Below are 55049 nucleotides of genomic sequence, written 5' to 3'. Positions count from 1 at the left end.
TGACATTTGGTTGCTATCTAGGTTTCACCTAGATTGTAGGCTTACATCGCACCTGAGTGTTTCAGTCAGGTGTTCACTTCAATTGCATAATATGCCAATGGTTTGGATAATGTAATGTTTTTAGGTTTGAAACGATAGTATATATAAAAAATTAATTTGAAAGATATTAAACCATGCTTTCGAGAGCATCCAACTGTTCGCTGGTTCCAAAAGCATATATGTGATCATTATATTCTAAAATAACTTCTGGACCAGGGTTTACAAGCAAATCATTTTCTTTTTTAATGCCGATTATTGTTGCACCACTATTATATCGGATTTGAGATTCGGTTAACGTTTTTCCAATGATTTTTGAATTTTTACGAATTATTATCTTTCTAATCTCCAAATCTTCGTCATATTCATACTTTGCAATAGACATGAACGTTGAAACGAAGTCTAAAATTCCTGGTTTCATTGCAAGTTCTGCAACTCTGAGTCCTCCAATCATATATGGTGAAACAACCTTGTCAGCACCCGCAATTAACAATTTATCCATTGCAACTTGCTCGTCTGCTTTTGAAACAACATATAAATTCGTATTAAGCCTTTTTGAAGATAGTGTGATATATACATTGTCAGAATCTGTTGAAACTGTTGAAATAAGCGCTTTTGCACGGTCTATCTGTGCTTCTATTAAATATTCGTCGTGTGTAGCATCCCCAACAATATAATTAAATTCAGGGTTTTTTTCAAATTCCGCCTTTAAAATTTCTGAATTGCTATCAATTGCAACGTAATCAAGACCGCTGTCTTTCAATCTATCAACTACAACCCTTCCAATCCTACCATAGCCACAGACAATATAATGGTTTTCGAGCATGTCTATTCTTTTTTTCATTTTAACCATCCTGTTGTATCTTTTAAAATAACCACCGATAAATGACTCTGCAAAAGCCCCTAATGTATATAATCCAGTACTTACTCCAAAAATAATAAATAAAATTGTTAAAAACTGTCCTAACTCAGAAGTTGGATAAAAGTCCCCATAACCAACAGTTGAAATCGTAGCTACTGAAAAATAAATTGCTTGTAAAAGAGTCCATCCTTCAATCTGCATGAATATTAAAGAAAATGAAATTACAATAACAAACAATACAAAAATTCCGATTTTGATTTTTTCTATAGCTTCCATAAAATACCCAAACTAATTATAATCCCATATATATTTTATAAAATATATAATTCATTCTAAAGGGGAAAACCATGGAAATTGGATTAATTGATATTAAAGGAACACTGCCTTGTTTTGAAAATTTCGGAAACCTCCCAACGAAAATTATCGATGAAAACAATATTTCAGAGATAAAAGACCTTGAAATGCTGATAATACCTGGGGGAAGTATTGTTGAAAGTGGATCTTTTACTGATGAATTTAAAAAAGAAATTTTAGATTTTGATAATTATGTTGTTGGAATATGTAGTGGATTCCAAATTCTCTCTGAAAAGATAGATATTGGAAGAAAAAGCCATGTTCCCATAATAAAAGAAGGACTTGGTCTTTTAAATGTTGAATTTTCACCACTAATTTGCACAGATCTGGTAAAATTTAATTTTGAAAATAATAGTTTATTCGGGGAAAAAAATCAATTAGGACATGGTTTTCACTGCCATACTTACGGAAATATTGAAATTACCAATAATTCAACTGAAAAATGGACAATTTCAGAAATTGAAAAATTAAATTACAAAATGGTTGGAAAACAGAATATTTTATCCGGTGTTTTTAAAAATAAAGTTTATGGAACGATGGTTCATAATTTACTCGATAATGATTTTGTTGTTGAAAATTTTTTAAAAAATATGAAAATTAAAGATGATGAAAAGGAAGAAATCTTTAAGAAAAACCTTATTTTAAAGGAAAAATTAAAAAACAGATCCAAAATATCTGAAAACTTCAAAAAAATTGAATCGGAAAATAAAAAAGGAATAATTTTACTTGCTACAGGTTCTGAAAGTGGAAAAACTTTTCTTTCAACGAGTATCTGCTCAAAATTAATAGGAAAAACTTTTGTTTCGAAAATAGGTCCTGATGTAAGAGATATCGTTCCTTCACTTTATCTTTTAAGAGAACCTATGAATGAATTCAGCAGTATTAAAATCTCAGATCGAGGTTGGTCTGAACCGTCCGAATTTTTAGAATTTGTTAAAAATTCTGATTATAATAACTACATTATAGAAGGTGTCATGGGTGCATTTACTGGGGCATTGAATAAGAAAAATTACAGTGGATCTGAAGTTTCGAAAATTTTAGGATTTCCAGTATATATTATATCATCATGTAGTAAAACAGGAATTGAAGGCTCTTTTGTTGAATGCATGGCTTATTACTCATTGTTAAAAGAAATGGGTGTTAATGTTGCCGGAATTATATTAAACCGGGTTTATAATGCAGAAGTATTTGAAAGGGTCAAAAAAATTGCAGATGATTTAAACATTAATTTGATTAGCGTGAATAAATTAAATGTAAATGTGGATAATAAAAGAGGGCTTATTCCAGAAGTTGAAATCGATTACGAGGAGTTTTGTAACGCCACGATGAAACTTGATTTTGATATAGATATTCCAAAAATTAAGCCTAAAAAAATTAATGAAGATTCTAAAAATTTTGAAGAATATTTAAAAATCTGGTCTGAAAAACTAGAAAATCTAAATTAAAACTATTTTTAAAATTTTAAAAAAAGAAAATATGTTATTTATTTGAATTATTCGATGTAGATATTACCTAAAATATATGCGTATGCCAAATAAAGGTAAAAACTCAAGAATAATGCAATTATAAATCCCAAAATAGGAATTATAGATGCTATAAATCCAACGATTACACTTGTAACAATTACTATCAAGTATAATACAATATAGTCTGAAAAATTTGCCTTTATTTTTTCAAATATTTCGGAAAACCTAAATGCTGCTCCAAATTCACCATATGCAACATAATTTGCATAAGCCATTGGAATAATAAATCCAATTACAAGCATTATCAACAATACTATGAGCATTGTAATACCAAAACCAACAATACCACCTGCAATTGCTGCATCGCTTCCACTAGCCATTGTCATTGCTGATGAGAAACCAAATATGGCCATTATAATCATAGGTATTAACATATATATGAAACTAATAATGGCTGCAACTAGCCCTTTTACAAATTTACCGCCAAATCCAGACCATTCTGGAAGTTCTTCTTTTGAATCAATTATGTTTTTAAGAAGTTCCATAACATAACCAATTGAAATAAAACTGACTATCGGAATTATAGATAATACTGCACCGATAACAACTTTTTTGATCCAATCCGGATCGTCCATCGGGAACTTTAGTGCCCTTTCAAAATCCATTATATCGCCTCCCACATTATAATATTGGATTTTCGATTATATATTTCTTACATTTTATTAAAAATAGTTAAAAACTGTTTTTTAAACTTTTGGGGCGTTTTTAAAGTATTATTTAATTTTAAATCAGTAAATTTTAACTTTCGAAATTAATTTTTAAAATTTATATAGTAATGAAAACATAAGTGAGAGGTACCAGCATTATTTGTGGAAAAATATGGATGATAAACGACTTCAAAATATTCGACCAAAACTTACAGAATGTCTAAAAACGTTGAATTTTCAAGATATTATCTCTGAAAAAAGGAAAATAGCTATAGATTTAGATAATATCTATAAACACGGTGTTATTGACTTCGTTGAGTTTTTAGAAGAATTCCCAAATGAGGGAATCGAACTCCTCGAAGAGTGTTATAGTGATGCATACTATGCGATAAAAACAGAGAAACCAGACATTGTAATAACAGTTAAAAATATACCTGAAAAATTTAATTTATCGGAAAAAAAGCAAATTTATACAATAGAAGATGTTAAAAGCAGCACCATTGGAAAATTGATAGAATTTGAAGGAATTGTTGTTATTGCAACGAAAATAAAATCTGCACTTAAAAAAGCAGCTTATATCTGCACGAGTTGTGGTGAAAAGAAAATTCAAGATATTGAAAATCCATTTGAAATGTCTTTTGAACCAATTTGCCCAAAATGTGCCCAAAATATGGCTTTAATTGAAGATGAATCAACATATATCGATTTTCAAGAAATTAAAGTTCAACAGCCACTTGACTCGATGGACGATCCAGAAGAACCTCCAAAATATATTTCTGTATTTTTAGAACACAGTCCCGGAATCTACTGTGGGCGTGTAAGAGTTACAGGAATTCCGATAAAAAACCAAAAAAACAAGAAAATTCCAATTTATGATATATATATTAAAGGAATTCATTGTGAAATTGTAGAAGATAAAATTGAAGCGAATTTAACAGAAGAAGATATCAAAAATATCGAAAAAGTTGGTAAAAATCCAAATGTAGTTGATATTTTATCTGAAAGGATGATTCCAGAAATTAAAGGTTATGATATTGTTAAAAAAGCGATATTCTTACAGCAAATTAAAGGTGTTAAAAAAGGAAATAAAAGGGCTGACAGCCACTTGCTTTTAATTACGGATCCAGGTATTGGAAAATCAGTTATGCTTAGAAAAATTGCGGAAATACCTGGAAATATTTATGGTTCAGTTACTACTGCGTCAGGTGTTGGTTTAACTGCGGCAGTTATTCGTGAAAAAACTGAAATTGGCGATGATACATGGGTTATAAAACCCGGTCTTTTAGTTAAAGCAAATAAAGGGACTGCTTGTATTGATGAGCTTACGGTTAATCGGGACCTTCAGACTTTTGTTTTAGAAGCTATGGAATCTCAGACAATACATATTAATAAAGGTGGAATTAACGCGAAATTACCCTCAGAATGTGCAATTATTGCAGCATGTAACCCGAGATGGGGTAGATTCGATCCAAACGTTTCGATTCCAGAACAGATTAATATCCCTGCACCGATGCTTAGCAGGTTTGATTTAATATTTCCAATAAAAGATGAAGCAGACCGATTAAAGGATAAAAATATTGCACAGCATATTATCAATGTCCACAGGTCGTATTTAAGTAAAGAAGTTTCTGAAAATATGAAACTCGACCATATTATCGTTGATGATGTTTTAATCGATAGAGATTTTGTAATAAAATATATAGAATATGCAAAAACCAAAGCACCGGTAATATCAGAAGATGCTGAAAATTTACTCACTGAATTTTACTTGAATATGAGGAAAGGTGCAGCACAGATTACTGCAAGACAGCTTGAAGCTGCAATTAGGATTGCAGAAGCTCATTCAAAAGCAAAATTGAAAGATATTGTAGATGAAGAGGATGCTTCAGAAGCTATTTCAATAATTACCGAATCTTTGAAAGAAATTGCATACGATCCTGAAACCGGACAGTTTGATGTTGATAAGATTTCAGGTGTTGGAAGAAAAGATAGAAATAAAATGATGAGGGTATATGATTTAATTAAAGCACTTGCTGAGAAAAATGATAACGACCTTGTAATAATTGATGATATTATTGAAGCTGGAAAAACAAAAGGAATTGAAGAAGAACAGATTCAAACGTCAATTAAAAAATTGATTAAAAATGGGGACATTGATGAACCTAAAACTGGAAAATTCAGGATAATTTAAAATAATCGTGAAAATTATGGAAATTATTTATAATAAACCCGAAATCTATGCAACAAATGATATATGGATTCAACCGGTTAGCCGGAGCTCTGTTTTAAGTAGTAATGTTGTTGGAAATTGTAAAATAATCCATAATATTCCAGTTTTAAGAGTTTTAGGAAGCCCTTCTTTAAAAAGAACTGTTTTAAACATCCTGCATGTTTTAAAAGATAAAATGACTTTTTTTAAAAAGAACTGTGAAAGTGAAGGAATGGATAATATTTTCAAATATTTAAATGATATTTACTTTGATAAATCAGTTAATAATTATTATAGGGCAAAAAAAGCATGGTATCGAGTAATTGGAGATTTATTTGAAGATGTGAATAACTGGAACTTTAAAAAAGTAATGGGTAAATTAATAACTATTTTAAAGGTTTTAAACCCTGTTTTAGTTTTTGATCTTCATGATGTTTCTAAATGGAATCATTTGAAAACTTTTCAGAGATTTATACAATTTTTGAAAAATGAAGGAATTAGTCTTGTTTTGAGATGTCCTTTTGAAGCTTATTCGTTTTTAAAGGATAATTTTGAAGATCATAAAACAAACAGTATTGCTGCAGTAATTTATTATACAAAAAAGAAAGGGTATTTAATCTCTGAAAAAGTCTCAAAAGAACTTTTAAAATTGAGTTCAGGTAATTTAAAAGTAATAGATTTGATACTTGCTAATTCAAAAAGAGATCTTAAAAATTTAAGGGATTTGAAATTAAGCTGGAAAAGAATACTTCCAGAAATAGTTCCAAATAAATACAAAAACATTGTTCAAAAAATAGTTCTTTTGAAAAAATTCAATATCAAAGAAATTTCAAGTATTTTAGAATATAGTCAGTCAACCGTTTATAATTATTTAAATGAACTTGCTGAATTGAATATTGTCAAAAAAAGAAAATTAAACAAAAATATCTTGTTTAAATTAAATATTAATAAAGAAATAGTTAATAATATAATTAAATCTGATTTTGATTTTAAAAATATATTTTTCGAAATTAATAATTCAAACTTGAAAAACCGTACGGAAATGTTTAATGGATTTTTGATTTTTGGATAGTTTTGATTATTTTTTAATCTAGATGTTGTTTTAAAATTGTTTAGTTTGATGTTTTTAAGTAGATTAATTGATTTTACTTTTTTTATATCCAGATTAGTTTTTGACATTTTTTTAAGATCTTGGTTTTTAAAAATATAATTATATTTGGTATTTGTTTTTCGGTGTTTCGAGTATGATGTATATATAATCCAGTTTGTAGTGGATTTTTAATTTTAAAAATTTAGTTTTGTTTTATTTATTTTACTTTTTTAACCTATATATGTATAATAATAAGATATAATAATATAATAATAAAATAAAATATAATTTATTGTTTATATTATAAAATAAAGTTAAATATATTAAAAAACAGTTAAAATAAAAGTATTTACTTATTATTTTATCAAATATACATTATACATTGTTATATACTTATAAAAATCCATAAAATTGAGTTAAATATCCAAAAAGACTAAAATTTTCAAAAGTTGAATTCAAAACAAAAGCTTGTTATATACATAATATCCGAAAACTAGAAAAATATACATATAAACAACATAATAAAATAATTCATTAAATCTTAAAAAATTACCAAATGTTTATTAAAAATAATTAAATACGTTTTTTAGAAGAAGCTTTTTTTAAATACAAAATATGTTCACAATCAACACTTTGGCAGGATACACACCAGTAATTATTATCATTTGTTTTAAAGATCTCATATGACGTATCGTTATTATTTAAAATAAAAGTAGTTCCGCCAAATCCATTATCTATTTTATTAATTTCATAATTTTTTGAATCCCCAACAGAAAGTGTAGTTTGAAATTCATCTTTCTTTATATTATGTTTAAAATTCTTTTTTTCTTCAGTTTTTTTGTTTTCAAGAGATATTGCGTTATATATTTTTAGATAATTTTCAGGATTTATTGAATAATACACTTTGTGGCTGATTCTTTCTCTTTTAACAATATTTAATGAAGCACACAATTTTAAAAATCTAGGGGGGAGTCCTTTTGATATATTTAATTCTTTTGAAAGATCTTCACAACAACACGGTCCTTTTAAAAGTTTAGTTAGTATATTTTTTCTTTCTTCAGTTTTTACTACTTTTTTTAAAATACTTTCCATATTACCCCTAATTTTAAATAATCAGTTTTTTTGTTTTTATTTTGTTTTTTTAAAAGTTAAAAACTGTAAAAATAAAATTTTAATTTTATATTCACAGTATTTTATTTTGTTATTTTAATTCATATGTGGTATTAATTAAAAAATTAATCTTATTACAATATTTTATTATTTAAACAATATTTTAAACCTATTTTTGCTGGAATATCATACTTTTCATTTAATATATTATTTAAATAATAAAAAACTGTTTTAATATATATTATTTATTATATTCACAATTTTTACTGATTTTAATTTTATATTCACAATTAATATTTACAAAAATACCATATTTTTTGTAATTAAAATTTAATTTATGATTATTGTGATATATTTATATAATAAGTTAATATTATTAAAATAATTTTTAATTAAAAACAAAGATTTATTTCTAATATTTTATTAAAAAAATATTATATTCACAATTTTTACCGATTTTAATTTTATATTCACAATTTATTTATTTTCAAAACTTTAAACTTTCGGTTTTTCGAAACATATAAAAAAGATAATATATTATATAATTTAGGAAACTTTTCGGACTATTTTCATATTGGAGGGATATGGCTTATGTTAGACCCAATCGAATTTATTCACAATGCGTCATCAATATCGAAAAAATCAATGAATCGCCTAAAATTAAAAACGAACCCCTTTTCAGAAAAACCAATTCGTGGTAATACCAAATTTTTTGTCGGAAGAACATCTGAACTTTCTGAAATTGCGGACATTTTAGGTGCAGCACAATATGGTAGTGTTGCAAATGCTGCAATAGTTGGTACTAAAGGCATTGGAAAAAGTTCGATATTGAATATATTATATTATGCTTCAAAAAGGCACAACCACTGGGTGGTTGAATTAGAAGCTTCACAAATCACTGCAAGACAGTTTTTAATACAACTAATGTATGGAATTATTAAAGATAATCTATTCTCAGTAGACGGAACCCTTTCTTCAGATTATATGAAACACTCTCAAAAAATCATTGAGATTTATAAAAGACTAAGTAACTACAGCGACAAGACTCCGGTTCATTACCCCCGTGAAAAAATTGAAAGAGATTTAAAATACCTTTTAAATGAGGTAAAAGAAGAAAACAAACTCTGTGTTATACTAATAGATGAAGCAGATCAATTTGCAAAAAGAAGCTGTCTTGGACTTTTACAGTTTTTCCACTCATTTTTATATGAGGATGATATTTTAACGTTTTTAGCAGGCCCTCCAACAATGGTTGAAGATCTGACAAAGATATCACCTGCAATAAGAGATAGAATTCCAAAAATCATAAATATGCCCCCACTTACAAAAGAAGAAGCTTATGATCTTATAAAAAGAAGACTCGAAGATTCTCAAGTAACTGGTGCAAAAGGTTATGAACCTTTCTCTGAACAAAGTATTGAAAAGATAATTGAAGAATGTGATGGAATTCCAAGAAGAATCATAATGACATGTTCTGAAGCAGTTTCTCTTGCTCTTAAAAATGGAGTAAATGAAATAAATGAGGATATTGCAAAAAATGCAATGAAAAATCTTGGAATAAGTGTTGGACACCAGATCTTAAACCACCTAACCCCCGCTCAATCAAAAATAATAAAGGCAATGGCGGAACTTGGTGGAAGTTCGACAGTAACTGAACTTTCAGGAATTTTGAACAATTCAACAGGAACCATTGGAACACACCTTTCAGATATCTATGAAATGGGGTATATTTATAAAGAAAGAGATGGATATAATGTGTACTACACTTTATCAAAGGAATTAAAGGATGTTTTGATAACAAAAGAAGATATTTCGTAAATTAGTTCAGGTGTTTTTTGATGCAATGCAATGACGTTCAGGCAACAGAACCTGATATTAAGGTTTCATTAACGAGGGTTGGGGTAACAAACCTAAAAAAACTCGTAAAATTAAAAAGAACCAATAAAAGAGATATAGTTCTTCTCCCAACTTTTGAAGTTTTTGTGGATCTTCCAAGTTCACAAAAAGGGATTCACATGTCAAGAAGCCCTGAGGTAATTGAGGAAGTGGTTGAAAACATACTTTTGGAAAAGGAAATCTATGGTGTTGAAGATTTATCTGTTGAAATAGTTATGAAACTATTTGAAAAACACGAATACGCAACAAGAGCAGAAGTAATGCTTTACAGCGATTACATGATGGAAGAAACATCCCCTGTAACTCAGAAAGATTCTCAAGAGATTGCAAAGATCATGGCAAGAGCATATGGTGTAAAAGACGACTGTGGAAAAATACATGTAAAAAAAATGGTTGGTGCAGAGGTAGTTGGAATTACAGCCTGTCCTTGTGCACAAAACATGCTAAAAGAAAATGCAGTAACTAGCTTAAAAGAAAAAGGATTTTCAAGTGAAGATATTGAAAAAATCCTTGATTCAGTTACTATTGCAACACACAATCAAAGGGGAATTGGAACTGTTATGATAGAGGTTCCAAGTGGATATACGGTTGGAATTTCAAAAATAATCAAGATAATCAAGGATTCAATGAGTGGGGAAGTTTACGAGCTTTTGAAAAGAAGTGACGAAGCTTACGTTGTAGAAATGGCCCATAAAAATCCAAAATTCGTTGAAGACTGTGCAAGAGAAATGATAAAAAGAGTAGTTGATGTCTTTGATTATCTACCTGAAGACACGCAAGTTCTTGTAAGGCAGGTAAATAAAGAAAGTATTCACAGACATGACGCTTTTGCTGAGAGAAATTCTACAATAAGGGAATTAAGAGACGAACTTAAAACTTTAACAAATTAATTTCGATTTATTTTTTAGTGGTTTTATGAAAGCTCTCGTTGTTGGGGTAAATACCCGCCCTGTTGTAAATTCTTTAAAAAAACTCAATTTTGAAGTTTATTCGGTTTCCCACTATAATCCTGTAGATCTAAATGCAGATCATAAGAAATATCTGGTAACTGATAAATTTCACGGACATTTTGTTGATAAATATTCTGAAAAAGAATTATTGAATCTTTCAAAGGAATATGTGGATTTAGTAGATTATATTTTCATATGTTCTGGAATTTTTGAGAGTAAAAACTCAAAAACACCAAATTGGGACGTTGTAGGAAATTCACCCAAAAGGATTAAAAATATAAGTGACAAATATAAAACCGTAAAGAGATTGGAAAATTTAGGCTTTAATTTACCGACTACATACAAGGTAAATAATAAATACCAGTTTGAAAAATGCTTATCGGAGTTAAAGTCTGTAGTTGTAAAACCTATTTCAGGTAGCGGCGGAATTGGCGTAACTAATATAGATTTTCAAAATACGGATAATTTGGATATAAAATATCCTGTACTGGTTCAAGAATATATTGAATCTGAATCTTACAGTGCTTCATTTATCGGTTCGAATTTTTTATGTTTTAACAAGCAATTGATAAATAACAATATCTATGTAGGAAACATATCCCCGTATGTTTTAGATATGAAAAACGAAACAATTCAGGATTTTAAAGAAATAATGGAGTCACTGGATCTTTTAGGTATGAATGGAATTGATTTCATGCTAAAGAACGGAATTCCATATATTATTGAAGTAAATCCTAGAATTTTAGGAACTTATGAAACAATAGAATTATCTTCAAAATACAATCTTTCAAAAGCAATTCTCGAAAATAAAGCTGTAAAACCAAAAGATTATTTTTTTAAAAAGATAGTCTTTTCAAACAAAGGTTCATCATATTTCATCGACAAAAATCCCTTAATAAAAGATATCCCTGAAAAAGGAGCTTATATTGAAGAGGGAGAACCTGTAGCTACAATAATCGGAAGAAACATGGCTGATGTAAGAGAAATGGAGCGCGGTATTTTAAGAGGTGTATGAAACATGAATTTATCAAAAGATGAAATATTTACAATGCTTGAAAATCCACTTATACAACAGGTACTCTTTGAAATAATGGACGAAGATGTTGTTGGTTTTGATGTATTGTCTGTACTTATCAATACCAACGAAGTAACTGATGACGAGATTTCAAGACAGTTGGATGTAAAATTAAACAACATCAGAAGGATACTCTACAAATTATATGAAGCAAGGCTTGTAGATTATAACCGGGAAAAAGACGAAGAAACAAACTGGTATACTTACACCTGGAAACCATCTCTTGAAAAAGTGCCTGCACTGGTTGCTAAAAAGATGAAAAACGTACTTAAAGATTTAAAAGAACAGCTTGAACTTGAAGAAACAAACATGTTTTTCTTCTGTTCGGATTGTGAGATTAAATTTACATTTGAGGATGCAATGGATAGTGGATTTAGATGTCCACAATGTGGCGGAATGATGTATGAATACGATAATAAAAAAGACATTTCAATATTAAAAGAACAGATTAATTATTTAGAGGATGAATTCAATAAGAATCCTCTTTTTTCTGCATATTAAGGTGCGTTCATGAAAACTATTTTAAAAGACTTAGTAGACGACACCAACTTATATGAAAAGTTTTCAAATTTCAAAAATTTACAAAAAATACCTCTTTTTAAAGAATATTTAACTTTTTTATCAGAAAACTGTGAAAAAAATGTAGTTTTACACAGTATTGCAGTAGCTGATTATGTTTACGATTTTGGAATTAAGTTAATAAATAAGGGATATGATTTTGACCTCCAAACAGCCGTTTTAGGTGCTATTTTACACGATATTGGACGGAGTAAAACTCATAGTATTGATCATGGAATAATTGGTTCTGAAATATTATTAAAAAATAATTTTGAAGAAAAATACGCTAAAATTGCTGAAAGACACATTGGAGCAGGAATTTCTAAAACAGAAGCAAAAGAATTGAATCTACCTGAAAAGGATTATGTTCCAGAAACACTGGAAGAAAAAGTTATAGCAAATGCGGATAATTTAATTTCAGGTGAATTAAGGGTTAATATCGATTTTGTAATTGATAAATTTAAACAAAGAACTAATTTGGAAGTTGTAAATAAAGTTTATTCATTATATTTGGAAATAAATAAATTAATTGAATAATTTATGCAAATAACATTCCGGTAAGTCTTAAAACTGCATAAAACGTGGCAATTGCAAACGTCATACAGACAGAACATGTAATTATCATCCTGTTGAGTTTTAAACCAAATAATGGAACTGCAAAGAATAACCCGAATAATCCTGAACCGATCTGAATCGTTTCAATCGCTTTAGATATCTGCGAAGCTTCAACTGAAGGCATAGATGGTGCTAGTTGAGATATAACTGTTAAATAACCACCTATCAAACCAGCAGTTGCAGGAATTACACCACAAAGGATTATAAGACCAACAGCAAGACCGTTTGCAGTAACACTCAAAAGTTGTGACTTTAGGTTTTGAAGGTCTTCAAGAGTTTTAGCAAGTTTTTTCAATGTGTCAGCAAGTTCCCCACCGTATTTTCTATTTTCAATAATCAATCGTCCAACCTGCCTGAATATCTTTGAATCGAGTGAATTTGAAACGAGTATCATCGCATCTTCAAAACTCAATTTTCTTTCAGTCATTAACACAACAACTTTTGAAAATACAACATCCACTTCAGGAATCCCACTTCTTATAACTTCATTAATTGCTTCAACAACGGAACGTCCAGAATCAAGCGATAAAACCATAACATAAAGGGCTTTTGGTATATTTTGATCAAATTTATCCATTTTTGATTCATACATTATCGTAGGTAGTGAAAGAACGGATCCTAAATATACGAAAGTTAAAATTAAAGTGGTTTTTAAGGTAAACCCTAAGAATATTTTCAAAAATATTGGTAAAATTGTTATAACTAATAAAATACCAATAAATACCCGTTCATCGAGTTTTTTACCTGTTTTTTTTAATATCCTAATATTTCGTATAATTAAAACATGATATATATGATCCAGGTATTTTTTGACATCCATAATTTCACTCAATCTTCATTTTAATAAAGATGGTAAATATAATTGTTGACATTAGACCTATTTTTCCCATTACAAGATCAATGGCATTTATAATGCCATCAAAACCCTGCTGAGCACCCAATGCTGATTGTATCATGCCTGAAAATGGAATGATTAAACCAATACCGAATATAAGGTTTCCTAAATTTGATATCTGGAATTTTGAACTGTCTATTTTTGATAAAGATTCCCTAACTATCTCGTTATATAAATTTTCAAGTAAAAGCTGCGTTCCACCTTTATTTGCCGCAAGAATCAACTGATCATAAAGCTGTCTCATCAAAAATATTTTTGTTCTAATCTTGGCTCTTTCAAGCGCTTCTACGAAGTTATAACCGCCCTGATTAATATCTTTTATAATACTTCTAAATTCAAAAGAGGTAATCCCATATTCTGGTTGTTTGCAATGTTTTTTATGGCTTCCTGAACCGAAGCACCAGAATTTAACATCGAAATAAGGTGCAGGATACTCATCAACACTTGGATTTTAATTTCGCCCCTAAATAAAGTTAGTTTTAATTTTGGATAAAATATGCTACCAACAACAACAATGACTGCTAAAAGTATTCCATTCGATACTCCTGAAAAGATATTGCCTGTTAATACTCCGTAAATTATGAACAAAACAACCGTACTAATTGCTGCAATCATCATCTTTAAGAAATAAACTCGCTCGTCAGCAATACCTGCATACTGGTAATCTCTCTTAGATGGTAAAAATGAGGTATTTGTAACCCAGTATGAAAATGATCTGGAATATCCTCCAATTGCACCAAATTTACCTTCTTCAAAAAGTAAATCGTCTAAATCAATACTTACTTCGGGAGTTTCATCAATATATGGCTCATAAAACTCTAAAATTTCATCTTCTGGTGTGATCTCTGTTTTTCTTTCAAAAATTTTTTTTAAATATTCGGACCTTCCGACCCTTGTTACCTTTTTTTTCCTCGGAGATTTAACTCCTTTTAACATACTGGCGAGTTTATCAAAAAGACCCTGTTTTTTTTCAGTTTTTACTTTCATCTAAACCACAATCATTCCAGTATATGTTTTAAAACATTTTCTGGATTTTCCTGATATTGTTTAATTATGTCGCCAACTTTTCTAATATCACTAATATTATTGTTCACCATATATTTTAGTACTTTCTTTCTATTGATTCTATCGTCCATTAATTCGTCTCGAGTAATACCTGCAATCTGGCAAGCATCTTCTTCCCACATACAGATTCCCGTTTTTACAACACTGTCGCTTATACCATCGTATTTGAAAAGTTCGGTTTTTGTAATATTTTCCCCGCTTCCACCGATTTCGACAACACCGAGGATCCTTCTAACAGTTTTTTTATTACGTTTGATACGCTGCTGGTTTATGATAAAATCAATAGACGACATCATAACTTTTGGAACGTTCATTGGAGGGTTTACTAACCTTATAATTGCTTCATCAGCGCTGTTTGCGTGCAGAGTTCCAGAACATCCATCGTGTCCTGTGTTCATTGCAACAAGTAATGAATGGGCTTCACTACCCCTAACTTCCCCTACAAAGATCCTATCTGGTCTCATCCTTAAAGAGTTCTTAATTAAATCATCCATCGTGATTTCATAACCCTGAACTCCTGGCCTTCCCGGTCTTGTAATCATTTTTATCAGGTGTGTTAGTGGAACCTGCAACTCTGGAGTATCTTCGATAGTTACAATCCTGTCAGTATACATTGAAAACATAGAAACTACGTTTAAAGTCGTTGTTTTACCCGAACCCGTTCCCCCAACAATAAGGGTGTTTGCAGGTTTTGCACCAAAGTATCCTTCGACAGCCTGCCAAAGAAATGCGGCAAGTTCTAGATCGAAAGTTCCATAATTAATCAAATCAACAATGGTTAACGGGTCTTCACTGAATTTACGGATTGTAATGGTATTTCCTCTTAAAGTAACATCACCCATGGTGGCATTAACCCTGCTTCCATCAGGTAAAAATGCATCTAGCATTGGAGTTCTCGAATCAATACTTCTTCCTGCAAGATATGCAATACTTTCAACAACCCTTGTCGCTTCATGCCTATCAAGTCGAATATTCGTTTCACACATCTGATATTTTCTGTGGAATACAAATACAGGTAATTCAATCCCATTTACCATTACTTCTTCCAAGTTACCGTCATTCAATGGAATTTCTAAAAGTCCTAATTTTCCAATTATTAAATAAAAATAATGCGATAAGTGGAGTATTTCAATATCTCTTAAGTGTAAGTTATTTTTGTCCGAATAGTTTTTAAGATACCCTTGAATCTGACCTAATTTTTGAAGGGTTGATTCTGAAAGTTCCGCTTTTATTGTTTTAATATCTAAATCTGAAAGTTTTGCAAGCGCTGTGTTCATTAGGGTGATTTCCGGGATTTTGTATTTCGTAATTCCATCTTCTTTTTCGATAATCACATCAAAATCGATATCATCAACTTTTACAAAGTATTTATCAATTATGGATCCCTTAGAGTCCCTATTAAAATTTTCAACAGGCTGTTTTTTTACCTTATCAGTTACTGAAAATCCAACTTTAATCTCTGGTTTTTCTTTTTCGATATCTTCAGATTTATCAAATAGATTTGAGGGTTTAGACACATTTTCAGAAACATTAGTTTTTTTAGCGATGGCGGGTTTGGAATCTTTAGTCTGAATTCTGTCAAAAAGCCCCATATAATCACCTTACAATGTTACATCGATATCTAAATGTTCTGTTAACTCTTTGTATCTGTTTCTAAGTGTAACTTCAGTAACGCCTGCAACGTCCGCAACTTCTCTTTGGGTTCTTCTAGTTCCTTGTAAAACACTTGCAATATAAATTGCAGCAGCGGCAACCCCTGTAGGACCCCTACCGCTGGTAAGACCCTTTTCCCCTGCTTTCTGAAGTATTGATATTGCTTTTGATTCTACTTCACCTGGAAGTTTTAATTCTGAAGCAAATCTGGGAACGTAATCTACGGGATTTGTTGGAGCAAGCCTGATATTTAATTCTCTTGAAATAAATCTATAAGTCCTTCCGATTTCTTTTCTATCTACTCTCGAGACTTCTGCAATCTCATCTAGAGTTCTTGGAACTTTACATCTTCTACAAGCAGCGTAAAGTGCAGCAGCAGCAACACCTTCAATACTTCTTCCTCTGATCAGCCCTTTTTCTACAGCGCCCCTGTAGAGAACTGCGGCATTTTCTCTAACGTTTCTTGGAAGGCCCAATTTTGATGCGATTCTATCAAGTTCAGAAAGAGCAAATGCTAAATTTCTTTCAGATGCATCAGAAACCCTAATCCTTCTCTGCCATTTTCTTAATCTGTACAATTGAGCTCTTTTATCTGCAGAAATATCTTTTCCGTAGCTATCTTTATTTCTCCAGTCGATAACGGTTGATAAACCTTTATCGTGGATTGTATATGTCATTGGGGCCCCTACTCTGCTTCTTTTCACACGCTGTTCGTGGTCGAAAGCTCTCCATTCAGGACCTACATCGAATAAATTTTGTTGTAAAACACACCCACACATTTCACAAACAATTTCAGCCCTTTCATAGTCTTTAATAATATTTTTACTACCGCAGACAGGACAAATTAATTCTTCTTCCTTTTCTAAAATTACATTCTTATTTGAATAGTCTTCAGGCTTTGCGATAGCTAGTTTAATCTTTCTTTCAGGCTTTTTAGTTTCTTCTTTTGTAACAGATTCGACTTTCATGGTAACACCGTCTTAAAGTTATCTTTTTCCTTTTTTACGGGTTTGAGATTGTTTTCTAGGTTGTTCATTCATAACAAAAACATAATCGGATTCAAGGGTTTTTTCTGCATCCTCTTCACTGTAGGGGATTATTTTTATGTAAGGCTCTTCAACAGGTCCAAATACATCGTAAATTTTACCGATCTTTTTAATTCTATCTTTAATTTTTATTCCAACAAGTGAATTAAAACGGGGCTGTTTTTTAACACGCCCAATTATTTTTCCTTTTGGAGTTCTGTGCAGTATTTTTATTTTTTCCAACGAAATTCCCCCAAATCGAATGATTAGAGTATATTGAAAATTATGAATATTCAACAATAAAATCGATTCATATATAGTTTCCGCACGATACTATTTATATATTTCGAAAAGTATATATATGATTTACGAAATAGGATTGCAATTCTAAGAACAAAATGGAACTGAAAACGGTATATATAATGAAATTATCGATAGATTTATATACCATGTACAAAAGCCCTAGCATTTTAGCAATAGGAATCATAAATAACCCAAAAGTATTTAATAAATAAGATAAATTTAGTGCGACATAAGATATGTTTTTTTAACAATTTTTTTACACCAAACTTTAAAAACAGGCAAAATTTAAATCTATTAAAAAACAAAGTAAAAATTCGAGATTCTTTTTTTATTTTTTACATCTGGAAAAGCTTTTTATTATTTACTTACCTTGTTTTAATAACTGTAATTTTTCGGACTTTAGATAATAATATATAGGTGGTTATTCGTGAATAATAATAGCATTGAATATAGAAAGTTGGAACACCTTATTGTATGCGACCACTGTGATGTGGAGTATAAAAAAGGAACCCTTCTTGAGGACGTTGAATTAATTCACAGCGGTATATCAAACTGCGATTTAGACGATATCGATACATCTATCGAAATTTTTGGAAAAAAATTAAATGCTCCGTTAATTGTGGCAGCAATAACTGGTGGACATCCCAAAGCAAAGGAAGTCAATAAAAATATTGCTATTGCTGTCGAGGAACTAAATTTGGGTATGGGTGTAGGCTCACAACGGGCAGCTATATCAAAAAGCTACCTTGAAGACACCTATTCTGTTGTGCGGGATCACACTTCCTCATTAATAATAGGAAATCTCGGGGCAGTTAACTTTGTGGAAGATTCATGGGACGAAGAAATTATTTCAAAGTCTGTAGAAATGATTGATGCAGATGCAATGGCAATTCATTTCAATCCACTACAAGAAGCAATACAGCCAGAAGGCGATGTAAACTTCAAAGGACTTAATATTTTAAAAGAAATAATTTCAAAGTACAATAAAATACATGGAAAAATCCCATTTATCGCAAAACAGGTTGGCGAAGGATTTTCAAAAAAAGACGCCATTTTTTTAAAAGAAATAGGCTTTGATGCGATAGATATTGGCGGAAGTGGCGGAACTTCATGGGCTGCTGTAGAGCTTTACAGGATAAAAGATGAAGAGCAGAAGAATTTTTCAAACCAGTATTTTAACTGGGGAATTCCAACTGCAGCATCAATTCTGGAAGTAAACTCAGTCTTTTCAGGACCCATAATTGCAACAGGCGGAATAAGGACTGGAATCGATATCGCAAAATCAATTACAATCGGTGCAAACTGCTGTGGAACTGCTTTGCCAATTTTAAAAGCAGCCTTAAAGTCTTCAGAAGCTGTTACAGCTGTGCTTGAAAGAATGATTAAAGAATTAAAGACTACAATGTTTTTAACAGGTAGTAGTAATCTAAACGAACTAAAATCTGCCAGATATGTTTTAAAAGGCGATTTAAAGAATTGGAAGGATCAGATTTAATAATTTAAATATTATCCATCGGAATTTTTTCAATCTTATTTATTCAGGTATTTAAAAAAAGGACGTGATAATTTGCAATTAGAAGTAGTCGCAATAGGTGGATACGAAGAAGTCGGAAGAAATATGACTGCCGTAAATATCGACGGCGAGATCATAATTTTCGATATGGGTGTAAGACTCGACAGGATAATGATTCACGAGGATACAGATATCTCAAAAATGCACAGTTTAAACTTAATTGAGATGGGCGTAATTCCTGATGACACAGTAATGAAAAATATCGAAGGAGAGGTCAAGGCAATTGTTTTAACGCACGGGCACCTCGACCACATCGGAGCAATTACGAAACTTGCGCACAGGTACAATGCCCCAATTATCGGAACTCCATACACTTTAGAGCTTGTAAAAAGGGAAATTTTAAGTGAAAAGAAATTTGACGTTAGAAATCCATTAATTACTTTAGAAAATGGAAATAAATTAGATTTAACAGCAAATATTACTTTAGAATTTGTAAAAATCACACACAGTATTCCAGACTCTGCAATGGCAGTACTTCACACCCCATACGGTGCAGTAGTTTATGGAAACGACTTTAAATTTGATAATTTCCCAGTAGTTGGTGAAAAACCAGATTACAAGGCATTAAAAAGAATTGGAAAACAGGGCGTAATTGCAATGGTTTCTGAAAGTACTAGAGTCGATTTTGAAGGAAAAACAGCATCAGAGGGAGTTGCCGCAAATCTTTTGAAAAACGACCTTCTTGGAACGGATAATGAAGACAATGCAGTAGTAGTTACCACATTTTCATCACACATTGCAAGAATCAAGTCAATTACCGATATTGCATCAAAAATGGGTAGAATTCCAGTACTTGTTGGAAGATCAATGGCAAAATACTGTGGAATTGCAGAAGACATCGGTTTAGTTAAATTCCCAAAAGAAACAAAAATCTGCTGGGACCCTTCATCAATAGACAAAACTTTCCACCAGATAATGAAAGATGGAAAAGAAAACTACCTCATGGTCGTTACAGGACACCAGGGTGAAGAAGGTGCGGTTTTATCAAGAATGGCAACTAATAAAACAGCATTTAGATTTGAAAAATACGATCAGGTTGTATTTTCTGCAGACGTTATTCCAAACCCAATGAATGCGGCACAAAGGTATTTATTGGAGGCAAGGTTAAAATTAGCAGGAGTTAGGCTATTTAAGGGGGCTCACGTATCTGGACACGCGGCAAAAGAAGACCACAGGGACATTTTAAGATGGTTACAACCAGAACATTTGATACCTGCTCACGGTGATTTTAATTTAACGTCAGCATATGCTAAATTGGCTGAAGAAGAAGGATTCAGACTCGGTGAAGATGTACACTTACTCAGAAACGGTCAAAGTTTGAAATTTGAAAGAGTAATTTAATTGAGGTGCTATAATGGTGTTTGATAGGGAAATATTGTCAAAAATCGATTCTGAACTCAAAAAATACATGGAAAAAGATACTAATCTTTACAGTGCTTCAAAACACCTTTTACTTGCAGGCGGTAAAAGAGTAAGGCCTTATCTTTCAATTATAACATATCTCTTGAAAAAAGACGATATTAACGAAATAATGGCACCAGCACTTTCTGTTGAATTAATTCATAATTATACGTTAGTTCATGATGATATAATGGATAACGATGACCAGAGAAGAGGAATGCCTACAGTTCACACTATTTATGGTGAACCAATCGCAATTTTAGCCGGGGATTTATTATATGCAAAAGCATTCGAAGCCCTTTCAAATATCGGAGATAGCAAAAAAGCTCACGAAGTTTTAAAGGTACTTTCAAAGGCATGTGTTGAAGTCTGCGAAGGGCAGACTGATGACATGGAGTTTGAAGAAAGGTTCCCTACTTTAGACGAGTATTTTGACATGATTTCCAAAAAAACAGGAGCTTTAATTGTGGCTCCTGTAGAAATTGGAGCAATCATGGCAGAATGTACTCCTGAAGAAAGGAATGCGCTCTGTAATTATGCAAAAAGGATTGGAATGACTTTCCAGATTCAAGATGATGTTTTAGATTTAATCGGGGATCAAAAAACAATCGGAAAACCTGTTGGAAGCGATATTGTTGAAGGTAAAAAGACAATGATGATAATTTACGCAATGGAAAACCTTTCAGAAGATAAAAAAGAAAGATTATTGCAGATTTTAGGAAATAACAACGCAACTCCTGAAGAAGTTTCCGAAGCAATTGAAATTTTAGCAGATTCTATCGAATACGCAAAAAACACAATGAAAAAAGCAACTGAAGAAGCTAAACACTACTTAAAAATATTTGATGCGGAAAAAAGAAAGAATCTCGAAACTATCGCTGATTTTATCATTGAAAGAATTCACTAATTACTTTTAACTGCATATTTTAACTTTTTTTAAAATTTAAAGGTGTTTTAATGAAAATTCCTAAAATTTACGTTGAAGGAGAATTAAACGACGGCGAACGTGTTGCAATCGAAAATAATGGGAAAATAATAATTTTCTTAGAAGAAAATGAAGAATATTCTGGAAACGGCAAGCTTCTTTATACGGTTATTTATGATGATTTAGTAAAATATTTAAGTTTAAATAAGTTAAAAAAAGATGTTTTAATTCAATATCCTGACAAACACACAGTTACTTATCTCAAAACAGGAACCGAACTTATTTCCGTAGTTGCAGAAGGTTACGAAGTTTATCCAATAATGGATTTCGGTTTTCGGGTTTTAAAAGGGTATCGACTCGCAACACTCAAAAGTAAAAAAGGAGATTTGAGGTACGTTAATTCCCCAGTAAGTGGAACGGTCATATTTATGAATGAAATCCCTTCAGAAAGAGCAAATTATGTATTCTACATGCTTGAAGAATAATTTTTTATTCTGAATTTTTTGAGTATTGGTATCCCCAGGAACCAGTTATCTGTCCTTTTTTTGCCATTTTTCCCAAAGTATCCAAAATTTCCTTTTCAAGAGGTTCTGGAGTACTATTTTCAAAGTAAGTTCCGCAAAGTGACATGAAATAATGTGCATGAACTTTTCCATTCTTTTTTATGATGTATTTCATCAAATCAATAGTTTCTTTCCTCTGGTTTTCTGTTTCATTTGGAAAACCAAATATAAAATCAACTTTTGGAATTAAATCGCAGTCTTTAGAGGTTTCAACCGCATTAATAACATCTGAAACCAAGTGTCCCCTTCTAATGTTTTTTAAAACTTCATCACTTCCACTCTGAGCTCCAAAATGAATATATCTATTATCACAGTATTTATTCACTAAATCGAGTGTTTCAAAAGTTACAAATTCAGGTCGCACTTCTGATGGAAAAGTTCCGAAAAAAAGCCTTTTTTTAATTTCAAATAGACTTTTCATCAGTTTTTCAAGCTTTTCTATATCGGGTTTTGTACCTGTTTTTGACCCGTATGAAAATGCATTTGGAGTTACAAACCGGATATCCCCCATGGTTTTTACAATTTTTACGATACTTTCAATACTCCTGTGCCTTATATTTTTTCCAAATATTTGGGGAGTTTGGCAGAATCTGCAGTTGTATGGGCATCCTCTAGTAATTTCTATAGGTGCAAGAGGCCATATTTTTTCATAATTATCAAAATTTTCAATAGGTATTCCCTTAATTATTTTTTCAAGGCTTTTTCCTGATTTTATAGAATTTATAAGGTTCGGCAGTGAAATTTCCCCTTCACCAATTATAATGTGATCAAACCCCATGTTTAATGTATCTTCCGGGCATCCTGATGGATGAGGTCCCCCGGCAATTAAAATAACATCTTTTTTAAGTTTTTTTAATTCGTTTATTTCGTTTAAAACTTCTTTTTCTTGCATGCTCATAAATGAATATATCAATATCTCTAAAGAATCTAAATTTTCAATTATTTCACTAAATTCTTTGAATAAACTCCCGCCTACCAAAGGATATAATTTTGAGATGCTGTACTTGTTTTTCGAAGTCATTCTAAATCCAATCATAACTTTAAATAATTATGATTGGTATATAAAATTGACAGTAGTTTGGGAGGTGCCCTTTTGAAAAAAAGACCAACTCTATATATCCGGATACACTACCCTGGAAGTATCGTTGAAGGAGAATACGACTTTGAAGCTGTAGTAAAACTTAAAAATAAGTATATTAAATATTTAGAAACTGGAAAAGGTACTGGTACGTTATTATTTAACGAAGACAAGAGAAACTTTGCAGTGATTAGTTTTCAGCAGATTTGCGCAATAGAAGTCGATAAAACTCTGATTTTCATGGATGAATTCGAGCGAGAATGGGATAAAGTCTATAAAATAAGGTAATTTTTAATATTTTTAGTAATGGTGATTTAATGGTAAAAAGTGTAAAAATTGCGAAAAATGCCTCGATTATAGGGGACGTTGAACTCGGTGAAAATGTAAATATCTGGTACGGGGCCGTATTAAGGGCAGATATTAGCAAAATAACGATTAAAGATAATTCAAACGTACAAGATAACTGTGTCGTTCACGGTTCTGTAGGTCATCCGGTTTATATCGGAGAAGGAGTTTCCGTGGGGCACGCTGCAGTAGTTCACGGTTGCACGATCGAGGACAATGTAATTGTTGGAATGAATTCAACCGTATTAAACGGCGCAAAAGTCGGTAAAAACTCAATAATTGGGGCAAACGCTTTAGTATCACAAAATAAAGAAATTCCACCAAACAGCCTTGTTTTAGGGGTTCCTGGAAAAGTTGTGAGAACTTTAACTGATGAAGAAGTGGAATCAATAAGGGAGAATGCAAAAAGGTATCTTGAATTATCAAAAAACTTATAATGTTTAAAAATCAATGTGACTAATGTTGTAAATTAATCGGGTGAAAAAATGGTCAAATTAGGATTTGTTATCGCAGAATTTAACAGGGATTTAACATTTATGATGGAAAAATTGGCAGAAGAACACGCTGCATTTTTAGGTGCAGATGTTTCATGCAAAATAATGGTTCCTGGATCATTTGACATGCCTCTTGCAATCAAAACACTCCTCCAAAAAGATGACATCGATGCAGTTGTTACAATTGGATGTGTTATCGAAGGAGATACTGAACACGACGAAATTGTGGTTCAAAATGCAGCAAGAAAAATTGCAGACTTATCGTTGGAGTTTGGAAAACCAGTTGCTCTTGGAATTGCAGGCCCGGGAATGACAAGAATGCAGGCTGAAGACAGAATCGATTACGGTAAGAGTGCAGTTGAAGCAGCTGTCAAAATGGTAAAAAGACTTAAAGAAATCCAATAATTTAAAATTAAACTTATAAATCTTTTTTTAGTGATTTTATGAATGTTTTAAAAGAAGTTTATTCTACAATCGAGAAAAGAATTCAAGAAAAGCCCGAAGGCTCATACGTCGTTAAATTAACAACCGACGATAAAAAAACAGCAGTAAATAAAATCTGCGAAAAAATCGGTGAAGAAGCCGCAGAAGTTATCATTGCAGCAAAAGATGACGATAAAGCAGAAATAATTTACGAAAGTGCAGATTTAATATTCCACACAATGGTATTGCTTGCAAAATCAGGAATTACGTATGAAGAATTGAGTGAAGAATTCAAGAAAAGAATGAAATAATTTATTTCAAATACTTTTTAAGAATTTTTGGAAAGATTGTTCCTTCAATTAGATTCAAAATATCAGTTCTTGTAAGAATGCCTATTGCATATTCTTCGTTATCTAATATAATTAACCTTCCAACGTTATGTTTTTCCATTAAAATCAATGCATCATATATTTTTTCGTTTTTTGAAACAGTATATATTTTTTCAGCCATTAATTTCGTCACATTTTCATTTTCAAGACCTTTTGCAACTGCTTCTGCAACATCATGCAGACTCAATACTCCAAGAAGTTTTTTTCCATCCATTACTGGAATTCCACTTATATTTGCATCAAAAAGTAGCTTTGCAGCATCTCGAATAGTTTTTTCAGGCGTAATGTATATTAATTCTTTTTTTATTCCAACGTCCCCTACAGAAATCCCCGGAACGCTAGCAACACTTATCACATCCATTAACAAGATATGGTTGATGTCGTCTCTTCCAACGATCCTTCCCAAAATAACAATTTTGTTGTGATGTGTCGGTCCAACTTTTACAACGTCCCCTTCTGAAAATTTTCTAGTGTCCCCATTAACGTATATTTTTGAAGAACATGATTTTTCCCTTGTTACTGTATCAAATACGATTTTTGTAACACTTACTCCTTCAACGAGGTCTTCTCGTTTGTAGATTGGAACTGTAATTTCTTCTTCTGTTTCAAGTCCTAGTGAACGATATGTTAAACTTGTTGGAATGTATCCTCCTTTTGGTCCAGGAACTCCATCAACAAGATTCAACGCTCTCAATGCCTGCATCTGGTTTCTAATTGTTCCAGGATTTCTACTTAATCGAACTGCAATCTCTGTTCCTTTCACAGCTTTATTTTTTTCTCGATATATCGAGATCAATTCCTGAAGTATTTCTTTCTGAACTATCGTAAGTTCCATACTCCCACCGTTAAAAATGATTATAAATCGTGATATTAAATAGTGACATATATATTATTGTTTTTAATTGCTATAATAATTTTATGATTTAATTTAAGTAGAAAATCCGCAAAAAAGAGTTTAAATATATTTAAAAATCCAAAGATATGATTTTACAATTGGTGTTCTTTTCTAAATACTTTAAAAACGATTTCAACCCATAAACTTCGGTTCCATAATGTGTTCCATCGATAACTGTAAGCCCGAGCTCTTCAACAATTATTTTTGAATGGTGGGTTAAATCTCCAGATATATAAACATCTGCAAGGTTAGACACGTATCTAATAGAATCCTGTGAAAGCCCGTATCCTGAGAGAATTGCCACTTTCAACTGTTTTTTATCGTATATGCTTTTAGGAACAACGGTTTCTGGAACTGTAAATATATTTTCTTTTGTAATTTTTAGAATATCTTCAAAAGTTCCATCAAAAGTTCCAATTCTTCCAAGTCCATTCTCATATAAATTTTTAACATCTTTTAAACCATATAATTCTACCAAACAATCATTAAGTCCGTTTTTACAGATATCAAGGTTTGTATGTGCACTGTATAGTGGAATATCCTTTTCAGTTAATATTTTCAGCTTTTTATACATCGCACCGGTGAAATTTTTTATTGGATCTTTTAAAATCGGGTGGTGAGTAAATAAAAAATCTATATCTTTAGATTTTGCTTTTTCTATAACTTCTAGGGAGGGGTCAAGTGCAATTCCTAAATTCTTAACTTCTTTTTCTAGATCCAATCCAACTTGAAGTCCGATATTGTCTCCAGGTATTGCAAGTTCCTTTGGAGCAAATTTTTCAATAATTTCAATAATTTCAGAAGCTTTCATTTTTTCCACCCTGTAATTACCTGTAATTCTTCAAATAAAAATTTTAAAGACCCAGTCTGTTTAGCAACAAACCCTAACTTTTCCATTTTTGCAATGGTTTTATCGCCATTTGTAAGGGATGACTGAAGTATTTGAACGGTTCCATTTTCATTTAAATAATTAGTTACTTCATCTAAAAATTTATCCAATACCTCTCTTCCGTCTGTTCCACCATCAAATGCGTAATTTAAGTATTTTTCCAATTTTTCTTCATCCGATGTTGGAAGGTATGGTGCATTGAATAAAATTACATCAAATTTTTCATCAATATTTTTGAAGAGGTCGCTAGTTTTAAAGGATAGTTTTTCTGGATTAATTTCGTTTAATTCTGAGTTAATTTTTGCACAATCCACTGCATAAGGGTTTATGTCGATTCCGATGACTTTTACAGCACCCTGTTTTACAGCATTTATTGCTTGAATTCCGCTTCCAGTTCCAACATCTAAAACGGATTTATTCTTTACATCAACTAAATTTTCGATTAAAAGTTCACTATCTTCTGCAGGAACATATACTTTAGGGTGTGTTTTTATCTTTATTCCGTTTATTTCAATGATTTCTATCATAATAATCTATTGTTTACATTTTCCAGATTTCATCGCCAATAAAATGAATGGTTTTAATTGCTTTTCCTTTTTTTTCTTCAACCATTGTTTTTCCATCCATCAAAGCTTCTCCAACAGATAGTGGCTTTTTGTGGGTTATATCAACTACAAAAACAATGTCTCCTTCTTTTATATTTTCGTCAGCTTCAACGATTCCTGGAGCCATGATGTCTGCACCGTTTGCAATGAATTTTACGGCGCCCATGTCGACAGTAACCCTATTGTTTTCAATATCCATATTTAGGAGGAATTTCAATGTTGGGAATATCCTTCCATTATTTACCATTGCAAGAGGAGTTCCGTCTAAAAGGATTATTTCGCCTTCTTCAGTCACAGCTTTTTCAACGACAGCTTTTTTTGGAATTATTTTTTCAACGTCAAAAATATTTCCTAGTTCGTCTTTTAATTCCTTTAATTCTTTCTTTTTCAGCATGTATCTTCTTTTTATTTCCATATTTTCACGGTTAAATATTTTTCAAGATTTTAAAACAGTTTAAAATAATGTTTTAAAGAATAAGTAAGTTTAGGTTAAAAAAATAAATAAATCAGGTATATCTTATCTATTCTATAATTTCATAAGCCGTGTTTCTTTGTTTTGGAATCCTTCCAACTGCTAAAACCATGTCTTTTAATTGTTCTTCGCTCATGTAAGTTCCATAACTTCCGCCAGCAGATTTTGAGATGTTTTCTTCCATTAGTGTTCCACCGATATCGTTTGCACCGCAATTTAGTGAAACCTGACTTAATTTTGTTCCAAGTTTTACCCATGACGTCTGTATATTTTTAATACTGTCTTTAAAGAAAATTCTCGAAATTGCGTAAACTTTTAAGTCGAGCATTCCCGAAGCTCCGCTTTTTACCCGTTCTGTATGATAAAGTGGTGCGTTTTCATGCAAAAAGGTTAATGGCACAAATTCTGTAAAACCGCCAGTTTCCTTCTGAATATTTCTTAAAATTGATAAATGTTCTGCAAGATGATCATTTTCTTCGACATGGCCGTACATCATTGTACACGTTGTTTTAATTCCCGTTTTATGGGCATTTGATACAACATCGATCCATTCGGAAGTTTTTAATTTTGTAGGGCAAATTTCAGACCTTATTTCATCGTTTAGGATTTCAGCAGCAGTTCCAGGCATACTGTTCAATCCACTTTCTTTTAAAATTTTTAATGCTTCTTTTACATTTAATCCCGCATTTTCTGCGGCAGATTTAACTTCCATCGGGGAAAATGCATGCACATCTATTTTTCCATACGGTGCCGTAATTTCTTTAACTTTTTTTAGGATTTCGGCCTGAAAATAGGTATCGATTTCTTTTAAAAGCCCTCCTTGAATACATACTTCAGTAGCACCGATTTTTCTTGCTTCAAGGGCTTTTTTAGCAACTTCATCAGGATTTAAAAAAAACGCATGCGGATCACCGTGTTCTGCTTTATATGCACAGAATCCGCATGTTCCAGTGCAGATGTTTGTAAAATTAATGTTTGCATTGACGACGTAAGTAACCGCATCTCCAACGATATCCTTTCTAAGCGAATCTGCGAGTTTTATTACATCAAAAAAGTTTTCAGTATTTTCAAACAACTCAAGGCATTCTTTTTTTGAGATTTCTTTTTCCTTAAAGGATATAAAATCCATTAAATCACCAACTGGTTTGTAAGCATCTTTCATGCCTATTTTTTAATATCTAAATATTTCGATCATATCAACTATTAGTTCAAGATAAATCATTAAAAAACTGAAAAATAGGGGAATTTATTCAATTATTTCGTAAAGGGTAGTTCTTTCTTTTGGGATTCTTCCAATGCTCGTAATGGCGTTTCTCATTAAATCTACGCTCGCGTCTTCGTAGATACTTCCTGCAGCTTTTGAAACTTTATCTTCCACTAAAGTTCCACCAAGGTCGTTTGCACCGGATTTTAAAATTAACTGGCTCAACTTAGTTCCAATTTTTACTCTTGGGGCCTGAATGTTTTTTATAATATCTTTAAATAAAATTCTCGAAACTGCGTAGAGTTTTAACTCGTAAAGTCCAGTAGCTCCGTCTTTAACCCTTCCAGCTTTATGGAGTGGCGTATTTTCATGCAAATAAGAAAGTGGAATGAATTCAGTAAATCCTCCAGTTTCTTCTTGAATTTCTTTTAAAATTGACAAATGATCAACGACATGTTTGTACTCTTCAATGTGGCCGTAGATTATTGTGGAAGTTGTTGTAATTCCAGTTTTGTGTGCAGTTTTTATGATATCTATCCATTTTTTAACAGGCATTTTTAATGGACATATATCGGACCTCACATCGTCATCAAGTATCTCAGCAGCAGTTCCAGGAATTGATCTTAAACCTGCTTCACTTAACATTTTTATGGCTTCTTTTACATCAATTCCAGCATTTTCTGCACCATTTAATATTTCCTGTGGCGAATATGCGTGTACATATATTCCGCCGAGTTTTGAAGTTTCACTATTTACTTTATTTAGTGTTTCAACTTGAAAGTGCGTATCAACGTCAGGGTGAATTCCACCGTGAATTGTAACTTCGGTAAGTCCTGCTTTTTTAGCAACAACTGCTTTTTTAGCAATTTCATCAGAACTTAATTTAAATGAGTCAGGGCTGTTTTTTGAAACACTAAATGCACAGAATTTACATCCCATTGTGCACACGTTTGTGGTTTCTATGTTTGTGTTATTTACAAAAGTAACCGTATCTCCAACGATATCCTTTCTAAGCGAATCTGCGAGTTTTATTACATCAAAAAAGTTTTCAGTATTTTCAAACAACTCAAGGCATTCTTTTTTTGAGATTTGTTTTTCCTTAAAGGATGTTAAATCCATTATATCACCGGATAATTTCTAAGTTCCACTTAGGCGTTTTCGTATATAAAATTGAGTATAGCTAATTACTACGTTAATCTGGATAATACGTTTATTAATTGGTCGAAATTTCGCTGTAGGTTCTTTAATATATATATAATTTTCTATTTATTGAGAATAGAAAGTACATTATATTCCTGATTAGTAATTATACTTGTTATATTAAAACTCTAGAAATAGGAAGGTGGCAGAATGAAATTTGGTATCGAATTTGTTCCAAACGAACCAATAACCAAACTAGCATACTACGTTAAAATGGCAGAAGACAATGGATTTGAATTCTGCTGGATTACAGACCACTACAACAACAGAAACGTATACATGACCTTAGGAAACCTTGCAGCAGCAACAAACAAGATCAAGTTAGGTCCTGGTGTTACAAACCCATACGTAAGAAGCCCTGCAATCGCAGCATCTGCAATGGCTACATTAGACGAATTATCCGGCGGTAGAGCTACATTCGGTATCGGCCCTGGAGACAAAGCAACATTCGATGCTTTAGGTATTGAATGGACAAAACCTGTAGGAACAATCATCAAAGCAATCGATGACATGAAAGCTTTAATGGCTGGAAAAAGATTAGAAGAAGGAGCACAACTTGCAGTTAAACCTTCAGGAAAAGTTCCAATCTACATGGGAGCACAAGGCCCAAAAATGTTAGAAACCGCAGGATCAATTGCTGACGGTGTTTTAATTAACGCTTCAAACCCAAAAGACTTCGAAGCAGCAGTTCCTTTAATTAAAAAAGGAGCAGAAGCAGCAGGAAGAAGCATGTCAGAAATTGACGTTGCAGCATACGCATGCATGTCAGTAGACAAAAAAGCAGACAAAGCTAAACAAGCAGCAATCCCAGTTGTAGCATTCATCGCTGCTGGTTCACCTCCTATGATCTTAGAAAGACACGGAATTGACCCTGCTAAAGTTGATGCAATCAGAGCAGGATTAAAAGAAGGAAACTTCGGTGCAGCATTCGGAAACGTTGACGAAGCAATGTTAGAAGGATTTGCATTATACGGTACACCTGAAGAAGTTGTAGAAAAAGTTAAAGGCTTAGAAGCAATGGGTGTAACACAAGTAGTTGCTGGATCCCCAATCGGACCAAACAAAGAAACAAGCATCAAATTAATTGGAAAAATCATTAAAGAATTCCAATAATTAAATAACTTTTTTAAATTTTTTTTAAATTTCAAAAAAAGAGTTTTATTTTAGTTTTAAAGGTTTATTTTGCCTTTGATTTTTCAATGTATTTTTCAATCATTTTAGCTTCGATTTTCGAAGTTATTCCAAGTCTCTCTAAAACAATTTCCGTAAGAAGTCTTTTTAAAATTTCTTTTCCTTCTTTTGTTTCATCAATTGTTCCCAATTTTTTTGTAGTTGCTGGAGATTTTAATTTTGCTAATGCTCCAGATATATCTTCTTCGCTAACTCTTCCTTTTTTCTTTTCGTAGATTTCATCTGCAATTTTTGCAAGTTTTTCCATATCAAATGGCAAAAAATCTTTTATTTTTACAGAAAGTGTTTCTTCAATCGCTGCTAAAACTCTAGCGATTTCTTCATTGGATGTATTTTCATCAATTTTAATTTTTTTAGAAACGTACCATTTTCCTTTTTTGGCGTTAAACTGTATTCTTTCTTCAGACATAAAATCACCTGAATAAAACAAGTTAATATTATCGTAAAAACTATATTCTGTTTAAATTATATAAAATAGTTTCAATTGAAATCAAAACAATATATAAAAAAAGTAAGGTAATTAGTACATTTCAAGTGTTTTTTTCAAAATAGGATTTTGAACGTCTTCTTCTGAGATTTCAGAAACTTCTACAATTTTAATGTACGCCCTTTTTACTGCGTGTTTGCTACCCATTTCTGAGTACATGGTTTCTAACGCATCGTCTTCTTTTACAACGTTGTATTCTTTTGTGAATACCATTGGTTCGTCTTTTCCAAGGATTTCTCCTTTAATTCTTATGATTTTTGCCATATATATCACCAAAAATTATTAATCTATTAAATCTAGAGCTTCTTCAATTTTTAAGATTTCAGGACCTGACGTGTCGCCTCCGACAACAGCTCCTTTAGAGTTTGCTAGAATGCACGCGCCAACTGAAGTTACACCCCTATTTGCAGTGCCCCTTTCAACGTAGTCCACTCTTAAAATGTTTTGAATCCATTCTAATTCTAATTCATCAGTTAGTGGGTGAACCAGGCATCCTTTATCGGTTGCAACTCCATTTGAACCAACTGTTGGGAGTTCAGCATAGTTTCCTACTCCGGATTCTACGTCCAAAACATCCTCAATAGTTTTTCTAAATCTGGATAATTCTTCCGAAATTATGCATCCTTTGTTGTTAGTTAATATTAAGTTACCAAATGCCGTGTTTTTAGCTTTAAGTCTTTCTAAATTAACATCCAGACTGTTTTCTTTTAAAAACATTTTAATTAATTCAACTTCTTTTTCAGTCGTTATGTCAGGTACTAAAAGTCCGTTGGAGTTTCCAACACATAAGGAGCCTATTAAAGAGCTGTTTGAAATGTTTAATTGAGTTGCAGGAATGTCGAGTACGTTTTTCATACGTTCCATCGTTTTTTGATCAACTGAAAGAGGAAAAAACCCATAGTCTTCAGTTGCGAGTGAATGTACTCCTAGTGTGGACACTCCAGAAAAATATGTTTTCATTATCATAGTACCACAGTGTTTCTAGAGAAAGAAGCAGGTAGATTATTCTACTAATGTTGCTTTAACAACATCTCCTTCTTTTACAACTTTAACTCTAACTTTAGCAGGGATTTTGTTTAAACTTCTTTCCCATACTTTTTCATTGATCGAATTGTCAAGTTTTATAATGTCTGACTTCATGTGTTTCTTTAAGAACTCCCTAATTGCCCGTATAGCTCTTGGAGCTCTTTTTGTTGTAGGGCTTTTGTTTGTTACGTCTCTCAAAGGAATTGTATATATTCTTTCTTCTTCCATAATCTGCACCTCCGCATGGATTAAAAAATGTATAAATATTAAATCATATAGAATATGAAAAAACAATATTTAAATATTTTGGTGAGCGGGTATACATGGAAGAATACACAAAAGCTGAAATTTTAATAGAAGCCCTGCCTTACATCTGTAAATTCCACGATCAGAAGGTTTTAATTAAGTATGGCGGCCATGCCATGGTAAACGAGCAGGCAAAGAACTGGATCGCAAAAGACCTCGTACTTTTGAAATATGTCGGCATAAACCCGATAGTAGTACACGGCGGGGGCCCAGAAATCAATCGAGCGATGGAAAAAATGGGAAAAACTCCAGAATTTATACATGGGCTTCGTGTAACTGACGAAGAAACACTCGAAATTGTTAAAATGGTACTTATAGGTAAGATAAACGGCGATATCGTATCAAAATTAGAATTATATGGTGGAAAAGCTGTTGGTTTATCTGGAAAATCAGGTCAACTGATCAAAGCAAAGAAAAAAATCCAGTATTTAATGAAAGACAGTCAAAAAATCGAAGTAGATCTTGGAATGGTTGGGGAAGTTGAACACGTAGACACTAAGTTAATAGATATATTAGTTGAAAAACGGTATATCCCAGTAATTTCCCCGATCGGTGTTGATCACCAAGGAAATGATTTAAATTTAAACGCAGACATTGCTGCAGGAGATATTGCCGGTGCAATGAACGCTGAAAAGCTAATAATGGTCACAGACGTTGATGGAATAATGGACGATATAAAAGATCCATCCACCCTTCACAGGAAATTAACAATTTCGCAAATCGAAGGTATGATTGAAAGAGGACTGATTACTGGTGGAATGATCCCAAAAATCGAAGCATGCATCAATGCACTTGACAAAGGGGTCCAAAGTGTGCACATTGTGAATGGAAAAACACCTCACGCAGTTCTTCTGGAAATTTTTACCGAAGATGGTGTAGGTACAATGGTTGTAAGAGAATAAATTTCTTTTTTTAATTTTTTAAACTCCTTAGATTCTTCTTTTATTTGCAAAATATATCCCTTTATCGGACTATTTGGATTAAAAAAGATTTAAATTTTTAGATTTAAATTATCTTTATATATCAGGATAACTCATGTATTATTATCGGAAAAGGAATTCCGGTTCCTTCCGAAACGCACCAACCAAATCACTATATCGCACCATTAACCTTAAAATAGCCAAAAAACCATTAAAAACTATTAAAAACCAAATAACCGAATTACCTTATTGAAAAATAAGGTAATATACCCCTATTTACAAAAATATTAAATGTCCTTAAAAAATCGAAATTTCATATGCGCATTATGATTATCACTTTATCAATTTTAAAAAATATCTAAGACACGAAGGGGTGTTCAAATGAAAAAAATCGAAGCTATAATAAGAATAGAACGATTGGATATCGTAAAAGGTATTCTTTCTGAAAATGGCTTTTTAAGCTTGACGATTTCTGATGTAAAAGGAAGAGGAGTTCAGGGAGGAATCACTGAACGATACAGGGGCACTGAATATGTAGTTGACCTTCTTCCGAAAGTCAAGCTTGAAATGGTCATCGATGACAAGGACGTCGAAGAAGTAATAACAATAATACGTGAAAACGCAGAAACAGGAAAACCAGGGGATGGAAAAATCTTTATAATTCCTGTCGAAGATGCAGTAAGAATCAGAACCGGAGAATCAGGCATAAAAGCTATCTAAATTAAAAATAAAATCAGGTGAAAATTATGGCAACAGCAGATTTATTTGCCGACCCAACAAACATCGTAACTGGACTCAGTACCTTGGCAACATCTGGAGATGTAATGTTTTTAGTATTAATGGGAACACTTGTGTTTGCAATGCAACTTGGATTTGCGCTTCTTGAAGGAGGTCAGGTCAGGAAGAAAAATGTTAACAACGTAATGATGAAAAACATGGCAGACTGGTTAATTGGGGCAGTTTCATGGCTCTTTATCGGATCAGTTCTTGCAGTGTCACTTGTTCCGGGGGACTTCTTCAGCTGGTGGGGACAAATCTTCACAACGAACTTTGCAGATAACGGAATAGACTTAGCAAACTGGTTCTTTGGACTAGTGTTCGCAGCAACCGCAGCTACAATCGTATCGGGTGGTGTTGCAGAAAGAATTAAATTCAAATCATACTTGTTAATGTCAATAGTAATAACCGCAGTGCTTTATCCATTATTCGTGTACATCGGACCATGGGGCTCAGGAATGATTCCATTCAACGATTACGCTGGAAGTTTCATCGTACACGGTCTTGGTGGTTTCTTAGCACTTGGAGCAATCATGGCCCTTGGACCAAGGATTGGAAAATTCGTTAACAAAAAACCAATTTCGATTCCAGGACACAACATTCCAATGTCAGTATTCGGGGCATTCGTTTTAGCAATCGGATGGTACGGATTTAACGTAGGAAGTTCACTTGCACTTGGAGATATATCTGGATTAGTATGTGCAACAACAACACTTGCAATGGCAGGTGGAGGTATTGGGGCACTTTTAGCTTCAAAAGATGATGTATTATTCACAGCAAACGGTCTTGTTGCAGGTTTAGTTGCAATCTGTTCAGGAACTGATGTTGTAAGCCCTGTGGGAGCATTAGTAATCGGTCTTCTTGCAGGAATTCAGGTACCTATCGTCTACAAAGTTGTTGAAAAAATGGGACTTGACGACGTATGTGGCGTAGTTCCAGTACACGGTACAGCAGGTCTTTTAGGGGGTATCTTAACGGGTATCTTTGGAATGGCAGCTCTCGGTGGTGCTGGTGGAGTAAGCTTGGTAAACCAGCTTATTGCAGCAGGATTAACTGTAGTATACGGTACAGGATTAGGATTCGGACTTGGAAAATTAGTTGGTGGATTCACAGGCGGACTCAGAGTTACTGAAGAAGAAGAAAAAATGGGACTCGACCTTGCAGAACACAAATTGCCAGCTTACCCTGACGAATAAATACTATCTTTTTACTTTTTTCCTTAAGAAAAATAGATAAGATTATATATTTTTCAAAATATAGTTTTCAAAGCGTTAGAATTATTTACTATTTTGGCGGTGTTGTATATGAGAAAAATTGAAGCAATATTCAGACCTGAAAGACTATTGGCGGTTAAGAATGCTCTTTCAGAAGAAGGATTCATCAGTTTAACGTTGACAGAAGTAAAAGGAAGGGGGGTTCAGGGCGGAATCATCGAAAGATACCGTGGAAACGAGTATCTTGTAGATTTACTTCCTAAAGTTAAAATTGAAGTTGTTTCTAAAGACGAAAACGTTGAAAAAATAATCAAAATTATCTCTGAAAATGCAGTAACTGGAAAACCAGGGGATGGAAAAATCTTCGTAATTCCTGTTGAAGATGCAATTAGAATCAGGACAAATGAAACAGGAAAAGATGCCATTTAATTTCTAAAAAATCTTTTTTATTTTTTTTATTCTTTTTTTTAAATATTCAAATTTATCCATTTTGTTAGGACTATTTATATTAGATTTTATAATTATTTTTCGGAAAAGGCATTCCGATTCCTTAAAATTTTAATGATACCGGAACCTATTGTAAATATTTTTAACATATCTATTCTGTCATTTATCTTAAATTTTGGTTGGTGCAACTATGAAAAAAGTAGAAGCAATTGTTCGAGTAGAAAGAACCGATATAGTAAAAAAAGCTCTTTCAGAAGAAGGATTCATCAGTTTAACGTTAACAGGGGTTAAAGGAAGGGGAGTTCAGGGCGGAATTATTGAAAAATACCGTGGAAACGAGTATCTTGTAGATTTACTTCCTAAAGTTAAATTAGAGCTTGTAATTAACGACGAAGATGTCGGCGCAGTTGTAAAAATTATCTCTGAAAATGCAGTAACTGGAAAACCAGGGGATGGAAAGATCTTCATAATTCCTGTTGAAGATTCAATTAGAATCAGAACTAATGAAAACGGAAAAAAAGCTATTTAATTATGAGGGTGCGATAAAATGGCAACAGTAGATTTGTTCAGTAATCCTACAAATATTATGGATGCGTTAACCACGCTCGCAAATTCAAGCGATGTAATGTTTCTTGTAATAATGGGCGCATTTGTATTTTTAATGCAATGGGGATTTGCAATGCTAGAAGGCGGTCAGGTTCGAGAAAAGAACGTGAACAACGCAATGATGAAAAATATGGGTGACTGGATTATAGGCTGTATCTCATGGCTTTTAGTCGGATCATTAATTGCAACAACACTCAACCCCGCAGATTTTCTTGTTTGGTGGGGTAAAATTTTCAGTGCATCACCATTTACGTTTGATAACGGAATTGAGCTTGCAAACTGGTTTTATGGATTAGTATTCGCAGCAACCGCAGCAACTATCGTTGCAGGGGGAATTGCAGAAAGAATGAAATTCAGCGCATATATTTTGATTTCAATCATGATAACAGCGGTATTGTATCCATTCTTTTTGTATCTTGGACCATGGGGTGCAAGTATAATTCCATTCCACGATTATGCTGGAAGTTTGATGGTTCACGGTGTTGGTGGATTTTTGGCACTTGGATTAATTGCAGCAATCGGCCCAAGAGTTGGAAGATTTGTTGACGGAAAACCCATTTCAATTCCGGGACACAACATTCCAATGGCAGTTTTTGGAGCATTTGCACTTGCTGTTGGATGGTACGGATTTAACGTAGGAAGTTCGCTCGCGCTTGCAGATATTTCGGGATTGGTATGTGCAACAACAACGCTTGCAATGGCAGGCGGTGGACTTTCTGGATTTTTATTCTCCAAAAACGATGTATTATATACTGCAAACGGACTTCTCGCGGGAATTGTTGCAATCTGTGCAGGAACTGATATCGTAAGTCCAATGGCTGCACTACTTATTGGATTTATTGCAGGTGCACAGGTTCCATTTACATTTAAACTTGTTGAAAAATTGGGCTTTGACGATGTATGTGGTGTAGTTCCAGTGCATGCTGCAGCAGGATCAATTGGAGCAATATTGACAGGAATATTTGGAATGACAATGTTTGGAGGCCTTGGTGGGGTAAGTTTAATACAACAGGTAATCGCAGTTATAATTTGTGCAGTTTACGGAACTTCTTTAGGATTCATACTTGGAAAAATAACTGGAATCTTTACCAAAGGGATTAGAGTTAGCAATGAAGAAGAAAAAACTGGTCTCGATATTGCAGAACATAAACTCCCTGCTTATCCTAGAGAAAATTAAGATCAAAAAACAATACTTTTTTAATTTCTTTTTTTAAATATTCAAATTTATCCATTTTAATAGGACTATTTATATCAGTTTTATTTTTAATAAGAATAAGAATTCCGGTTCCTATATCATACATTTTTAAAGGTATGGGTTTTCCTTAAATTTACAGTTTTAAACCTAAATTTCATTTGATTGGTTTGGTTAATAATTGGTGCAATAATGAAGAAACTAGAAGCAATAATAAGAATGGAAAGGTTGGGACTCGTTAAAAACGCCCTTTATAAAAGTGGTTATGTTAGTTTAACGATAACTGAAGTAAAAGGAAGGGGTGTTCAAGGCGGAGTAGTTGAAAGATACCGTGGAACAGAACACGTGGTCGAAATACTCCAAAAAGTAAAACTGGAGCTCGTAATTAACGAAAAAGACGTAGATGCAGTAATAAAAATAATTGCAGAAAACGCGTATACTGGAAAACCCGGAGATGGAAAGATCTTCATAATTCCTGTTGAGGACGTTTGCCGGGTAAGAACTGGTGAACGGGGTTCTGAAGCTATATAAAATTATTAAATTTGATGGTGCGAAATATGGTGACAGCAGATTTATTCAACAATCCTACAAATATTATGGATGCGTTAAACACGCTTGCAAATTCAAGCGATGTAATGTTTTTAATTTTTACTGGTGCTTTTATATTTATCATGCACCTTGGATTTGCGATGCTCGAAGGAGGTCAGGTTCGAGAAAAGAACGTGAACAATGCAATGATGAAGAACATGGGCGACTGGATTATAGGCTGTATTTCCTGGCTTTTAGTGGGTTCAGTAATTGCTAGAACATTAAACCCGGCGGAATTTGTTTCATGGTGGGGAAAAATTGCAAGCGCAACTCCATTTCTTTCAAACAATGGATTAGAGCTTGCAAACTGGTTTTTAGGACTTGTATTTGCAGCAACTGCAGCAACTATCGTTGCAGGGGGTATTGCAGAGAGAATTAAATTTAAATCATACATCATGATTTCAATTGTGATAACAGCGTTATTATATCCATTTTTCGTCTATCTTGGTCCATGGGGTGCAGGAATAATTCCATTCCACGATTATGCTGGAAGCTTGATGGTTCACGGAGTTGGTGGATTTTTAGCACTCGGATTAATCGCGGCAATTGGCCCAAGATTTGGAAGATTTGTAAACAAAAAAGCAATAACAATTCCGGGCCATAACATCCCAATGTCAATTCTTGGTGCATATATTCTTGCATTTGGCTGGTACGGATTTAACGTTGGAAGTTCACTCGCATTGAGCGATATTTCAGGATTGGTTTGTGCAACAACAACACTTGCAATGGCGGGTGGAGGTCTTGGAGGATGTTTATTCTCTAAAAATGATGTATTGTATACTGCAAACGGACTTCTTGCAGGCACTGTTGCAATTTGTGCAGGAACTGATATCGTAAGTCCACTTGGTGCTTTGATAATTGGATTTATTGCAGGTTCACAAGTACCATTAATATTCAAATTTGTTGAAAAATTAGGGCTCGATGATGTGTGCGGTGTAATTCCGGTACACGCAACTGCTGGAACCCTTGGTGCAATTTTAGCAGGGGTGTTTGGAATGACTGCATTTGGTGGAGTTGGTGGAGTTAGTCTTACACAACAAATAATTGCAGCATTGATATGTGCAGTTTACGGTACTGGTGCAGGATTTATTTTGGGAAAAGTTATTGGCGTATTTACTGGGGGTTTAAGGGTTAAAGAAGACGAAGAAAAAGCTGGACTCGATATTTCAATCCACAAACTTCCAGCATATCCAAAAGAAAACTAAATATCTAATTTTACTTTTTTAAAAATTTATTTTTTATATTTTAAAATCAAAGTATTTTTATGAAAACATTCAATGAAAAGTGTTACGACCTTTTAATGCAAATTCCAAAGGGAAAAATCACGACATATAAGCTAATCGCCGAAGCTCTAAATACAAAAGCTTACCTGGCGGTTGGAAATGCAATGAAAAATAATCCATATGTTTTAACAGTGCCCTGCCACAGGGTAGTACATTCTAATGGAAATGTTGGCGGATATGTAAAAGGGATTGAAAAAAAGATAGAAATTTTGAAAAGTGAGGGAATAGATATTTCAAATAATAAAATAATCAATTTAAAGAAGTATTTATTTAGATTTTAGTGTTATTATCGTTAGATAGTCACTAGTAGATAGTTTTGAACGGTTTTTGACTATAATGGGGGAATTTAAACGTTTTCTGCATATATTTTTGGGGGGTTTTATCTTCATTGTGGGGGATTGTCCACACAATTACTATGATTTTATGGTATATAAATGTTGCTCAATTGAGAATTTAATATATGATATCAGTTTAAAAATTTAAAAAAGTTGAATTTTAATACATTAAAATAGAGATATTAATACACATTATTTTGATCGGGGTGTTTTAATGGTCTTTGGAATATTTAAAAAGAAGAAAAAAACCGTTGAAGATTATTTAAAAGATAAAAATGTTATGGAACTTATTTTAAACGATCCTAAGGACTGCTTACTTGATTTTACTTACAATTTTATATGGCAGAGTAATTTTGATGTTAAAAGTGAGGTATCAAAAGGAATATCTTACGAAAAATTGGTAAACCACATAAAAAATCCTGAAAATGTAGTTTATATTAAAGGGGATGTGGGACACAGGTTTTGTAGTTCGATGGGTGCTGATTTAAAGTATTTTGGTGGAAGCGGCGGTAAAATTCAAACCGGGACAGTCATTGTTGATGGAAACATTGACACGAGGTTTGGAATAAGCATGGTTTCAGGAACTGTTTATTTAAATGAAAATTTTAGTTTGAAAGAGCCTATTGGAAATATAATCGAAGTAGAAAGCGATTTTTCAGGATATAAAAAATATATTTCGATTACTGAATTAATGGAATCCGAAACGCAAGAAAAAGTTTTAAAACCAAATGTTTTTAAGAACAATGAACTTATTTTAAATGATAACGTAATTCGGGATACGATTGGTGCTAGAATTGAAAATGGATCAAAAATTACGGTAAACGGAAATGTTGATTTGAGTACGGGAATTTTGATGAAAAATGGAACCATTATAGTTAAGGGAAATGCCGGAAAAAATACTGGATCTGTATTGCGGGGCGGAACTGTAATTATAAATGGAAATACTGGGGACTTCACTGCATCTGACATGATATCTGGAACAATAATTATTGATGGAAATGCAGGTAAATTTTTGGGATCAAAGAAGAAAAAAGGAGTAATTTACGCTAAGAATGGTTCAGCAATTCCACCTTTGAAAAAACAGACATTAAATTCCAAAGATAAAGAGCTACTTTCTAAAAATGGATTTTTTGGAGAATTTGTAAAATTTTAATAAATATATTTAGATATATAAATATATTTTTCCAAAATAAAAAACGAGCTTCAGGCGGGGTTTGAACCCGCGGCCTCCTGCTTACCAAGCAGGCGCTCTACCAGGCTGAGCCACTGAAGCACGACTATTCGAACAATTTGCATATCAACTAACTCAAAAACACTATATAAACTTTTTGGTATTCCGTTATTATCTATTAATTTTTTGTAAAAATAACTCTAACTTTTTAAGACTGATTATTCAAAAGATAACGTTTATTTTTAAAGTCAAAGCAATAAATATAGTCAAATTAAGTTTTTAAACTCTTTTAAAAGAATGAATTTTACCGAAAACTTTATATATGTTAATTCCAATCTAATTAGTGCAACTGTTAAAGAAGCCCAGTAGTGTAGTGGCCAATCATCTGTGCCTTTGGAGCATGGGACCGCGGTTCGAATCCGCGCTGGGCTACCATTTTTCATTTTGGGCAAATTAATCTATAAATTTAAATATACTGTTTTAATTTTTTAAAAAAATAGAAGTTATTCTAAAATTTCAAAGTCGATACCATGTCCAAATAAAAATAAAAGGTAGCTTGCAGGAATTTCTGTAGATTTATGGTCGAAAGTATCTCCTTTTAGAGTTAGTGGATCGATTTCCTGTTTTATATTTACATTGTACATTATTTTATGGAATTTAGAAAATACGCCATGATTTAATGGGTCAAACTGGTTACTTTTCAATGAACTGTATGTTATCTCTTTTACCATCAGCCCAGTATAACCATGAAGTGATCCGATCGTTCTAAGAAGTCTGATATCGTCATCCATAACTTTTTCGTCGAGTTCAAGTCTGCTTTTTACTTTACCAATTGTTTCGTAGATTTCGCGTCTAACGTTATCCTTTCTTGTATCAATTTCAGTTTTCCAGTCTGAAGTTTTTTCAAACTTTTTCGTCGAAATTTTGTTTTTCTTAAATTCTCTTATCAGTATATTTTTCCAGCGGCTTCCCATATTCCTTAAATTTAGATTTTTTCCTAAAATGTATTCAATAAAGTACCTCCTTTCGTTTTTTTCCCATTTTTCTATTTTTTCAAGCAATTTTGTATCTCCAATCTTTTTCGTATCTTCCGGTTTTAAATATATGTGGTACCCTCTGTTTCCAGTAAATACTATTTTTAAATCTTTTTCAGAGAGTCCAAAATCGGGAAACAAGAAGTCTTCGATTAAAATTAAGACCTGATTTCTAGCTTCACCCAGACATTCTTCACATATCCATGAATCGTCATGAGTGCACTTTTCAGTCTTATGCGTATCTATGTCGAACGCAACTTCTCTTTTAATTAAACCTTTTTTTGCAGCCCCACCTACTACATCTGGATATTCCATGTATGAAAGTGATTTATACAGGTGAAATGGGGATTCTTTTAAAACCCAGGCTAGATACTCACCGTTAGTATTAAAAGACATGTTTCTATTGTCCACTTTTTTTAACATCCCGTAACCAATCTCTCGATGTGGTAAATCATCCGGAATTTCAAGCCACTTTCTCACGTTTATGGCATAGTCGAAGTATTGTTTGTAAAGACTAGAAACTTCGTTAAAAACCTTATTATCGGCAGGATTATCAGTCATAATTTCACATAACGCTTAATTAACCAAATTAACTTTAAATAATATTGTGATTATCTATAATTAAACTTATCTTTTAATTATTTTAAAAATGATTTTTTAGTTTTTAAATATGGTGTGAAAATGATTTTAGGAATAGATATTGGCGGAGCAAATACAAAAATAACAGAACTTCACGAAAACGGCGAATTTAAAGTTCACCACCTTTATTTTCCAATGTGGAAGAATAACGATAAATTGGCAGAAGTTTTAAAGACATATTCAAAAGAAGTATCACACGTAGCACTTGTTACAACTGCAGAACTTGCAGATTCGTATGAAACAAAGAAAGAAGGTGTAGATAACATATTAAACGCTGCAGAATCTGCTTTTGGTAGTAATATATCTGTTTTTGACAGCGATGGAAACTTTATTTCTCTTGAAAATGCCCGAACAAATTACATGAAAGTTTCTGCATCAAACTGGTGTGGAACTGCAAAATGGGTTTCAAAAAATATCGAAAAAAACTGTATTTTGGTTGATATGGGTTCAACAACAACTGATATTATTCCTATTGTGAATGGGGAAGTGGTTGCGGAGAAAACAGATCTCGAAAGGTTCATGAATCAGGAATTATTGTATGTCGGAACTCTTAGGACCCCTATTTCACATCTTGGAAACACAATATCGTTTAAAGGCGTAAATACAAACGTTTCTTCAGAATACTTTGCAATAACTGCCGATGTTTCAGTAGTTTTGGATAAGGTAACTCCAGAAGAATATACCTGTGACACGCCTGACGGTAAAGGAACTGATAAACGAAGCAGTTTAGTTAGAATTTCAAAGGTTCTCTGTTCTGATCTGAATCAGATTTCAGAAATTGATGCAGAAAACATTGCAAAAACCTATTATGAATTATGGAAAAGTCTAATTTTAAAAAATGTAAAAACAGTCGCAGAAAAGCACGGTCTTAAAAAGGTCGTAATAACTGGACTTGGGGAGAAGGTTTTAAAAGATGCATTGGCGGATTTTGAAGTAATTTCTGTTGCAGAAAAATATGGAAAAGACGTATCTCTTGCAACTCCGAGTTTTGCAGTTGCAGAACTTCTTAAAAGTGAACTCCAATAACTCCTATTTATTTTTACATTAAGTTTTACAATAAAGTTTATAACTATTTAGTAGATATATTGAATAAATTTTAGATTACCATTTTTTTACAGTTAAAATGAACACGGAAAAATAAAACACAGGTGATACCAATGCAAGAAAAAATTGCAGTTTTGGCATATTCTGGAGGGCTTGACACGAGCTGCTGTTTAAAATTACTCGAAGACAAATACGACTACAAAGTAATTTCAGTAGCAGTCGATGTAGGTCAGCCTGAAGAAGATTTAATAGAACCGGAAGAAAAAGCAAAGAAATTCGGTGTATTAAAACACTACACGATTGATGCAAAAGAAGAATTTGCAACAGAGTATATCTTCAGAGCCATTAAAGCAAACGCTCTCTATGAAGGATACCCATTATCAACAGCTCTTGCAAGACCTTTAATTGCTATAAAAATTGCAGAACTTGCAGAAGAAGTTGGAGCAAGCGCAATTTCACACGGATGTACTGGAAAAGGAAACGACCAGTTCAGATTTGAATCAGTAATGAGAGCAAAAACACCAGAAATTGAAATTGTAGCACCAATCAGGGATTTAAACCTTACAAGAACTGAAGAAATAGAATATGCAAAAGAAAAAGGAATTCCAGTTCCAGTGAACTTAGAAAAACCATTCAGTATTGACGAAAACTTATGGGGAAGAAGTATTGAAGGCGGAATCTTAGAAAATCCAATGACTGAAACTCCAAAAGAATGTTTTGCATGGACTGTTGATCCAACAGACGCACAGGACAAGGAAGAATACGTAGAAATTGAATTCAAAGAAGGTGTTCCTGTAGCAATCAATGGTGATTCATTAGCGCCAGTTTCATTAATAAGAAAAGCAAACGAAATTGCCGGAAGAAATGGTGTTGGAAGAGTAGACATTGTTGAAGATAGAGTTTTAGGCTTGAAATCAAGAGAAAACTACGAATGTCCTGGTGCAATGCTTTTAATAACTGCACACAAAGCTCTCGAACAGCTCGTGTTAACAAGAGAAGAAATCGTATTCAAAGAAACGGTTGATTCAAAATACGCAGATTTAATCTACAAGGGACTCTGGCACGAACCATTAAGACACGATTTAGATGCGTTTGTTGACAAAACACAAACAAGAATGAACGGAAAATTAATTGCAAAACTCTACAAAGGTTCAATGAGAATCGTTGGAAGAGAAAGCAAAGATGCAATCTACAACGAAGACATGGTTTCATTTGAAAACAAAGAAATGGACCAGAGAGAAATTGTAGGAATGGTTAAATTCCACGGTCTTCAAGCAGCAATTTATGAAGGCCTTAAAAGAAAATAATTAAGTTTATACTTATTTTTTTCGATTTTTATTCGTTTTAAACTAACTTTTAAATTTTCACGTGATATTATGAATATTTTTGGCTCAAAAGGCACGATAAAGTATGATAAAGAAAAAATAATTAAATTAAGCGCAGAAATGTTTCCAGACGATCTATGCGAGCAGTGCGGAAGGTGCTGTATAATCCACGTTTTTAATTCAACCGAGTGCAGTGAACCTGAAGTTGTGTACTGCAAACACCTCGACACTGAAACAAAACGATGCAGCATTTACAAAACCCGATTCAAAAAAGAAAAAGAATGTCTTTCAATGCTCGAAGCCATAATGGTATCGGCACTGCCAAAAGACTGCCCATATGTAAAAAATTACGAATCTTACGAAGAACCGTGGTTTTACAACTGTTTAAGGTCAAAATCAAAAGATTAACGATATAATATCGTATAAAATATGGATTAGAATCGTAGTGGATGTTGATTTCCTCTCTTTTATCATTCCAAGAATGTAACTTATTATAAATACATCCAAAAGTACCATTGATGACAGATACTGGGCATGAAGTGCTGCAAAAAGGAAACTTGTATATATATTTCCAAATCGCGGTTGCAGTGCTCCTCTAAACATCAATTCTTCACTTATTCCAACTATTATCGATAAAAATACTATTTTTAACGGCGTGGACGCGGAAATTTTTATTGTATTTACAACTTCATTAACATTTGAAGTTTCAACAACTGCCTGTTCTGCAATCTGTTCTGAAATTACGGGATCCATTGACTGGAAAATATATGTAAAAAAGTCAAAAAGATTCCATATAAATTTATCAACCATGAATAGAAGTATTACTCCAAAAATCGCGTATTTTATGGATGGAATTTTTATATCTAATCTTTCAATGGATTGTTTTAGGTTTTTTCTCGTTCCAAAGCCTATTCCAACAAATGCATAGATTAAAATTATGAGTTGAAATGCAGCAAGATCGAGTACTTCCAAAAAATCTGTAAGGGCGATTATAAGACCAGATCCTGATGCAAAAGCGATCACTGGATTTAACAAAATGTATGTAGAAAGCGAAAGAGTAATTTTATGGATCGGATTATCAAAGGAAAGATCCATTTTTAGGAGTTTTGTAAATTTTTCAAAAAAACGCTGATTTCTAATCAGTAAAACGCTTAAAAAAGAAGCTGTGTAGACAGAAAGTCCAAAAACATAATTTACATCCGACATAAAATATATCGAAAAGAAAAGTACTGATAAGTTGAAAACGAAAATAATGTCAAGTGTACGTTTTTCAATAAGTTCCAAATTAAATGCTCGAATTAAATTGATCCAGTATATTACTAGACTTATAAAAAAATAAAAGAATCGAATTAGTGATTCGATCATCTTTATCACTGCTTAATTACTGGGGTTTCCGATAAAGGCCCACAGGTATTAAGGGAAGACGAGAAACACTTATACTCTTTCTGCAAAAGCGAATTTTTCTTTTACAGCGGTAACTTTAACTTTGATAACGCTACCTTTTTCTGCGTTAGGTACGAAAACAACGAATCCATCGATTCTAGCGATTCCGTCTCCACCTTTACCCATGTCTTCAATTGATACTTCGTATTCTTTTCCTGCTTCTACAGGAACATTTTTCATTGCGGGTTTACCGAAAGCCATATTTATTCACCTAGTATTATATACATCTCTTATTGATGCAATATTACACTGCTTTTGATAGTATATATAAGTATCTGAGTTCATTATTTGAGAACTTAACACTAGCTACGTTTTGAATTTTAAAAACGGTTTATCGGTGGTTAAATGATTAGAGAAGTATTTTCCTCAATTATGGGTGAAGGGAAGTTTATCGGCAAAAGATTCATCTTTGTGAGATTTAAGGAATGCCCTCTTGATTGCATATATTGTGACGAGCCAAATACCCCTGGTGGAACTGCAAGAGTCGAAGAAGTTTCCGGATCAGGCGACTTTACTGAATATTTGGAACTTGAAAATGAACTTATCGAAATTATTGAAAAATTGAGAACGCCTGATCTTTTTGCAGTTTCGTTTACCGGTGGAGAACCCCTATTATATCCAAATAAAATAAAGCAGTATTCTGAAATTTTAAAGCATAAGGGCTATAAAACATTTTTAGAGAGCAATGGGATGTTTCCTGAAAGATTGGATAGTTATGATTACGCTTCAATTGATATAAAGCTACCAGAACACTTTGAAAATAAAGATGACGACTTCTGGTATAATTTATATTCAAAAGAACTCGAAACAATCGAAAGATTATATTTAGCAGGAACTGATGTTTACGCAAAAATTGTAGTATTTGAAGAAACTTCCGAAGAACTAATCGAAAGAATTGCAAGAGATTTATCAAAAATAGGAAATATAACGCTCTGCATTCAGCCGGTTTCTCCAACTGACCGGATAAAAGCAACCACTTCAAAGAAAAAGATATTTGAATTAATGGCAATTTGCGGAAGGTACGTGGATGTAATGTGCACGCCGCAAATCCACAAATGGATGGGAATGCTCTAATTCACATTTTTACTACTTTTTTATTTAATACGCCTTTTTTAATAGTTTTTCACCTAAAACTGAACACACTGTTATTTTTTATTAATTTAATCGAAATATACTAATAATATAAAAATATATTATTTGGTAATATGGTGATATCATGAAAAAAGAACTCATACTTAAGGCTTTAAAATTGAGAGATATGGGTTTTCCAAGCGGAGATATTGCAGAAGAGCTAAATATCTCAGTTAAAACGGCATTATATCTTACACTAAATGGTGAAGAACTTTTAAAGGCCGGAGAAACTCCAAAAGAAGATTCTGAAAAGTTGGATATATTTTTAGAATGGGATAATGTTAGGGCTTCATCAAGAAGGCTTAGGAATATTTCAAAAATAATCTGTGATATGCTCTCAGATGTTGAATTCGATGGCGTTGTCGGAATTTCTTCGGGAGGAGTTCCCCTTGCAACATTGATTTCAGATGAACTCGACAAAAATTTCTCAATATACGTTCCTAAAAAACACGTACACACCGAAAAAGAGAAAACAACAGGATTTATCGGCCAGAACATGTCTAGCATTGTTGGAAAGGATGTAATTATTGTTGACGACGTAATGACCTCTGGAAATTCCGTAAAAGAAACAATAAAATATCTAAAAGGCATAGCTAATCCTAAAAAAGTATTTGTAGTCATGGATAAAAGTGGAATCGATGAAATTGATGGTGTTAGGATAGAACACTTGTTTAGAACCGGTGTTGTAGATATTAAAAAATAATTTTCTATATTTTTTAAAATAATTGAAAAATTGGTCGGATTAATCTATAAAAAATAATTTTTTCGGGTATTTCGACTCCGTTATATTCAACAATGTATATAAATGACTTTTTTCATAATAGGATAACCTAAAGTTGGAGGCTTATCATGTGCGGAATTATCGGATTTATGAGTAGAACTGGAAGACTTATTAGTGGAGACAGGATTGCTACAGCTTTGAATTGTTTAAAGGAAAGGGGAAATGGTGAAGGTTCCGGATACGTAGGATATGGAATTTACCCTGACTATAAGGATGATTATGCAATACACGTTTTTTTAGATGCGACTAAAGATTACGATAGAATTAGACACGAAGTCGAAGAAGTTCTTGTAAAATATGGATATATCTTAAAAGACGAAGAAATTCCTACCGAAGAAGGAATTATTAAACAAGAACAGGTTTCATGGAGATTTTTCTACCGATTTGATGAAAAATACATTGCAGTCGAAGAAGACATGATGGTAAATATCGTAATGGATATCAACGATAGAATTGACGGAGCATTTGTATTTTCAAGCGGTAAAAACATGGGGGTATTCAAAGCAGCCGCATGGCCTTTGGAAGTTGCAGAATACTTTAAAATTGACCAGTACAAAGGATTCCAGTGGCTTTCACATGCAAGATACCCTACAAACACGAAAGGATGGTGGGGAGGCGCGCACCCATTTAACCTGCTTGGATGGTCAGTAGTTCACAACGGAGAAATTACGAGCTACGGTGCAAATAAAAGATACGTTGAAAGTTTTGGATACAAATGTAAACTTTTAACCGACACAGAAGTTGTTGCATATCTCTTCGATTTACTTATTCGAAAACACAAACTCCCTGTAGAATATGCAATGAGTGCATTAGCTCCAAGATTCTGGGACGAAATCGAGAGCATGTCAGAAGAAGACAAAAAAATACACGAAGCAATCCGTATGACCTACGGCGGTGCAACAATGAACGGTCCTTTTGGAATTGTTGTTGGAACGCAGGAAGGAATGGTTTTCATGAACGGCGAAGTCGAAGAAGGAAACACCATGGTTGGATTGACAGATAGAATTAAATTAAGACCATTAGTCGCGGCAGAAAAAGACGACTTGTTATTTGTATCAAGTGAAGAATCAGCAATTAGGAAAATATGCCCTGAATTGGATCGAGTATGGATGCCAGACGCAGGAAGAATGGTTATTGCAAAATTAGAGAAAAAAATTTAATTTAAGTTAATAATTAGGTGAGAAAAGATGATACCTTCAACAGTTCCGCCAAAATACAAAGTTTTTGTGGATCCGGAAAGATGTATGCTTTGTGAACGATGTACTACTGAGTGTTCATGGGGCGTTTACAGAAGACAGGGAAATAAAATTTTAACTTACCCTAACAGATGTGGGGCATGTTTAAGATGTGTTTCAAACTGTCCTAGGGATGCTATCACTGTTACATTAAATCAATCATGCGGTAGGGAACATCCAGTATGGACACCAGAAGTAAAACAGGATGTTGTAACACAGGCAAAATCAGGATGTATTCTATTAAGCGGTATGGGTAATGCAAAAGAGTACCCGATATACTTCGATAAGATTGTTCTTGATGCATGTCAGGTAACGAATCCTTCAATAGATCCATTAAGAGAACCTATGGAACTTAGAACCTACGTTGGTAAAAAACCAGAAAAATTAGAATTTGAGTACGTTGAAGAAGAAATCGACGGTAAAAAGGTCAAAAAAGCAAAATTAGAAACAAAAATTGCTCCAAATATTAAATTGAATACCCCAATAATGATAGGACACATGTCATACGGTGCACTTTCATTAAATGCCCACAAAGCAATGGCAAAAGCTGTAAAAGAATGCGGAACGTTCATGGGAACCGGTGAAGGTGGACTTCACAGGGATTTGTACGGATATTCAGACAGCATCATCACACAGGTTGCAAGTGGTAGATTTGGTGTAAACAGCGAATACCTAAACAAAGGAGCAGCAATTGAAATTAAAATCGGTCAGGGTGCAAAACCTGGAATTGGTGGACACTTGCCTGGAGAAAAAGTGTCAGCAGAAGTTTCTATGACAAGAATGATCCCACAAGGTTCAGATGCAATTTCGCCAGCACCTCACCACGATATATACTCAATTGAAGATCTTGCACAGCTCATCAGAAGTTTAAAAGAAGCTACAAGATGGAAAATGCCAGTATTTGTTAAAATTTCTGCAGTACACAACGTAGCAGCAATTGCAAACGGTATTGCAACATCTGATGCAGATGCAGTTGTTATCGATGGATTCAAAGGTGGAACTGGTGCTGCACCTAAAGTATTTAGGGACAATGTCGGTATTCCAATCGAAGTTGCAATCGCAGCAGTAGACGACAGGTTAAGAGAACAAGGAAACAGACATAAAATAAGCATCATTGCAAGTGGAGGTATTAGAAACTCCGCAGATGTATTCAAGTCAATTGCACTCGGTGCTGATGCAGTTTACATTGGAACTGCTGCAATGGTTGCAATGGGCTGTACCGTATGTGGAAGATGCTACACAGGACAGTGTGCATGGGGTATTGCAACCCAGAAGCCTGAACTTGTAAAAAGATTGGAAGTAGACGATGCTGCAAGAAGAGTTGCTAATTTAATACACGCATGGACTCACGAAATCCAAGAATTACTTGGAGCTGCAGGAATTAACTCCATAGAAAGTCTCAGAGGAAACAGAGACAGGTTAAGGGGCGTAGGTCTTAGCGAGATTGAATTAAATACATTAGGAATAAAACAGGCAGGAATGTAATGGCCAGTCTAGGTGAAAGAATGAAAGAACTTAAAATTGACGCCAATGACATGGACTACAGGGAATTAAACGAGAAAATCCACGAAGTTTTGGACGAAAACAAAGACTTGGAAAAATTAGTACTTGAAAATGTTTTAGGACAGAGATTTATTGGAAACGGAATTTCAAGAAAAGATTTAACAATGATCGTAAATGGAGTTCCTGGCGGAGATCTCGGAATGTTCATGAAAGGCCCTAAAGTAGTTGTAAACGGAAATGCTGACCATGCTCCTGGAAACACAATGGATGAAGGATTTGTTGTAATTCACGGAAGTAGTGGGGATGTAACTGGCCACTCAATGAGGGGCGGAAAAGTTTACGTTCAAGGGAATGTTGGATACAGAAGTGGAATCCACATGAAAGAATACAAATACAAATTCCCTGTTTTAGTTATCGGTGGGGCTGCAAAAGACTTCCTTGGGGAATACATGGCTGGAGGAATTATTTTAAACCTCAACATGGACCAAGAAGATACCGAAAAAATCGAAGGAAGAATGATTGCAACAGGAATTCACGGCGGTGTAATTTACATCAGAGGAATCGTTGAAAGTTCCCAACTCGGAATTGCGGCAGACATTAAAGAATTTACCGAAGAAGACATTGAAAAAATTAAACCATACATTGAAGAATTCTGTGCAGAATTTGGATATTCTAATGAAGTTAAAGAAAAACTTATCAATTCAAAATATACAAAAATCGCTCCAATTTCAAGCAGGCCATTCCAGAAGTTGTACACACCTGATTTGAGATAAATAAAATACTTTAAGAGATTTAGGTGGAAATTATGAAGTCGTACTTGAACTTAAAAGAAGAAGTATGGGATAAGGAAACATGCTCTGGTTGCGGTGCGTGTGTTTCTGTATGCCCTACTGAAAACATATATTTTAAACAGCAAAGCCCTGTGCAATTCGACTGTGACGAATGCGCATGTATAATTGTACCTACTGAAGACGGAGAATCTCCAATTTCAGCGGAATTCTGTAAAGTAACTCTCTACGATGTAAATTGTGGCGCATGCTATAGTGTATGCCCAAGAACAAAAGAAAGACATATTTTTAACTTAGAAAAGGTTCCTGGAAGAGTTATCGAAAACTATAAGGCAAAATCAACACTCGAAACCAAAAATATTCAAAGTGGTGGTGTTGTAACTGCAATTTTAGCAAATGCTTTCGACGAAGGGTTAATAGATGGCGCAATTGTAATGTTGGAAGACAAATGGACCATGGATCCAAAATCGTACCTTGCAACATCAAAAGAAGACGTATTAAAAACTGCAGGAAGCAGGTATAACTGGAATGTACCAATACTCGAAGTTTTAAAAGAAGCAGTGATGGTAAAGAAGTTAAATAAACTCGCAATTGTTGGAACTCCTTGTGTTATCAATGCAGTATATCACATGATGGCAACAAGCAATGATTTAGTCGAACCATTCAAAGAAGCAATAAGGTTAAAAGTAGCATTATTCTGTTTTGAAACCTTTGATTATGACAAAATGCTCAAAAAAATAAAAGAACTTGATGTAAATCCTTGGGACATCAAAAAAATGGAAATTGACAAGGGAAAACTTATAGTTTCAACTATACACGGTAACGTATTCAGCATCAAAATCGACGAGCTCGATGGAATGGTAAGAAAAGGATGTAAAGTTTGTAGGGACTTTACTGGAATTTCATCAGATATTTCAGTTGGAAATGTGGGAACTCCTGAAGGATATTCCACAGTTTTAATAAGAAACAAATGGGGCAAAGGATTCTTCGACAGAACTGTAATTAATGGATACGTTTCAGTCGAAGGTGAAGCTTCGTTAGATTCTGTAATTTCACTTTCAAAAAAGAAAATGGAAAGAAAAGACGTTGAATTCTAATTTTTTATTTTTTTAATAAATTACTTTTTTTAGAAATTTATAACTATTTCATATATTTTTAAATCTGTTTTAAAACAATCAAAAAAGAAAAAAGAAAATTAAATTTTAAACTGACTTGATTTTTTAGTTACTCTTTCAGCTACCTGAGTTACTTCTTCTGCAACCCCTCTGATTTCCTCAATAATTGAGTTTAATTCCTCGGTTGACGCAGTAACTTCTTCTGCTGTTGCAGTAAACTCTTCTGAAATTGATGCAATGTCTTGCGCATTTTTCAAAGCGCCTTCGGTATTGTCTGCAGCACTCTGTGCACCTTTTTTAATTCCATTTATTTTTGCGCCTGCGGCATCCACACTTTCTTTAATTCTTAAAAGAGCATCATTTACTTCATCAATTGCAATTACTCCTTTATCGACTTCGTCTTTTCCTTTTAATCCGAGGTCCATCGTTTCTCCGATTCGCTTGTGGACTCCACTAATCGTGTGGTTAATATTTTCAACAGATTTTTTAATTTCTTCTGCAAGAGCTTTAATTTCGCTTGCAACAACTGCGAACCCTTTTCCAGCATCTCCTGCACGAGCAGCCTCAATTGAAGCGTTCAATGCCAATAGTCCGGTCTGTTCAGCAATGTCTTTAATTAAATCGGTAACTTCGTTAATTTTTTTACCGTCTTCACCGAGTTCTTGGATTGATTTTCCTAAATTATCAATTACATTTGTAATTCCTTGCATTCTTGAAATTGCATTTTCAACCTTTTTAACTCCCATTTCGGAGTTTTCTCCGATTTCTTCTGCAGCCTTAACAGTTTCCTCTGCTGCACCATATACTTCTTTTGCAACTTCATATGTGGTTTCAAGCTGGTCTGAAGCTTCCTGTAATTTTGCAGACTGGTCACTTGAAGCTTCTGCAACTTGTGTCGCAGCTTCTGTTACTTGTGTCGCAGTTTCCTCTGCACTTTTAAGTTCATCTTCAACTTTTTGAACTTGGATATTTAACAAATCAACTTCTTCACGTAATTCTTTGATTAAGCCTGCAACATTTGAAACTGCAGTGTTAATCGCCTTTTGTAATCTATTTTTTTTCCTATTTTCATCAGCTCTTGCGGTGAAGTCCCCAGCTGCAACAGCAGTCATCGTGTCAGCTACGTCCTTAATGGTAACCGCC

The 55049-nt window shown here is 33.2% G+C and carries 58 protein-coding genes, 2 tRNA genes and 1 pseudogene (1 of these 61 only partly in view); 37 read left to right on the top strand and 24 right to left on the bottom strand.

The annotated features are described in order from the left end of the window. Positions 1-166 precede the first annotated feature (166 nt). Positions 167-1174: a potassium channel family protein gene (locus HNP90_RS07575; protein WP_011977404.1), complete on the bottom strand. Its 1008-nt coding sequence runs from the start codon at positions 1172-1174 to the stop codon at positions 167-169. A 71-nt stretch (positions 1175-1245) separates the two neighbouring features. On the opposite strand from HNP90_RS07575, the gene HNP90_RS07570 reads away from it, so the two are divergent. Continuing rightward, positions 1246-2697, top strand: coding sequence for a cobyrinic acid a,c-diamide synthase (locus tag HNP90_RS07570; RefSeq protein WP_011977405.1), 1452 nt, complete (start codon positions 1246-1248; stop codon positions 2695-2697). Positions 2698-2744: 47 nt separating this feature from the next. Here the strand turns inward: HNP90_RS07570 and HNP90_RS07565 are convergent, their stop codons facing one another. Further along, positions 2745-3383 carry a DUF4013 domain-containing protein gene (locus HNP90_RS07565; protein ID WP_011977406.1) on the bottom strand — a complete coding sequence of 213 codons (639 nt, stop codon included), beginning with the start codon at positions 3381-3383 and terminating at the stop codon, positions 2745-2747. Between the two features lie 214 nt (positions 3384-3597). Between HNP90_RS07565 and HNP90_RS07560 the strand changes: the two genes are divergently transcribed. Both HNP90_RS07560 and HNP90_RS07555 read left to right on the top strand, forming a co-directional pair. Next, on the top strand, positions 3598-5616 hold the full coding sequence (locus HNP90_RS07560; RefSeq protein WP_048060429.1) for an ATP-binding protein: 2019 nt from the start codon (positions 3598-3600) through the stop codon (positions 5614-5616). A 16-nt stretch (positions 5617-5632) separates the two neighbouring features. After that, positions 5633-6706 (top strand): helix-turn-helix domain-containing protein, encoded by a 1074-nt coding sequence (locus HNP90_RS07555; protein ID WP_011977408.1) that lies wholly within the window; start codon positions 5633-5635, stop codon positions 6704-6706. Positions 6707-7297: 591 nt separating this feature from the next. Here HNP90_RS07555 and HNP90_RS07550 read toward each other — a convergent pair. Further along, positions 7298-7816 (bottom strand): helix-turn-helix domain-containing protein, encoded by a 519-nt coding sequence (locus tag HNP90_RS07550; protein ID WP_011977409.1) that lies wholly within the window; start codon positions 7814-7816, stop codon positions 7298-7300. A 609-nt stretch (positions 7817-8425) separates the two neighbouring features. Between HNP90_RS07550 and HNP90_RS07545 the strand changes: the two genes are divergently transcribed. The 5 genes from HNP90_RS07545 to HNP90_RS07525 are packed head-to-tail and all read left to right on the top strand — an operon-like array spanning position 8426 to position 12850. Then, the gene (locus HNP90_RS07545; RefSeq protein WP_011977410.1) at positions 8426-9652 is read left to right on the top strand and encodes an AAA family ATPase; all 1227 of its coding nucleotides are present in this window, start codon (positions 8426-8428) and stop codon (positions 9650-9652) included. 20 nt (positions 9653-9672) lie between these two features. Beyond that, positions 9673-10620, top strand: coding sequence for a GTP cyclohydrolase MptA (gene mptA, locus HNP90_RS07540; RefSeq protein WP_011977411.1), 948 nt, complete (start codon positions 9673-9675; stop codon positions 10618-10620). A gap of 25 nt (positions 10621-10645) precedes the next feature. Then, positions 10646-11695, top strand: a complete 1050-nt coding sequence (locus HNP90_RS07535; protein ID WP_011977412.1) for an ATP-grasp domain-containing protein — start codon at positions 10646-10648, stop codon at positions 11693-11695. A gap of 3 nt (positions 11696-11698) precedes the next feature. Then, on the top strand, positions 11699-12256 hold the full coding sequence (gene tfe, locus HNP90_RS07530; protein ID WP_011977413.1) for a transcription factor E: 558 nt from the start codon (positions 11699-11701) through the stop codon (positions 12254-12256). Positions 12257-12265: 9 nt separating this feature from the next. Further along, positions 12266-12850 (top strand): HDIG domain-containing metalloprotein, encoded by a 585-nt coding sequence (locus HNP90_RS07525; protein ID WP_011977414.1) that lies wholly within the window; start codon positions 12266-12268, stop codon positions 12848-12850. Between the two features lies 1 nt (position 12851). Here the strand turns inward: HNP90_RS07525 and HNP90_RS07520 are convergent, their stop codons facing one another. The 5 genes and pseudogenes from HNP90_RS07520 to HNP90_RS07500 all read right to left on the bottom strand — a co-directional run bounded on the left by HNP90_RS07520 (position 12852) and on the right by HNP90_RS07500 (position 17809). After that, on the bottom strand, positions 12852-13748 hold the full coding sequence (locus tag HNP90_RS07520; RefSeq protein ID WP_011977415.1) for a type II secretion system F family protein: 897 nt from the start codon (positions 13746-13748) through the stop codon (positions 12852-12854). A gap of 4 nt (positions 13749-13752) precedes the next feature. Beyond that, positions 13753-14810, bottom strand: a pseudogene (locus tag HNP90_RS07515) (type II secretion system F family protein). 11 nt (positions 14811-14821) lie between these two features. Beyond that, positions 14822-16480: a type II/IV secretion system ATPase subunit gene (locus HNP90_RS07510; RefSeq protein ID WP_011977416.1), complete on the bottom strand. Its 1659-nt coding sequence runs from the start codon at positions 16478-16480 to the stop codon at positions 14822-14824. A 9-nt stretch (positions 16481-16489) separates the two neighbouring features. Next, positions 16490-17509, bottom strand: coding sequence for a transcription initiation factor IIB (locus HNP90_RS07505; protein ID WP_181486646.1), 1020 nt, complete (start codon positions 17507-17509; stop codon positions 16490-16492). A gap of 18 nt (positions 17510-17527) precedes the next feature. Next, positions 17528-17809 carry a Gar1/Naf1 family protein gene (locus HNP90_RS07500; RefSeq protein WP_011977418.1) on the bottom strand — a complete coding sequence of 94 codons (282 nt, stop codon included), beginning with the start codon at positions 17807-17809 and terminating at the stop codon, positions 17528-17530. Between the two features lie 487 nt (positions 17810-18296). On the opposite strand from HNP90_RS07500, the gene fni reads away from it, so the two are divergent. From fni to HNP90_RS07480, 4 genes are all read left to right on the top strand, one after another. Beyond that, the gene (gene fni, locus HNP90_RS07495) at positions 18297-19364 is read left to right on the top strand and encodes a type 2 isopentenyl-diphosphate Delta-isomerase (RefSeq protein ID WP_011977419.1); all 1068 of its coding nucleotides are present in this window, start codon (positions 18297-18299) and stop codon (positions 19362-19364) included. Between the two features lie 72 nt (positions 19365-19436). After that, entirely contained in the window at positions 19437-20783 is a 1347-nt protein-coding gene (locus HNP90_RS07490; RefSeq protein ID WP_011977420.1) for an RNase J family beta-CASP ribonuclease, read from the top strand. Between the two features lie 13 nt (positions 20784-20796). Next, entirely contained in the window at positions 20797-21750 is a 954-nt protein-coding gene (locus HNP90_RS07485; RefSeq protein ID WP_011977421.1) for a polyprenyl synthetase family protein, read from the top strand. 50 nt (positions 21751-21800) lie between these two features. Further along, a complete protein-coding gene (locus tag HNP90_RS07480; protein ID WP_011977422.1) occupies positions 21801-22253 on the top strand; it encodes a DUF2118 family protein in 453 nt (150 codons plus the stop codon). A 4-nt stretch (positions 22254-22257) separates the two neighbouring features. Here the strand turns inward: HNP90_RS07480 and HNP90_RS07475 are convergent, their stop codons facing one another. Beyond that, the gene (locus tag HNP90_RS07475; RefSeq protein ID WP_011977423.1) at positions 22258-23367 is read right to left on the bottom strand and encodes a TIGR04013 family B12-binding domain/radical SAM domain-containing protein; all 1110 of its coding nucleotides are present in this window, start codon (positions 23365-23367) and stop codon (positions 22258-22260) included. A gap of 57 nt (positions 23368-23424) precedes the next feature. Here HNP90_RS07475 and HNP90_RS07470 point away from each other — a divergent pair, with 57 nt between their 5' ends. From HNP90_RS07470 to hisE, 4 genes are read left to right on the top strand one after another with little or no spacing between them, the layout of a single operon-like run. Next, on the top strand, positions 23425-23697 hold the full coding sequence (locus HNP90_RS07470; RefSeq protein WP_011977424.1) for a hypothetical protein: 273 nt from the start codon (positions 23425-23427) through the stop codon (positions 23695-23697). 29 nt (positions 23698-23726) lie between these two features. Further along, on the top strand, positions 23727-24191 hold the full coding sequence (locus HNP90_RS07465) for a gamma carbonic anhydrase family protein (RefSeq protein ID WP_011977425.1): 465 nt from the start codon (positions 23727-23729) through the stop codon (positions 24189-24191). Between the two features lie 48 nt (positions 24192-24239). Continuing rightward, positions 24240-24653 (top strand): 6,7-dimethyl-8-ribityllumazine synthase, encoded by a 414-nt coding sequence (gene ribH, locus HNP90_RS07460; RefSeq protein WP_011977426.1) that lies wholly within the window; start codon positions 24240-24242, stop codon positions 24651-24653. Positions 24654-24691: 38 nt separating this feature from the next. After that, positions 24692-24982 (top strand): phosphoribosyl-ATP diphosphatase, encoded by a 291-nt coding sequence (gene hisE / locus HNP90_RS07455; protein ID WP_011977427.1) that lies wholly within the window; start codon positions 24692-24694, stop codon positions 24980-24982. Position 24983: 1 nt separating this feature from the next. Here the strand turns inward: hisE and HNP90_RS07450 are convergent, their stop codons facing one another. From HNP90_RS07450 to cofH (HNP90_RS07425), 6 genes are all read right to left on the bottom strand, one after another. Continuing rightward, complete coding sequence (locus HNP90_RS07450) at positions 24984-25895, bottom strand: CBS domain-containing protein (RefSeq protein WP_011977428.1); 912 nt, start codon at positions 25893-25895, stop codon at positions 24984-24986. Positions 25896-26025: 130 nt separating this feature from the next. Next, positions 26026-26766: a Nif3-like dinuclear metal center hexameric protein gene (locus HNP90_RS07445; RefSeq protein WP_011977429.1), complete on the bottom strand. Its 741-nt coding sequence runs from the start codon at positions 26764-26766 to the stop codon at positions 26026-26028. Continuing rightward, entirely contained in the window at positions 26763-27371 is a 609-nt protein-coding gene (locus tag HNP90_RS07440) for a HemK2/MTQ2 family protein methyltransferase (protein WP_011977430.1), read from the bottom strand. Before HNP90_RS07440 ends, HNP90_RS07445 begins: the two co-directional genes overlap by 4 nt. Positions 27372-27384: 13 nt before the next feature. Further along, on the bottom strand, positions 27385-27864 hold the full coding sequence (locus HNP90_RS07435; protein ID WP_011977431.1) for an RNA-binding protein: 480 nt from the start codon (positions 27862-27864) through the stop codon (positions 27385-27387). 106 nt (positions 27865-27970) lie between these two features. Next, on the bottom strand, positions 27971-29050 hold the full coding sequence (gene cofH, locus HNP90_RS07430) for a 5-amino-6-(D-ribitylamino)uracil--L-tyrosine 4-hydroxyphenyl transferase CofH (RefSeq protein WP_048060430.1): 1080 nt from the start codon (positions 29048-29050) through the stop codon (positions 27971-27973). Between the two features lie 117 nt (positions 29051-29167). Continuing rightward, positions 29168-30244: a 5-amino-6-(D-ribitylamino)uracil--L-tyrosine 4-hydroxyphenyl transferase CofH gene (cofH, locus tag HNP90_RS07425; RefSeq protein ID WP_011977433.1), complete on the bottom strand. Its 1077-nt coding sequence runs from the start codon at positions 30242-30244 to the stop codon at positions 29168-29170. Positions 30245-30475: 231 nt separating this feature from the next. On the opposite strand from cofH (HNP90_RS07425), the gene mer reads away from it, so the two are divergent. Continuing rightward, positions 30476-31438, top strand: coding sequence for a 5,10-methylenetetrahydromethanopterin reductase (gene mer / locus HNP90_RS07420; RefSeq protein ID WP_011977434.1), 963 nt, complete (start codon positions 30476-30478; stop codon positions 31436-31438). Positions 31439-31502: 64 nt separating this feature from the next. On the opposite strand, the gene HNP90_RS07415 is transcribed toward mer, so the two are convergent. The 4 genes from HNP90_RS07415 to HNP90_RS07400 form a co-directional block, all read right to left on the bottom strand. Further along, entirely contained in the window at positions 31503-31925 is a 423-nt protein-coding gene (locus tag HNP90_RS07415; protein ID WP_011977435.1) for a DUF2666 domain-containing protein, read from the bottom strand. 111 nt (positions 31926-32036) lie between these two features. Next, positions 32037-32267, bottom strand: coding sequence for a 50S ribosomal protein L18Ae (gene rpl18a / locus HNP90_RS07410; RefSeq protein WP_011977436.1), 231 nt, complete (start codon positions 32265-32267; stop codon positions 32037-32039). Between the two features lie 18 nt (positions 32268-32285). Further along, complete coding sequence (locus HNP90_RS07405) at positions 32286-32969, bottom strand: translation initiation factor IF-6 (protein ID WP_011977437.1); 684 nt, start codon at positions 32967-32969, stop codon at positions 32286-32288. Positions 32970-33005: 36 nt separating this feature from the next. After that, positions 33006-33257, bottom strand: a complete 252-nt coding sequence (locus HNP90_RS07400; protein ID WP_011977438.1) for a 50S ribosomal protein L31e — start codon at positions 33255-33257, stop codon at positions 33006-33008. A 95-nt stretch (positions 33258-33352) separates the two neighbouring features. Between HNP90_RS07400 and argB the strand changes: the two genes are divergently transcribed. The 10 genes from argB (at position 33353) to HNP90_RS07350 (ending at position 41850) form a co-directional block, all read left to right on the top strand. Then, the gene (gene argB, locus HNP90_RS07395; RefSeq protein WP_011977439.1) at positions 33353-34237 is read left to right on the top strand and encodes an acetylglutamate kinase; all 885 of its coding nucleotides are present in this window, start codon (positions 33353-33355) and stop codon (positions 34235-34237) included. Positions 34238-34636: 399 nt separating this feature from the next. Further along, positions 34637-34975: a P-II family nitrogen regulator gene (locus HNP90_RS07390; RefSeq protein WP_011977440.1), complete on the top strand. Its 339-nt coding sequence runs from the start codon at positions 34637-34639 to the stop codon at positions 34973-34975. Positions 34976-35001: 26 nt separating this feature from the next. Then, entirely contained in the window at positions 35002-36228 is a 1227-nt protein-coding gene (locus HNP90_RS07385; RefSeq protein WP_011977441.1) for an ammonium transporter, read from the top strand. Positions 36229-36336: 108 nt separating this feature from the next. Continuing rightward, the gene (locus HNP90_RS07380) at positions 36337-36675 is read left to right on the top strand and encodes a P-II family nitrogen regulator (RefSeq protein WP_011977442.1); all 339 of its coding nucleotides are present in this window, start codon (positions 36337-36339) and stop codon (positions 36673-36675) included. A 208-nt stretch (positions 36676-36883) separates the two neighbouring features. After that, complete coding sequence (locus HNP90_RS07375) at positions 36884-37222, top strand: P-II family nitrogen regulator (RefSeq protein WP_011977443.1); 339 nt, start codon at positions 36884-36886, stop codon at positions 37220-37222. Between the two features lie 18 nt (positions 37223-37240). Beyond that, a complete protein-coding gene (locus tag HNP90_RS07370; RefSeq protein WP_011977444.1) occupies positions 37241-38476 on the top strand; it encodes an ammonium transporter in 1236 nt (411 codons plus the stop codon). A gap of 207 nt (positions 38477-38683) precedes the next feature. Continuing rightward, complete coding sequence (locus HNP90_RS07365) at positions 38684-39022, top strand: P-II family nitrogen regulator (RefSeq protein ID WP_011977445.1); 339 nt, start codon at positions 38684-38686, stop codon at positions 39020-39022. 26 nt (positions 39023-39048) lie between these two features. Then, positions 39049-40284, top strand: a complete 1236-nt coding sequence (locus HNP90_RS07360) for an ammonium transporter (protein ID WP_011977446.1) — start codon at positions 39049-39051, stop codon at positions 40282-40284. Positions 40285-40343: 59 nt separating this feature from the next. Further along, complete coding sequence (locus HNP90_RS07355; protein ID WP_011977447.1) at positions 40344-40643, top strand: MGMT family protein; 300 nt, start codon at positions 40344-40346, stop codon at positions 40641-40643. 268 nt (positions 40644-40911) lie between these two features. Continuing rightward, positions 40912-41850, top strand: coding sequence for a tributyrin esterase (locus HNP90_RS07350; protein WP_011977448.1), 939 nt, complete (start codon positions 40912-40914; stop codon positions 41848-41850). 46 nt (positions 41851-41896) lie between these two features. On the opposite strand, the gene HNP90_RS07345 is transcribed toward HNP90_RS07350, so the two are convergent. Continuing rightward, positions 41897-41970, bottom strand: a tRNA-Thr gene (locus HNP90_RS07345). Between the two features lie 257 nt (positions 41971-42227). On the opposite strand from HNP90_RS07345, the gene HNP90_RS07340 reads away from it, so the two are divergent. After that, positions 42228-42303: transfer RNA gene (locus HNP90_RS07340), tRNA-Gln, on the top strand. Positions 42304-42371: 68 nt separating this feature from the next. Here HNP90_RS07340 and priS read toward each other — a convergent pair. Beyond that, positions 42372-43463 carry a DNA primase catalytic subunit PriS gene (priS, locus tag HNP90_RS07335; protein WP_011977449.1) on the bottom strand — a complete coding sequence of 364 codons (1092 nt, stop codon included), beginning with the start codon at positions 43461-43463 and terminating at the stop codon, positions 42372-42374. Positions 43464-43583: 120 nt separating this feature from the next. Here priS and mfnF point away from each other — a divergent pair, with 120 nt between their 5' ends. The 3 genes from mfnF to HNP90_RS07320 all read left to right on the top strand — a co-directional run bounded on the left by mfnF (position 43584) and on the right by HNP90_RS07320 (position 46318). Then, the gene (mfnF, locus tag HNP90_RS07330; RefSeq protein ID WP_011977450.1) at positions 43584-44567 is read left to right on the top strand and encodes a (4-{4-[2-(gamma-L-glutamylamino)ethyl]phenoxymethyl}furan-2-yl)methanamine synthase; all 984 of its coding nucleotides are present in this window, start codon (positions 43584-43586) and stop codon (positions 44565-44567) included. Between the two features lie 131 nt (positions 44568-44698). After that, positions 44699-45892 (top strand): argininosuccinate synthase, encoded by a 1194-nt coding sequence (locus tag HNP90_RS07325; protein ID WP_011977451.1) that lies wholly within the window; start codon positions 44699-44701, stop codon positions 45890-45892. Between the two features lie 69 nt (positions 45893-45961). Next, the gene (locus HNP90_RS07320) at positions 45962-46318 is read left to right on the top strand and encodes a CxxCxxCC domain-containing protein (RefSeq protein ID WP_011977452.1); all 357 of its coding nucleotides are present in this window, start codon (positions 45962-45964) and stop codon (positions 46316-46318) included. On the opposite strand, the gene HNP90_RS07315 is transcribed toward HNP90_RS07320, so the two are convergent. Together HNP90_RS07315 and HNP90_RS07310 are read right to left on the bottom strand one after the other, a co-directional pair. Beyond that, complete coding sequence (locus HNP90_RS07315) at positions 46307-47275, bottom strand: CPBP family intramembrane glutamic endopeptidase (RefSeq protein WP_011977453.1); 969 nt, start codon at positions 47273-47275, stop codon at positions 46307-46309. The two genes, HNP90_RS07320 and HNP90_RS07315, sit on opposite strands and share 12 nt — an antisense overlap. Before the next feature lie 69 nt (positions 47276-47344). Continuing rightward, on the bottom strand, positions 47345-47554 hold the full coding sequence (locus HNP90_RS07310; RefSeq protein WP_011869345.1) for a TRAM domain-containing protein: 210 nt from the start codon (positions 47552-47554) through the stop codon (positions 47345-47347). Positions 47555-47698: 144 nt separating this feature from the next. Here HNP90_RS07310 and HNP90_RS07305 point away from each other — a divergent pair, with 144 nt between their 5' ends. The 6 genes from HNP90_RS07305 to HNP90_RS07280 all read left to right on the top strand — a co-directional run bounded on the left by HNP90_RS07305 (position 47699) and on the right by HNP90_RS07280 (position 53888). Then, the gene (locus HNP90_RS07305; RefSeq protein WP_011977454.1) at positions 47699-48427 is read left to right on the top strand and encodes a 7-carboxy-7-deazaguanine synthase QueE; all 729 of its coding nucleotides are present in this window, start codon (positions 47699-47701) and stop codon (positions 48425-48427) included. Between the two features lie 142 nt (positions 48428-48569). Beyond that, positions 48570-49187, top strand: a complete 618-nt coding sequence (locus HNP90_RS07300) for an orotate phosphoribosyltransferase-like protein (protein WP_011977455.1) — start codon at positions 48570-48572, stop codon at positions 49185-49187. 146 nt (positions 49188-49333) lie between these two features. Further along, a complete protein-coding gene (locus tag HNP90_RS07295; RefSeq protein ID WP_011977456.1) occupies positions 49334-50425 on the top strand; it encodes a class II glutamine amidotransferase in 1092 nt (363 codons plus the stop codon). Between the two features lie 27 nt (positions 50426-50452). After that, positions 50453-51985 (top strand): glutamate synthase-related protein, encoded by a 1533-nt coding sequence (locus tag HNP90_RS07290; protein ID WP_011977457.1) that lies wholly within the window; start codon positions 50453-50455, stop codon positions 51983-51985. A gap of 20 nt (positions 51986-52005) precedes the next feature. Next, positions 52006-52776, top strand: a complete 771-nt coding sequence (locus HNP90_RS07285; RefSeq protein WP_048060432.1) for a GltB/FmdC/FwdC-like GXGXG domain-containing protein — start codon at positions 52006-52008, stop codon at positions 52774-52776. 32 nt (positions 52777-52808) lie between these two features. Beyond that, positions 52809-53888 carry a Coenzyme F420 hydrogenase/dehydrogenase, beta subunit C-terminal domain gene (locus HNP90_RS07280; protein ID WP_011977459.1) on the top strand — a complete coding sequence of 360 codons (1080 nt, stop codon included), beginning with the start codon at positions 52809-52811 and terminating at the stop codon, positions 53886-53888. A 98-nt stretch (positions 53889-53986) separates the two neighbouring features. Here the strand turns inward: HNP90_RS07280 and HNP90_RS07275 are convergent, their stop codons facing one another. Further along, a protein-coding gene (locus HNP90_RS07275; protein WP_011977460.1) for a methyl-accepting chemotaxis protein crosses the window boundary here: on the bottom strand, positions 53987-55049 show its 3' portion. Its footprint extends 1130 nt past the window's final position; 1063 of the gene's 2193 nt are visible here — the last part of the coding sequence; its start codon lies beyond the right edge, outside the window; it ends in the stop codon at positions 53987-53989.

Origin of the sequence: Methanococcus maripaludis (assembly GCF_013760955.1) — an archaeon.
In the GTDB taxonomy this organism is placed as follows: domain Archaea; phylum AGJL01; class Methanococci; order Methanococcales; family Methanococcaceae; genus Methanococcus; species Methanococcus maripaludis_A.
The sequence above is the reverse complement of the archived record's forward strand: the minus strand, read 5'-3'. Positions and strand labels throughout refer to the sequence as shown.

Bases quoted from the DNA above. Each gene is read 5' to 3' on its own strand.
- HNP90_RS07575 (WP_011977404.1), bottom strand. From the start codon at position 1,174: ATGGAAGCTATAGAAAAAATCAAAATCGGAATTTTTGTATTGTTTGTT.
- HNP90_RS07570 (WP_011977405.1), top strand. From the start codon at position 1,246: ATGGAAATTGGATTAATTGATATTAAAGGAACACTGCCTTGTTTTGAA.
- HNP90_RS07565 (WP_011977406.1), bottom strand. From the start codon at position 3,383: ATGGATTTTGAAAGGGCACTAAAGTTCCCGATGGACGATCCGGATTGG.
- HNP90_RS07560 (WP_048060429.1), top strand. From the start codon at position 3,598: ATGGATGATAAACGACTTCAAAATATTCGACCAAAACTTACAGAATGT.
- HNP90_RS07555 (WP_011977408.1), top strand. From the start codon at position 5,633: ATGGAAATTATTTATAATAAACCCGAAATCTATGCAACAAATGATATA.
- HNP90_RS07550 (WP_011977409.1), bottom strand. From the start codon at position 7,816: ATGGAAAGTATTTTAAAAAAAGTAGTAAAAACTGAAGAAAGAAAAAAT.
- HNP90_RS07545 (WP_011977410.1), top strand. From the start codon at position 8,426: ATGTTAGACCCAATCGAATTTATTCACAATGCGTCATCAATATCGAAA.
- mptA (WP_011977411.1), top strand. From the start codon at position 9,673: ATGCAATGCAATGACGTTCAGGCAACAGAACCTGATATTAAGGTTTCA.
- HNP90_RS07535 (WP_011977412.1), top strand. From the start codon at position 10,646: ATGAAAGCTCTCGTTGTTGGGGTAAATACCCGCCCTGTTGTAAATTCT.
- tfe (WP_011977413.1), top strand. From the start codon at position 11,699: ATGAATTTATCAAAAGATGAAATATTTACAATGCTTGAAAATCCACTT.
- HNP90_RS07525 (WP_011977414.1), top strand. From the start codon at position 12,266: ATGAAAACTATTTTAAAAGACTTAGTAGACGACACCAACTTATATGAA.
- HNP90_RS07520 (WP_011977415.1), bottom strand. From the start codon at position 13,748: ATGGATGTCAAAAAATACCTGGATCATATATATCATGTTTTAATTATA.
- HNP90_RS07510 (WP_011977416.1), bottom strand. From the start codon at position 16,480: ATGGGGCTTTTTGACAGAATTCAGACTAAAGATTCCAAACCCGCCATC.
- HNP90_RS07505 (WP_181486646.1), bottom strand. From the start codon at position 17,509: ATGAAAGTCGAATCTGTTACAAAAGAAGAAACTAAAAAGCCTGAAAGA.
- HNP90_RS07485 (WP_011977421.1), top strand. From the start codon at position 20,797: ATGGTGTTTGATAGGGAAATATTGTCAAAAATCGATTCTGAACTCAAA.
- HNP90_RS07480 (WP_011977422.1), top strand. From the start codon at position 21,801: ATGAAAATTCCTAAAATTTACGTTGAAGGAGAATTAAACGACGGCGAA.
- HNP90_RS07475 (WP_011977423.1), bottom strand. From the start codon at position 23,367: ATGATTGGATTTAGAATGACTTCGAAAAACAAGTACAGCATCTCAAAA.
- HNP90_RS07465 (WP_011977425.1), top strand. From the start codon at position 23,727: ATGGTAAAAAGTGTAAAAATTGCGAAAAATGCCTCGATTATAGGGGAC.
- ribH (WP_011977426.1), top strand. From the start codon at position 24,240: ATGGTCAAATTAGGATTTGTTATCGCAGAATTTAACAGGGATTTAACA.
- hisE (WP_011977427.1), top strand. From the start codon at position 24,692: ATGAATGTTTTAAAAGAAGTTTATTCTACAATCGAGAAAAGAATTCAA.
- HNP90_RS07450 (WP_011977428.1), bottom strand. From the start codon at position 25,895: ATGGAACTTACGATAGTTCAGAAAGAAATACTTCAGGAATTGATCTCG.
- HNP90_RS07445 (WP_011977429.1), bottom strand. From the start codon at position 26,766: ATGAAAGCTTCTGAAATTATTGAAATTATTGAAAAATTTGCTCCAAAG.
- HNP90_RS07440 (WP_011977430.1), bottom strand. From the start codon at position 27,371: ATGATAGAAATCATTGAAATAAACGGAATAAAGATAAAAACACACCCT.
- HNP90_RS07435 (WP_011977431.1), bottom strand. From the start codon at position 27,864: ATGGAAATAAAAAGAAGATACATGCTGAAAAAGAAAGAATTAAAGGAA.
- cofH (WP_048060430.1), bottom strand. From the start codon at position 29,050: ATGGATTTTATATCCTTTAAGGAAAAAGAAATCTCAAAAAAAGAATGC.
- cofH (WP_011977433.1), bottom strand. From the start codon at position 30,244: ATGGATTTAACATCCTTTAAGGAAAAACAAATCTCAAAAAAAGAATGC.
- mer (WP_011977434.1), top strand. From the start codon at position 30,476: ATGAAATTTGGTATCGAATTTGTTCCAAACGAACCAATAACCAAACTA.
- HNP90_RS07415 (WP_011977435.1), bottom strand. From the start codon at position 31,925: ATGTCTGAAGAAAGAATACAGTTTAACGCCAAAAAAGGAAAATGGTAC.
- rpl18a (WP_011977436.1), bottom strand. From the start codon at position 32,267: ATGGCAAAAATCATAAGAATTAAAGGAGAAATCCTTGGAAAAGACGAA.
- HNP90_RS07405 (WP_011977437.1), bottom strand. From the start codon at position 32,969: ATGATAATGAAAACATATTTTTCTGGAGTGTCCACACTAGGAGTACAT.
- HNP90_RS07400 (WP_011977438.1), bottom strand. From the start codon at position 33,257: ATGGAAGAAGAAAGAATATATACAATTCCTTTGAGAGACGTAACAAAC.
- argB (WP_011977439.1), top strand. From the start codon at position 33,353: ATGGAAGAATACACAAAAGCTGAAATTTTAATAGAAGCCCTGCCTTAC.
- HNP90_RS07390 (WP_011977440.1), top strand. From the start codon at position 34,637: ATGAAAAAAATCGAAGCTATAATAAGAATAGAACGATTGGATATCGTA.
- HNP90_RS07385 (WP_011977441.1), top strand. From the start codon at position 35,002: ATGGCAACAGCAGATTTATTTGCCGACCCAACAAACATCGTAACTGGA.
- HNP90_RS07380 (WP_011977442.1), top strand. From the start codon at position 36,337: ATGAGAAAAATTGAAGCAATATTCAGACCTGAAAGACTATTGGCGGTT.
- HNP90_RS07375 (WP_011977443.1), top strand. From the start codon at position 36,884: ATGAAAAAAGTAGAAGCAATTGTTCGAGTAGAAAGAACCGATATAGTA.
- HNP90_RS07370 (WP_011977444.1), top strand. From the start codon at position 37,241: ATGGCAACAGTAGATTTGTTCAGTAATCCTACAAATATTATGGATGCG.
- HNP90_RS07365 (WP_011977445.1), top strand. From the start codon at position 38,684: ATGAAGAAACTAGAAGCAATAATAAGAATGGAAAGGTTGGGACTCGTT.
- HNP90_RS07360 (WP_011977446.1), top strand. From the start codon at position 39,049: ATGGTGACAGCAGATTTATTCAACAATCCTACAAATATTATGGATGCG.
- HNP90_RS07355 (WP_011977447.1), top strand. From the start codon at position 40,344: ATGAAAACATTCAATGAAAAGTGTTACGACCTTTTAATGCAAATTCCA.
- HNP90_RS07350 (WP_011977448.1), top strand. From the start codon at position 40,912: ATGGTCTTTGGAATATTTAAAAAGAAGAAAAAAACCGTTGAAGATTAT.
- priS (WP_011977449.1), bottom strand. From the start codon at position 43,463: ATGACTGATAATCCTGCCGATAATAAGGTTTTTAACGAAGTTTCTAGT.
- mfnF (WP_011977450.1), top strand. From the start codon at position 43,584: ATGATTTTAGGAATAGATATTGGCGGAGCAAATACAAAAATAACAGAA.
- HNP90_RS07325 (WP_011977451.1), top strand. From the start codon at position 44,699: ATGCAAGAAAAAATTGCAGTTTTGGCATATTCTGGAGGGCTTGACACG.
- HNP90_RS07320 (WP_011977452.1), top strand. From the start codon at position 45,962: ATGAATATTTTTGGCTCAAAAGGCACGATAAAGTATGATAAAGAAAAA.
- HNP90_RS07315 (WP_011977453.1), bottom strand. From the start codon at position 47,275: ATGATCGAATCACTAATTCGATTCTTTTATTTTTTTATAAGTCTAGTA.
- HNP90_RS07310 (WP_011869345.1), bottom strand. From the start codon at position 47,554: ATGGCTTTCGGTAAACCCGCAATGAAAAATGTTCCTGTAGAAGCAGGA.
- HNP90_RS07305 (WP_011977454.1), top strand. From the start codon at position 47,699: ATGATTAGAGAAGTATTTTCCTCAATTATGGGTGAAGGGAAGTTTATC.
- HNP90_RS07300 (WP_011977455.1), top strand. From the start codon at position 48,570: ATGAAAAAAGAACTCATACTTAAGGCTTTAAAATTGAGAGATATGGGT.
- HNP90_RS07295 (WP_011977456.1), top strand. From the start codon at position 49,334: ATGTGCGGAATTATCGGATTTATGAGTAGAACTGGAAGACTTATTAGT.
- HNP90_RS07290 (WP_011977457.1), top strand. From the start codon at position 50,453: ATGATACCTTCAACAGTTCCGCCAAAATACAAAGTTTTTGTGGATCCG.
- HNP90_RS07285 (WP_048060432.1), top strand. From the start codon at position 52,006: ATGAAAGAACTTAAAATTGACGCCAATGACATGGACTACAGGGAATTA.
- HNP90_RS07280 (WP_011977459.1), top strand. From the start codon at position 52,809: ATGAAGTCGTACTTGAACTTAAAAGAAGAAGTATGGGATAAGGAAACA.